The 51956-nt window shown below is 73.0% G+C and carries 52 protein-coding genes and 1 riboswitch; of the genes, 23 read left to right on the forward strand and 29 right to left on the reverse strand.

Annotation, left to right across the window (positions count from 1 at the left end; all coding sequences use genetic code 11):
• The first annotated feature begins 64 nt into the window (after positions 1 to 64).
• The 3 genes from CHB94_RS20675 to CHB94_RS20685 are packed head-to-tail and all read left to right on the forward strand — an operon-like array spanning position 65 to position 2096.
• Positions 65 to 652, forward strand: a complete 588-nt coding sequence (locus tag CHB94_RS20675; protein WP_254920812.1) for an ATP-binding cassette domain-containing protein — start codon at positions 65 to 67, stop codon at positions 650 to 652.
• On the forward strand, positions 649 to 1452 hold the full coding sequence (locus tag CHB94_RS20680) for an ABC transporter permease (protein WP_217899414.1): 804 nt from the start codon (positions 649 to 651) through the stop codon (positions 1450 to 1452). The genes CHB94_RS20675 and CHB94_RS20680 overlap by 4 nt, the downstream gene beginning before the upstream one ends.
• A gap of 5 nt (positions 1453 to 1457) precedes the next feature.
• On the forward strand, positions 1458 to 2096 hold the full coding sequence (locus CHB94_RS20685; protein ID WP_217899415.1) for a TetR/AcrR family transcriptional regulator: 639 nt from the start codon (positions 1458 to 1460) through the stop codon (positions 2094 to 2096).
• A 14-nt stretch (positions 2097 to 2110) separates the two neighbouring features.
• Here CHB94_RS20685 and CHB94_RS20690 read toward each other — a convergent pair whose 3' ends face one another.
• Complete coding sequence (locus CHB94_RS20690) at positions 2111 to 2977, reverse strand: alpha/beta fold hydrolase (protein WP_089338446.1); 867 nt, start codon at positions 2975 to 2977, stop codon at positions 2111 to 2113.
• Positions 2978 to 3035: 58 nt separating this feature from the next.
• On the reverse strand, positions 3036 to 3902 hold the full coding sequence (locus CHB94_RS20695) for a thioesterase family protein (protein ID WP_089338447.1): 867 nt from the start codon (positions 3900 to 3902) through the stop codon (positions 3036 to 3038).
• Here CHB94_RS20695 and CHB94_RS20700 point away from each other — a divergent pair.
• Positions 3901 to 4869 carry an aldo/keto reductase gene (locus CHB94_RS20700; RefSeq protein WP_089338448.1) on the forward strand — a complete coding sequence of 323 codons (969 nt, stop codon included), beginning with the start codon at positions 3901 to 3903 and terminating at the stop codon, positions 4867 to 4869. The two genes, CHB94_RS20695 and CHB94_RS20700, sit on opposite strands and share 2 nt — an antisense overlap.
• A gap of 218 nt (positions 4870 to 5087) precedes the next feature.
• Here the strand turns inward: CHB94_RS20700 and thpR are convergent, their stop codons facing one another.
• The 5 genes from thpR to CHB94_RS20725 form a co-directional block, all read right to left on the reverse strand.
• Positions 5088 to 5657, reverse strand: coding sequence for an RNA 2',3'-cyclic phosphodiesterase (gene thpR, locus CHB94_RS20705; RefSeq protein WP_089338449.1), 570 nt, complete (start codon positions 5655 to 5657; stop codon positions 5088 to 5090).
• The gene (locus CHB94_RS20710) at positions 5654 to 6040 is read right to left on the reverse strand and encodes a hypothetical protein (RefSeq protein ID WP_089338450.1); all 387 of its coding nucleotides are present in this window, start codon (positions 6038 to 6040) and stop codon (positions 5654 to 5656) included. Before CHB94_RS20710 ends, thpR begins: the two co-directional genes overlap by 4 nt.
• Positions 6041 to 6106: 66 nt before the next feature.
• Positions 6107 to 7504 carry an MFS transporter gene (locus CHB94_RS20715; RefSeq protein ID WP_089338451.1) on the reverse strand — a complete coding sequence of 466 codons (1398 nt, stop codon included), beginning with the start codon at positions 7502 to 7504 and terminating at the stop codon, positions 6107 to 6109.
• Positions 7501 to 7935: a MarR family winged helix-turn-helix transcriptional regulator gene (locus CHB94_RS20720; RefSeq protein ID WP_089338452.1), complete on the reverse strand. Its 435-nt coding sequence runs from the start codon at positions 7933 to 7935 to the stop codon at positions 7501 to 7503. Before CHB94_RS20720 ends, CHB94_RS20715 begins: the two co-directional genes overlap by 4 nt.
• A gap of 39 nt (positions 7936 to 7974) precedes the next feature.
• Positions 7975 to 9513 carry an NCS2 family permease gene (locus CHB94_RS20725; RefSeq protein WP_089338453.1) on the reverse strand — a complete coding sequence of 513 codons (1539 nt, stop codon included), beginning with the start codon at positions 9511 to 9513 and terminating at the stop codon, positions 7975 to 7977.
• 133 nt (positions 9514 to 9646) lie between these two features.
• Here CHB94_RS20725 and CHB94_RS20730 point away from each other — a divergent pair, with 133 nt between their 5' ends.
• Positions 9647 to 9865 carry a DUF2530 domain-containing protein gene (locus tag CHB94_RS20730; RefSeq protein ID WP_089338454.1) on the forward strand — a complete coding sequence of 73 codons (219 nt, stop codon included), beginning with the start codon at positions 9647 to 9649 and terminating at the stop codon, positions 9863 to 9865.
• A 69-nt stretch (positions 9866 to 9934) separates the two neighbouring features.
• On the opposite strand, the gene CHB94_RS20735 is transcribed toward CHB94_RS20730, so the two are convergent.
• A complete protein-coding gene (locus CHB94_RS20735; protein ID WP_089338455.1) occupies positions 9935 to 10765 on the reverse strand; it encodes a DUF3027 domain-containing protein in 831 nt (276 codons plus the stop codon).
• Between the two features lie 72 nt (positions 10766 to 10837).
• Between CHB94_RS20735 and CHB94_RS20740 the strand changes: the two genes are divergently transcribed.
• Together CHB94_RS20740 and CHB94_RS20745 are read left to right on the forward strand one after the other, a co-directional pair.
• Positions 10838 to 12367 (forward strand): MFS transporter, encoded by a 1530-nt coding sequence (locus CHB94_RS20740; protein ID WP_254920813.1) that lies wholly within the window; start codon positions 10838 to 10840, stop codon positions 12365 to 12367.
• On the forward strand, positions 12364 to 12846 hold the full coding sequence (locus tag CHB94_RS20745) for a DUF2771 family protein (protein ID WP_254920814.1): 483 nt from the start codon (positions 12364 to 12366) through the stop codon (positions 12844 to 12846). The genes CHB94_RS20740 and CHB94_RS20745 overlap by 4 nt, the downstream gene beginning before the upstream one ends.
• A gap of 35 nt (positions 12847 to 12881) precedes the next feature.
• Here the strand turns inward: CHB94_RS20745 and CHB94_RS26985 are convergent, their stop codons facing one another.
• The gene (locus CHB94_RS26985) at positions 12882 to 13277 is read right to left on the reverse strand and encodes a cold-shock protein (RefSeq protein WP_089338485.1); all 396 of its coding nucleotides are present in this window, start codon (positions 13275 to 13277) and stop codon (positions 12882 to 12884) included.
• A 150-nt stretch (positions 13278 to 13427) separates the two neighbouring features.
• On the opposite strand from CHB94_RS26985, the gene CHB94_RS20755 reads away from it, so the two are divergent.
• Positions 13428 to 13787 carry a YidH family protein gene (locus CHB94_RS20755; RefSeq protein ID WP_089338457.1) on the forward strand — a complete coding sequence of 120 codons (360 nt, stop codon included), beginning with the start codon at positions 13428 to 13430 and terminating at the stop codon, positions 13785 to 13787.
• Positions 13784 to 14104 carry a DUF202 domain-containing protein gene (locus CHB94_RS20760; protein ID WP_089338458.1) on the forward strand — a complete coding sequence of 107 codons (321 nt, stop codon included), beginning with the start codon at positions 13784 to 13786 and terminating at the stop codon, positions 14102 to 14104. Before CHB94_RS20755 ends, CHB94_RS20760 begins: the two co-directional genes overlap by 4 nt.
• Positions 14105 to 14289: 185 nt before the next feature.
• On the opposite strand, the gene CHB94_RS20765 is transcribed toward CHB94_RS20760, so the two are convergent.
• Positions 14290 to 14856, reverse strand: a complete 567-nt coding sequence (locus tag CHB94_RS20765) for a nucleotidyltransferase family protein (RefSeq protein WP_089338459.1) — start codon at positions 14854 to 14856, stop codon at positions 14290 to 14292.
• Between the two features lie 77 nt (positions 14857 to 14933).
• On the opposite strand from CHB94_RS20765, the gene CHB94_RS20770 reads away from it, so the two are divergent.
• Both CHB94_RS20770 and CHB94_RS20775 read left to right on the forward strand, forming a co-directional pair.
• Complete coding sequence (locus tag CHB94_RS20770) at positions 14934 to 15701, forward strand: endonuclease/exonuclease/phosphatase family protein (protein WP_089338460.1); 768 nt, start codon at positions 14934 to 14936, stop codon at positions 15699 to 15701.
• A gap of 39 nt (positions 15702 to 15740) precedes the next feature.
• A complete protein-coding gene (locus tag CHB94_RS20775) occupies positions 15741 to 16061 on the forward strand; it encodes a hypothetical protein (RefSeq protein WP_089338461.1) in 321 nt (106 codons plus the stop codon).
• 67 nt (positions 16062 to 16128) lie between these two features.
• Here CHB94_RS20775 and CHB94_RS20780 read toward each other — a convergent pair whose 3' ends face one another.
• From CHB94_RS20780 to CHB94_RS20790, 3 genes are all read right to left on the reverse strand, one after another.
• Positions 16129 to 17781 carry an AMP-binding protein gene (locus CHB94_RS20780; protein WP_089338462.1) on the reverse strand — a complete coding sequence of 551 codons (1653 nt, stop codon included), beginning with the start codon at positions 17779 to 17781 and terminating at the stop codon, positions 16129 to 16131.
• Positions 17778 to 18002, reverse strand: a complete 225-nt coding sequence (locus CHB94_RS20785; RefSeq protein WP_089338463.1) for a hypothetical protein — start codon at positions 18000 to 18002, stop codon at positions 17778 to 17780. Before CHB94_RS20785 ends, CHB94_RS20780 begins: the two co-directional genes overlap by 4 nt.
• 98 nt (positions 18003 to 18100) lie before the next feature.
• Positions 18101 to 18619, reverse strand: a complete 519-nt coding sequence (locus tag CHB94_RS20790; RefSeq protein WP_089338464.1) for a hypothetical protein — start codon at positions 18617 to 18619, stop codon at positions 18101 to 18103.
• Positions 18620 to 18671: 52 nt separating this feature from the next.
• On the opposite strand from CHB94_RS20790, the gene CHB94_RS20795 reads away from it, so the two are divergent.
• The 4 genes from CHB94_RS20795 to CHB94_RS20810 all read left to right on the forward strand — a co-directional run bounded on the left by CHB94_RS20795 (position 18672) and on the right by CHB94_RS20810 (position 26261).
• Positions 18672 to 20933: a helicase C-terminal domain-containing protein gene (locus CHB94_RS20795; RefSeq protein WP_089338486.1), complete on the forward strand. Its 2262-nt coding sequence runs from the start codon at positions 18672 to 18674 to the stop codon at positions 20931 to 20933.
• A gap of 123 nt (positions 20934 to 21056) precedes the next feature.
• Complete coding sequence (locus CHB94_RS20800; protein ID WP_089338465.1) at positions 21057 to 22337, forward strand: class I SAM-dependent methyltransferase; 1281 nt, start codon at positions 21057 to 21059, stop codon at positions 22335 to 22337.
• A gap of 128 nt (positions 22338 to 22465) precedes the next feature.
• Complete coding sequence (locus CHB94_RS20805; RefSeq protein ID WP_089338466.1) at positions 22466 to 24151, forward strand: DNA repair helicase XPB; 1686 nt, start codon at positions 22466 to 22468, stop codon at positions 24149 to 24151.
• A gap of 322 nt (positions 24152 to 24473) precedes the next feature.
• Positions 24474 to 26261 (forward strand): DEAD/DEAH box helicase, encoded by a 1788-nt coding sequence (locus tag CHB94_RS20810; protein ID WP_089338487.1) that lies wholly within the window; start codon positions 24474 to 24476, stop codon positions 26259 to 26261.
• Between the two features lie 27 nt (positions 26262 to 26288).
• Here the strand turns inward: CHB94_RS20810 and CHB94_RS26615 are convergent, their stop codons facing one another.
• A complete protein-coding gene (locus CHB94_RS26615) occupies positions 26289 to 29273 on the reverse strand; it encodes a helix-turn-helix transcriptional regulator (protein ID WP_089338488.1) in 2985 nt (994 codons plus the stop codon).
• Between the two features lie 61 nt (positions 29274 to 29334).
• Positions 29335 to 29466 carry a hypothetical protein gene (locus CHB94_RS26375; RefSeq protein ID WP_254920815.1) on the reverse strand — a complete coding sequence of 44 codons (132 nt, stop codon included), beginning with the start codon at positions 29464 to 29466 and terminating at the stop codon, positions 29335 to 29337.
• 244 nt (positions 29467 to 29710) lie between these two features.
• Between CHB94_RS26375 and CHB94_RS20820 the strand changes: the two genes are divergently transcribed.
• Positions 29711 to 29962 carry a DUF6458 family protein gene (locus CHB94_RS20820; protein WP_089338467.1) on the forward strand — a complete coding sequence of 84 codons (252 nt, stop codon included), beginning with the start codon at positions 29711 to 29713 and terminating at the stop codon, positions 29960 to 29962.
• Between the two features lie 81 nt (positions 29963 to 30043).
• Here CHB94_RS20820 and CHB94_RS20825 read toward each other — a convergent pair whose 3' ends face one another.
• Together CHB94_RS20825 and CHB94_RS20830 are read right to left on the reverse strand one after the other, a co-directional pair.
• Positions 30044 to 31327: an MFS transporter gene (locus CHB94_RS20825; RefSeq protein WP_254920816.1), complete on the reverse strand. Its 1284-nt coding sequence runs from the start codon at positions 31325 to 31327 to the stop codon at positions 30044 to 30046.
• Positions 31328 to 31800: 473 nt separating this feature from the next.
• Positions 31801 to 32550, reverse strand: a complete 750-nt coding sequence (locus tag CHB94_RS20830) for a phospholipid scramblase-related protein (protein ID WP_089338489.1) — start codon at positions 32548 to 32550, stop codon at positions 31801 to 31803.
• 75 nt (positions 32551 to 32625) lie between these two features.
• Between CHB94_RS20830 and CHB94_RS20835 the strand changes: the two genes are divergently transcribed.
• On the forward strand, positions 32626 to 33897 hold the full coding sequence (locus CHB94_RS20835; RefSeq protein WP_089338469.1) for an ArgE/DapE family deacylase: 1272 nt from the start codon (positions 32626 to 32628) through the stop codon (positions 33895 to 33897).
• Positions 33894 to 34538 carry an HD domain-containing protein gene (locus CHB94_RS20840; protein WP_254920817.1) on the forward strand — a complete coding sequence of 215 codons (645 nt, stop codon included), beginning with the start codon at positions 33894 to 33896 and terminating at the stop codon, positions 34536 to 34538. The genes CHB94_RS20835 and CHB94_RS20840 overlap by 4 nt, the downstream gene beginning before the upstream one ends.
• On the opposite strand, the gene CHB94_RS20845 is transcribed toward CHB94_RS20840, so the two are convergent.
• Positions 34513 to 34785 carry a DUF4031 domain-containing protein gene (locus tag CHB94_RS20845; protein WP_089338470.1) on the reverse strand — a complete coding sequence of 91 codons (273 nt, stop codon included), beginning with the start codon at positions 34783 to 34785 and terminating at the stop codon, positions 34513 to 34515. The genes CHB94_RS20840 and CHB94_RS20845 overlap by 26 nt on opposite strands.
• A 37-nt stretch (positions 34786 to 34822) precedes the next feature.
• Between CHB94_RS20845 and CHB94_RS20850 the strand changes: the two genes are divergently transcribed.
• Complete coding sequence (locus tag CHB94_RS20850) at positions 34823 to 35818, forward strand: Gfo/Idh/MocA family protein (RefSeq protein WP_089338471.1); 996 nt, start codon at positions 34823 to 34825, stop codon at positions 35816 to 35818.
• A gap of 6 nt (positions 35819 to 35824) precedes the next feature.
• Here the strand turns inward: CHB94_RS20850 and CHB94_RS20855 are convergent, their stop codons facing one another.
• The gene (locus tag CHB94_RS20855; RefSeq protein ID WP_089338472.1) at positions 35825 to 36631 is read right to left on the reverse strand and encodes a DUF72 domain-containing protein; all 807 of its coding nucleotides are present in this window, start codon (positions 36629 to 36631) and stop codon (positions 35825 to 35827) included.
• A 25-nt stretch (positions 36632 to 36656) separates the two neighbouring features.
• Between CHB94_RS20855 and CHB94_RS20860 the strand changes: the two genes are divergently transcribed.
• On the forward strand, positions 36657 to 37076 hold the full coding sequence (locus tag CHB94_RS20860; RefSeq protein WP_089338473.1) for a VOC family protein: 420 nt from the start codon (positions 36657 to 36659) through the stop codon (positions 37074 to 37076).
• A gap of 176 nt (positions 37077 to 37252) precedes the next feature.
• Here the strand turns inward: CHB94_RS20860 and groL are convergent, their stop codons facing one another.
• The 3 genes from groL to thrC all read right to left on the reverse strand — a co-directional run bounded on the left by groL (position 37253) and on the right by thrC (position 40978).
• Positions 37253 to 38881 (reverse strand): chaperonin GroEL, encoded by a 1629-nt coding sequence (groL, locus tag CHB94_RS20865; RefSeq protein WP_089338474.1) that lies wholly within the window; start codon positions 38879 to 38881, stop codon positions 37253 to 37255.
• 384 nt (positions 38882 to 39265) lie between these two features.
• Positions 39266 to 39466, reverse strand: coding sequence for a cold-shock protein (locus CHB94_RS20870; RefSeq protein ID WP_029337676.1), 201 nt, complete (start codon positions 39464 to 39466; stop codon positions 39266 to 39268).
• Positions 39467 to 39676: 210 nt separating this feature from the next.
• Positions 39677 to 40978: a threonine synthase gene (gene thrC, locus CHB94_RS20875; protein ID WP_217899416.1), complete on the reverse strand. Its 1302-nt coding sequence runs from the start codon at positions 40976 to 40978 to the stop codon at positions 39677 to 39679.
• 12 nt (positions 40979 to 40990) lie between these two features.
• Positions 40991 to 41116, reverse strand: a riboswitch (SAM riboswitch).
• A 60-nt stretch (positions 41117 to 41176) separates the two neighbouring features.
• On the opposite strand from thrC, the gene CHB94_RS20880 reads away from it, so the two are divergent.
• Positions 41177 to 42010: an HAD family phosphatase gene (locus CHB94_RS20880; protein ID WP_254920818.1), complete on the forward strand. Its 834-nt coding sequence runs from the start codon at positions 41177 to 41179 to the stop codon at positions 42008 to 42010.
• A gap of 117 nt (positions 42011 to 42127) precedes the next feature.
• Here the strand turns inward: CHB94_RS20880 and CHB94_RS20885 are convergent, their stop codons facing one another.
• From CHB94_RS20885 to CHB94_RS20910, 6 genes are all read right to left on the reverse strand, one after another.
• Entirely contained in the window at positions 42128 to 43027 is a 900-nt protein-coding gene (locus tag CHB94_RS20885) for an ABC transporter permease (RefSeq protein WP_254920819.1), read from the reverse strand.
• Complete coding sequence (locus CHB94_RS20890) at positions 43024 to 45864, reverse strand: alpha/beta fold hydrolase (RefSeq protein ID WP_254920820.1); 2841 nt, start codon at positions 45862 to 45864, stop codon at positions 43024 to 43026. Before CHB94_RS20890 ends, CHB94_RS20885 begins: the two co-directional genes overlap by 4 nt.
• Before the next feature lie 140 nt (positions 45865 to 46004).
• The gene (locus tag CHB94_RS20895; protein WP_141137588.1) at positions 46005 to 47141 is read right to left on the reverse strand and encodes a LytR C-terminal domain-containing protein; all 1137 of its coding nucleotides are present in this window, start codon (positions 47139 to 47141) and stop codon (positions 46005 to 46007) included.
• Between the two features lie 357 nt (positions 47142 to 47498).
• A complete protein-coding gene (locus tag CHB94_RS20900) occupies positions 47499 to 47822 on the reverse strand; it encodes a DUF3263 domain-containing protein (protein WP_089338477.1) in 324 nt (107 codons plus the stop codon).
• 118 nt (positions 47823 to 47940) lie between these two features.
• Positions 47941 to 48858 carry an EamA family transporter RarD gene (gene rarD / locus CHB94_RS20905; RefSeq protein WP_089338478.1) on the reverse strand — a complete coding sequence of 306 codons (918 nt, stop codon included), beginning with the start codon at positions 48856 to 48858 and terminating at the stop codon, positions 47941 to 47943.
• Positions 48859 to 48985: 127 nt separating this feature from the next.
• A complete protein-coding gene (locus CHB94_RS20910; protein ID WP_089338479.1) occupies positions 48986 to 49417 on the reverse strand; it encodes a CBS domain-containing protein in 432 nt (143 codons plus the stop codon).
• A gap of 88 nt (positions 49418 to 49505) precedes the next feature.
• On the opposite strand from CHB94_RS20910, the gene CHB94_RS20915 reads away from it, so the two are divergent.
• Positions 49506 to 49904 (forward strand): DUF5313 family protein, encoded by a 399-nt coding sequence (locus CHB94_RS20915; protein WP_089338480.1) that lies wholly within the window; start codon positions 49506 to 49508, stop codon positions 49902 to 49904.
• Positions 49905 to 49907: 3 nt separating this feature from the next.
• Here CHB94_RS20915 and CHB94_RS20920 read toward each other — a convergent pair whose 3' ends face one another.
• Positions 49908 to 50117, reverse strand: a complete 210-nt coding sequence (locus tag CHB94_RS20920) for a dodecin (protein ID WP_089338481.1) — start codon at positions 50115 to 50117, stop codon at positions 49908 to 49910.
• A 605-nt stretch (positions 50118 to 50722) separates the two neighbouring features.
• On the opposite strand from CHB94_RS20920, the gene CHB94_RS20925 reads away from it, so the two are divergent.
• Positions 50723 to 51883: a tyrosine-type recombinase/integrase gene (locus CHB94_RS20925; protein ID WP_141137589.1), complete on the forward strand. Its 1161-nt coding sequence runs from the start codon at positions 50723 to 50725 to the stop codon at positions 51881 to 51883.
• The last annotated feature ends 73 nt before the right edge of the window (positions 51884 to 51956 follow it).

Raw genomic sequence — 51956 nt, forward strand, 5'->3', positions numbered from 1 at the left:
GCGGCACCGAAGGGCCGAACCTTCATCTCCTACACAGCACCGCGGTCGATCACTCAGCTACCAAGTGACCTCCCGCGCTCGTGGCACACCCCAGTCGCCGAGCGTCTACGAGGACCTGACCGTCCGGGAGAACGCCCGCTACTTCGCCTCCCTGTACGGGATGAGCGCCCGCGAGGCGGACGCCGCGCTCGCCGACGTGGGCCTCACGGATGCCGCCGGCCAGCTGGTGCGTGACCTCTCCGGCGGGCAGAAGGGCCGGGCCTCGCTGGCCTGCGCCCTCGTGGCCGCCCCCGAGGTCCTGGTCCTCGACGAGCCCACCGTGGGGCTCGACCCGGTGCTGCGGGTCGAGCTCTGGGAGCGCTTCCACGCCCTGGCCCGAGCCGGGACCACGCTGATCGTCTCCAGCCACGTGATGGACGAGGCGAGCCGGTGCGACCGGCTGCTCCTGCTCCGCGACGGCGAGCTGCTCACCGACTCCACCCCCGCGCAGCTGCGCATCGACGGCCGCTCCGACGACCTCGAGGCGGCCTTCCTCAACCTCGTCCGCGCCCGCGAGGAAGTAGGCGTGGGCGGACAGGGGCGTGAGCATCGCAGCGAGGTACGAGCGAGGAGCGGAGCGCCCCGCGGAAGCGAACAGGAGAGCCCGGCATGACCACCACGGCGACCCGCCCAACCCCGACCCCCACCCCGGCCGCCTGCCTGAGCCCCCGGCTCGTGACGGCGACCGCCGGCCGCGTGCTGCGCCAGCTGCGGCACGACCACCGCACCATCGCGATGATGCTGGTCCTGCCCAGCCTGCTGCTCGGCCTGCTCTACCTGCTCTGGAAGGACGTGCCGACGCTGCCCGGTCAGCCGGGCGTCTTCGACCGGGTCGGGCTGACGATGCTCGGCATCTTCCCCTTCGTCGTGATGTTCCTGGTCACGAGCATCGCGATGCTGCGGGAGCGCACCTCGGGCACGCTCGAGCGGCTCACCACTCCCCTGGCCCGTCTCGACCTGCTGCTCGGGTACGGCGTGGCGTTCGGCCTGATGGCCGCGCTGCAAGCCCTGGTCACCGTCACCGTGGCGACGACGGTCTACGACCTCGACGTCGCGGGCTCCATCTGGCTGGTCGTGGTCATCGCCGTCGTCGACGCGGTGCTGGGCGTGGCTCTCGGGCTGCTGGCCAGCGCGTTCGCCCGCAGCGAGTTCCAGGCCGTGCAGTTCATGCCGGTGATCGTGCTGCCGCAGTTCTTCCTCTGCGGGCTGCTGGTCCCCCGGGAGCAGATGGCCGGCTGGCTGCAGGCGATCAGCGACGTCCTCCCCCTCACCTACGCCGTCGAGGCGCTCCGGGAGGTCGGCAGGTCGGCCGCCGAGACAGGCATCATGTGGCGGGACATCGGCATCGTGGCCGGCGCCGCCCTGCTCGCCCTCGCGCTCGCGGCGGCGACCCTGCGGAGGAGGACGAGCTGAGCGCTGTGGAACCGGCTGACGCCCGCGGGGTGGCCCGTCGATCGGGCCGGCGCCCCGGCAACCCCGGCACCCGGGAGGCGGTCCTGGCCGCCGCCCGGGCAGCGTTCGCCGAGCGGGGGTTCGACGGCGCGACCATCCGGGCCATCGCCACCGCAGCCGGGGTCGACCCGGCCCTGGTCCACCACTACTTCGGGAACAAGGACAAACTCTTCCTCGCCGCGGTCGAGGCGCCGGAGGACCCCGCCGAGTTCCTTCCCGAGGTGCTCGCCGGCGGCAACGACCGGCTCGGGGAGAACGTCGTGCGGATGCTGCTGAAGGTATGGGACGGCCCCGCCCGGCCGGCTGCCCTGGCGCTGGTCCGGTCCGCCGTGGTCAACGAGTGGACCGCGAAGCTCCTGCGCGAGTTCCTGGTCTCCCAGATCCTGCGGCGCGTGGTGGGCACGCTCGGGCTCCCCGCCGCGGAGCGCGAGGCGCGGGGGTCGATGGCCGCCTCCCAGCTGATCGGCCTGGTCATGACCCGCTACGTGCTGAAGGTGGAGCCGCTCGCCTCCGCGTCGCCGGAGTCGCTGGTGGCGGCGATCGGCCCGACCGTGCAGCGCTACCTGACCGGCGACGTCGACCTGCCGGCGCAGCAGAAGCGCTGACCCGATCAGGCCGATCAGCGCCCGGCGAGGACCTCGCGCAGCCGGTCGGCGAAGGCCTCGGGCTCACCGCGCTGGCCGAACTCGCCGCCGAGGAAACCGCCGTGGTCGCCTGGGAACTCGACCACCTCCTGGCCCAGGGCCTCGGCCACCGCAGCAGAGGTCCGTCCGGTGAGCAGGTCCTGCGACTCGACCCCCGCGGCGATGACGATCCGCGTCGGCGCCGACGTCAGCGCCGCGACGTCGGGCCGGTACGCGGTGATGGCATTGGAGATTCCCGACAGCAGGGGGTCCTCGCGGGAGCCGTCGTCGTCGTCGGGGAGCCCGTACGCCGCCGGGTCCGGGGCGGACGTGGCGAAGAAGTCGTCGGAGAACTCGCCCTTCCAGGCGGTGAGGGCGATGAACGCGGCCATGCCGTGCCCCCACCCCTTGTCGTGGTAGGCGGTCTGCACATCTCGTTCGGCCGCGAAGGCCCGGTCGGCGTCCGGCAACAACCCCAGCAAGGGCGGCTCGTGGCCGACGAGCGTGGTCACGTCGTCCGGGTGGGCCGCGATCAGGGCGAGCGCGGTCACCACACCGCCGCTGCTGGCGAACATGTCCACCGGCGCACCGACCGCCTCGATGATGCGGTGCACGTCATCGGCGTTCTGCTGCGGCGCGTGGTCCGTCCGGCCGTCGAGTCGGGTGCTGCGCCCCAGGCCGCGGGGGTCGTAGGTGACGACGGTCCGGTCCGGGAAGTAGGAGGCGAGCGTGCCGAAGCCGCTGGCGTCCATGGGGGCGGCGATGAGGAACAGCGGCCGGCGACCGTCAGCCGTCGGCAGCGGACCGCGGACGTCGTAGGCGAGGGACGCCTCGGGGGTCTCGAGCGTGTGGGTGCTGGTCATGGTCGTGCAGACCGCACCCCCAGCGGAAACTCATCGCCGAGCGTCCCGGCGCCCCCGATCAGCGAGGGGCACGGGCGAGCTGCCGGCTCTGGGCGACCAGTCGTCCGGTGGAGTCCCAGATCCGGTAGTCCTCGTCCACCCAGCCACCGGAGATCTCGCTGGAGCGCGCCTCCACCAGGCACCAGCCGGGCGCGGGGAGCGCCCGGACGAGCACCTGCAGCTGCACCGTGGGCGCCCAGCCGAGGTTGCCCCTCGCGAAGCTGGTCGGGGGCAGGGCGTCGGCGAAGGTCAGCAGTGCCAGCGGATCGGGTTCGCGCCCGTCGGCGAAGCGCATCCAGGCGCGCAGCACGGGCTCCCCCGACGGCTGGCCGAACGCCCAGCCGGCGGTGGCGACGTCCAGCCGCGTGTCCACCCGCAGCGACAGCCCGGGCACCTGCACCCCCGCCGGCGCCAGGTCGCGGTGCTCGGCGACGGAGAAGCACTCCTCCACCGGCGGCACCTCGGGCATCGGGTGTGAGTACTCGGACGGCCCGGAGCCGAGGGTCGCCGTCGTCGTCTGGACGGTCAGTGCCGGCCCATCGGCGTCGGCGAGCGTGACCAGCGAGTGGGCCAGCGTCCGCCCGGACGCGCCCGGCACGACGGTGAGCGTGGCGGGACCGGCGGCCGGGGCGCGCAGATAGCTGGCCGAGAGCGCGACCGGGTGCGGATGCGGACTCTCCAGCACCGCGGCGCGGCCCACCACCGACAGCAGATACCCGCCGTTGAGGATGCCGCCGCCGACGTCCCAGCCGGGGTCCAGCTCGGCCACGAGTCCCCCACCTTCCGTCCGCCGGACGGCGGTGGCGGCGTCGAAAGCGGTCGTGGGGTGGGTGGGCGAGCAATCGTCCTGCGGCACGATGGTCAGGGTGCCAGGGTGGCTTGCCATGGAGTACACGCACCTCGGCCGCAGCGGCCTGTCGGTCTCCCGCCTCTGCCTCGGCACCATGAACTTCGGCTGGAAGACCGAGGAAGCCGACTCGCACGACATCATGGATCGCGCGCTGGACCAGGGGGTCAACTTCTTCGACACGGCCAACGTGTACGGCTTCGGCGTCGGGAAGGGTCGCACCGAGGAGGTGCTCGGCAGCTGGTTCGCCGGGGGCGGGGAGCGCCGGGACAAGACGGTGCTGGCCACCAAGGTGTACGGCTCGATGAGCGACTGGCCCAACGACACCTTCCTGTCGGCGCGGAACATCGTGCGCGCGTGCGAGGCCTCGCTGCGCCGGATGCGGACCGACTGGATCGACCTCTACCAGTTCCACCACGTCGACCTGCGGACGCCGTGGGCGGAGATCTGGCAGGCCTGCGAGACCCTCGTCGCTCAGGGCAAGGTGCTCTACGTCGGGTCCTCCAACCACGCGGCCTGGCAGATCGCCGCGGCCAACGAGACCGCTGCCCGGCGAAACTTCCAGGGGCTGATCAGCGAGCAGTCGCACTACAACCTGCTCACTCGCCACGTCGAGCTGGAGGTGCTCCCGGCCGCGGAGCACTACGGCGTGGGGATCATCCCGTGGAGCCCGCTGGCCGGTGGCCTGCTCGCGGGGGTGCTCGAGAAGTCCGACGGCGCCCGGCGCAGCGAGGAACGGAACAGGGAGCGCGTGACGAAGCACCGGCCCGCGCTGGAGGCCTACGAGGCGTTCTGCCGGGAGATCGGCCAGGCGCCTGCCGACGTCGGTGTGGCGTGGCTGCTGCACCAGCCCGCGGTGACCGCGCCGATCGTCGGGCCGCGCACCATGGAGCAGTTCGAGGGAGCCCTCACCGCCCTGGACGTGCAGCTGGACGACGAACACCTGGCCCGGCTGGACGAGATCTTCCCGGGCTACGAGCCGGCGCCGATGGAGTACGCCTGGTGAGCCCGAGCAGGTTGCCCGCCCGGTCAGAGGAAGATGCCCGCCGGCTGGCGACCGCTCAGGCCACCGCCATCTGCGGCTCGGCGGGATCGCCCTCTCGACGATCCGCCGGGTGATGGTGGGGGCGCGCCGGTCACACCTGCGGCGGCGCCAGGACGCCGACCCGGGCAGTTCTCGTCGCCGACAGGCGCGGACACCCCCTGCCGGGCGGCCACAACTACTCACTCGGCGCGAACGGCCCAGGAGGCCAGCGTCTCGTAGGTCGGCCTCGGACCCAGGTGGCTCTCCCACAGGCGGACCTCGGTCACCGGCCACGCCGGCCCGCGGTATCCGGCGAGCCGGTCGGTCAGCGCACCGTCGGCGGGCTGTCGCGGCCGCCAGCGCCCCAGGGTGAGGTGCGCCCGGAACGGCCGGTCCTCGACCGGCAGCCGCAGCGCCCGGGCGCAGGCGGCCAGTCGGGCGGCCAGCTCGGTCAGCGGGGCGACGTCGCCGTCGAGGCCGGCCCACGCCACCTGGGGACGGCGCAGCGAGCCGAACCGCCCGCCCCCGGCCAGCCGCAGGGTCATCGGGGTCGCGTCCGCGATCGCCGGCCCCGCCGCGTCCACCAGCGGCGGCACCCGCTCCTCCGGCACCGCGCCGAGGAAGAGCAGCGTGAGGTGCCACCGGTGCGGCGCGCTCCAGCGGGGTGCACCGGGGACCTCCCGCAACGGCTCCAGCGCCGCCGCGAGATCTGCCCGGGCCTGCTCCGGCGGATCGACGGCGAAGAACAGGCGGCGCCCGGACGGGCTCAGCCCCGCACCGCCAGCCCGGCGCCCTCGAGGGCGGCGAGCAGTCGCAGGCGCTCCACGTCCCGCGCCGGCCCCTCCGGGGTCGCCCGGAGCTCCTGCGGTACCTCCAGCAGCCCCGCCGCCTCGATGAGCACGTCGTCGTAGGCGGCGGCCAGTGCGCGTCGCCGGGCCATCGGCGACCCGGCAGGCACCAGGGCCACCGAGCGGGCGAGGCGGCGGACGTCGGCCGCGACGACCTGGAGCGGCCGGCAGCCGGGTGCAGGGTTGCGTGCCGCTCGTCGACGGTCAGCGATCCGGCGGACCCAGCGGACGACGGGGCCCGTCCACGCGATGAGGGCCGCGACCACGGCGACCGTGCCGCCGATCTGCAGAAGTGGGACGTGCATCTCGCCTCCCGAGCCGGGAACGGATGCCGGGGACGGTACTCCGCCGTGCGGTGCCTGGCGGAACTCTCAGCCGCCCAGGAACTGCTGTCCCGGCGCCCGCTCGGCGGCGGCCTCCTCCGCGGTCCGCACCGCAGCCGGCGGCACCCGTGCCCGCGTCCCCGGGGCCCCGACGCGCAGCCGCAGCCGGGGCGGCGCGAGGTGCCCCTCGAGCCGGACCCGCCGTCCCCGGGCCAGCCAGGCGCCGGCGCCGATCCCGGCGACGGCGCAGACCGTGCCGCCCAGGATCAGTCCCCACGGCGCGCCGAGGTGCTCGGAGATCCAGCCGATCAGCGGCGCCCCCACGGGTGTGCCGCCCATGAAGCACATGAAGTACAGCGCCATGACGCGCCCCCGCATCTGCGGGTCCACGCCCAGCTGGACGAAGCTGTTGTTCGCCACGCTGAACACCAACGCCGCCGCCCCGGTGGGCACGAGCATCACCGCGAACGAGACGTAGCCGGGCATCAGGCCCGCCAGGATCGTGAGCAGGCCGAAGACGACGGCCGAGATCACCAGGAACCGTTGCCGTGGCCGCACGCTGCGCCGGGTGGAGAGCAGCGCGCCGGTCAGGGAGCCGACGGCGAAGGTCGTCGAGAGCAGCCCGAAGGCCTCCGCCCCGAGGTCGAACTGCTCACGGGCCATCAGGGCGATGGTCACCTGGTAGTTGAAGCCGAACGTCCCCAGGACGAAGGCCAGGCCCATGGCGAGCACGAGATCGGGATGGGCCCACGTGTAACTCAGCCCGGCCCGCAGCTGTCCCTTCGCCCGGGCCACCGGCGCGCTCGGACGCAGGTCCGCGGCCCGCATCCCGGCCAGTGCCGCGATGGTGAACGCGAAGCTGGCGGCGTTGACGAAGAACGCCGGGGCGGTGTTCCCCGAGGCCGCGCCGATCAGCAGGCCCGCCACGGCGGGCCCGATCAGCCGCGCGCCGTTGAAGATGGTCGAGTTGAGGCTCACCGCGTTGGCCAGCAGGGTCGGCCCGACCATCTCGGACACGAACGCCTGCCGGACCGGCGCGTCGACCGCCGAGACCGCGCCGAGGCCGCCGGCCAGGGCGAAGACGTGCCACAACGCGACGCCGCCGGTGGCCACCAGGATCGCCAGGACCAGGGCGAGGAGCCCCATGAGCGCCTGGGTGACCAGCAGCATCCGCCGCTTGTCGTAGCGGTCGGCCAGCACGCCGCCGTACATGCTCAGCAGGAGCGTGGGGCCGAACTGCAGAGCGGTGATCAGGCCCAGTGCGACGCCGCTGTCGCCGGACAGCTGCAGCACCAGCCAGTCCTGCCCGATGCGCTGCATCCAGGTGCCGGTGAGGCTGACCAGGTTGGCCGAGGCGTAGGTGCGGAAGTTCCGGACCCGGAGCGCGCGGAACGTGCCCGTGCCCGGATCCTGGGACGCCGCCTGGTCAGTGCTCGTGCAAGTCACCCACCCGCGAGCTTCTCCATGATCCCGGCGGCCCCACGCAGCACCGCCCGCTCCTCGGCGGTCAGCTCCTGGAGGCGGCTGCTCAGCCAGGCCTCGCGCGCGCGGGCTTCCGCCGACAGCAGGTCCTCGGCCGCGGACGTCAGGCCGATGATGACCTGTCGACCGTCGGTGGGGTGGGGCGTGCGGGTGACCAGCCCCATGTTCTCCAGAGCGACGACGACGCGGGTCATCGACGGCGGCTGGACCCGCTCGTGCGCGGCCAGCTCCCCCGGGCTCATCGGGCCGTTGCGCTTGAGGGTGGACAGCGCCGCGAGATGGGTGAGCGTGACCGAGGTGTCCACCCGCTGGTTGCGCAGCCGCCGGGAGAACCGCATGACCGCCAGCCGGAGGTCGTGGGCGAGCGCCGCGGTGTCGAGCGTCGTACGGCTCACGATGCCCCGTTCACGACCCTCAGCTTAAGTCAGTGGAGCTCAGAAGATCTGCTGCAGGGGCTCCAGCGCGAAGTACACGAGGAACATCAGCGCGATGACCCACATGAGCGGGTGCACGTCCCGCGGCCGGCCGATCGCCGTGCGCAGCAGCACGAAGCTGATGACACCGGCCCCGATGCCGTTGGTGATCGAGTAGGTGAACGGCATGAGGGCGATGGTCAGGAACGCCGGGATGACCAGCGACATGTCGTCCCACACGAGGTCCCGGATCTGGGCGATCATCAGCGCGCCGACGATGACCAGCACCGGCGCCGCGGCCTCCGAGGGCACGATCTGCACCAGCGGGCTGAACAGCGTGGCGACCAGGAACAGGACGCCGGTGACGACGCTGGCCAGGCCGGTGCGGGCGCCGTCGGCGACCCCGGCGGTGCTCTCGACGTAGGTCGTGTTGGACGAGACGCTGCCCGCACCACCCGCGGCCGCCGCCAGCGAGTCGACCAGCAGCACCGGCTGCGACTTCGGCAGGTTGCGGTTCTCGTCGAGCAGGTCGGCCTCCGCACCGACGGCGGTGACCGTGCCGACGGTGTCGAAGAAGTCCGCGATCATGATCGAGAAGACGATGAGCAGGGCGGCGATGACGCCGATGCGCTCGAAACCCCCGAACAGCGAGAAGTTCCCGATCAGCGACAGGTCGGGGGCTCCGACGACGTCGTCGGGCAGCGTCGGCACCTGCAGCGCCCACCCGCGCGGGTTCTCCGCGCCGTCGGGACCGAAGCGCGGGCCGATCTCGGCGATCGCCTCCACCGCGATGGCGAACACGGTCGTGACGACGATGCCGATGAGCAGCGCCCCCCGCACCTTGCGGACGACGAGCACGCTGGTCAGCAGGAGTCCGACGACGAACGTGAGGATCGGCCAGCCGGCCAGCTGCCCACCGACGCCGAAGCTGATCAGCGGGTTGCCCGGCCGGATGATGCCGGCGTCGGCCAGACCGATGATCGTGAGGAAGAAGCCGATGCCGACGGCGATGGCGGTCTTGAGCTGCGGCGGGATGGCCTCGAAGACGGCGCGCCGGAACCCGGTCAGCACCAGCACCGTGATGAGCAGGCCCTCGAGCACGACGAGGCCCATGATCTCGGGCCAGGAGAGCTGGGTGGCGGCGAAGACCGCGACGATGGCGTTGATGCCCAGGCCGGTGGCCAGGGCGAAGGGGTACCGACCGACGATGCCCATCAGAACGGTCATCACGCCGGCGATCAGGGCTGTCACGGCGGCGACGGACGCGAACGGCAGGCTGTTCCCGTCGACGTCGGCCCCGGACAGGATGATCGGGTTGAGGACCACGATGTAGGCCATCGTGAAGAAGGTGGTCAGTCCGCCACGCAGCTCCCGGCCCACGGTGGAGCGCCGGGCGCTGATCTCGAAGTAGCGGTCGAGCCCGTTCCTCGGCCGTACCTTCGGCCCGTCGCTGCGACGGGCGGCACCCTGACCGCCGGGGACCACCTCAGCCGGCGTCCCGCTGTCGCCGTGGGCACTCGCTCCGGTGGATCCCGGGACGGGACGGGACTTCTCGGGCATGCGGACTCCCCGGGACGGGCGGTTGCTGGCGACGAGCGGCGACAGCGTGCCACATGATCGTTCCAGCCACGCCTCTCGCCCTGTCACGACGGCCCGGATGGGCTCGCGCTCGCACGAGTCCTAGGGTCGCACCGTGCCCGGACCCACGAAGCAGGCCCCGCCGCCGCTGCAGGTGGACACCGCCCGCGTGGTGGTGGTGGGGATCGGGCTCTGGGCCGTGGCCCTCGCCGTCCTGCTGTTCCTGGGCGACCGGGTGGACCGGATGTGGACCTGGACCTGTGTCGCGGCGATCGTCCTCGGCACACTCGGCCTCTGGATCATGAAGCTGCAGGGCCAGCTGCCCCGCAGGTGAGGTGATGGAACGGTCGCCCTTCAGGGACCCGCGCCGAGCGCACGAGGCGTGGGGGGAAGGGTGGTCCTTCTACAGGACGTCGAAGCCGCCGGTGTCGTAGCGCGCGGTCCGCACCACCTCGGTGGCCTCCTCGACGACGAGGGTCGCCTGGCTGTGGGCGCCACAGCCGTAGTCGGCGGTGACCACACGGCCGTCGGCGGGTGCGTAGGCGTTGCCGCAGGCCCCCACCATCTGCCGCAGCGAGCCGGCCAGCGGCAGGTAGAAACCGCAGGTCGCGCACGGGCCGGGCGCCTGACGGGCCATCGGGGACCCGGGCCCGAACTCGCCGGCCGACCAGCGGCCGACGGCCTCGCTGCGGCCCTCCGCCGACATGACCCGTTCGCGGCCCAGCCCGAGCTCCTCGGCGACGACGCGGCCCTCGGGATCCTCGGCGGAGTCGTCCTCCACCAGGTACGCCGGGGCCAGGCGCGCGTCGTCCTCGGTGGAGGGCAGCACGTCCCCGACGGAGAGGTCGCCGGGCAGCAGCCGCTCGTGCCACGGCACCCAGGCGGGCGCCAGCAGGGCCGAGTCGCCGGGAAGCAGGACGACCTCGTCGACGGTCACGGTCTCCTCGCCCGGTACGCGGGCGACCGTGACCGCCCAGTGCCAGCCGACGTAGCCGGGCAGCCGGCTGGCGAACGTGTGGGTCAGCACCTCGCCGAGGGCTGTGCCGTCGAAGTCCCGCCCACCCCACTCGCCGTCCTCCGGCGCCATCGGCTCCGGGGTGGCGCCGAGGTGGTCGCCGACGAGGGCGGCATCACCGGCGGTCTCGACGGCGGCGGCGCGGGCCTGCTCGACCGCGGCGGCCAGGACATCGGCGGGCACGGCATCGGACCGGGAAGGGGCGGAGGACTCGGTCACCCGCTCATTGTCCCTGACGCGTCCACCTCCGCGGCCGACCACCCGTCCCGCTCCGTGCGGCACGATGGGGCGGTGCCTGCGTCCCGTCGTCCGCCCGGCGCAGGCCGCCGTGTGCGCCCGGCGGGCCGCACCGGTCCGGCCCGGCCGGACGCCGAGACCACGCCCCTGGACGTGCCCCGGCCGGCGACCCGTCCCATGCCCTCGGTCGCGGACCGGCCGACGACGGCGCTCCCCGGTCCGGCGGCCCCGGCGAAGCTGACCGTGACCCGGGTGGCCGCCGCCCGTTCGCGTGAGCTGACCGCTGCCGCGGCCCGACGGGTGCGCGCGGCCAGCCGTGCCGACGGCGCCGGCGAGAGCGGGCTGACCCAGCTGCTGTGGGTCAACGCGCTGCACATGGCCGGCGACGCCATGATCGCCGTCTCCCTGGCCGGCACGCTCTTCTTCGCCGCCACGACCGATGCGCAGCGGGGCAACGTCGCCCTCTACCTGCTGGTGACCATGGCGCCGTTCGCCGTCCTCGCCCCCGTCATCGGACCCGCGCTGGACCGCCTGCAGCGGGGACGGCGCTGGGCGATGGCGGCCAGTCACCTCGGCCGCGCCGCGCTCGCCGTGGTGATGGTGTGGCACTTCGACGACTTCTGGCTGTACCCGGCGGCACTGGGCGTGCTGGTGCTGTCCAAGTCGCACAACGTGCTGCGTGCGGCCGTCGTCCCCCGGGTGCTCCCCTCCGCCATGTCGCTCACCTCGGCCAATGCGCGGCTGTCGGTCTTCGGGCTGGTGACGGCAGGGATCGCCGGTGGGCTCGCCGCCGGCATCGCGGCGGTGCTGGGCTTCGACTGGGAACTGTGGGCGACCGCGGCGGTCTTCGTGGTCGCCGGGGTGCTCGCCATGCGGCTGCCCCCGCACGTCGACGTCCCGGCCGGCGAACAGCCCGCCGACGTCCTCACGGCCGCGGGGATCCCGGTCGGCAGCCGCCGGCGGCGGGTGAGCCCGCACGTCGTCCTCGCGCTGCGCGCCAACGCGGCGCTGCGCGGGCTCGGTGGCTTCCTCACCATCTTCAGCGCGTTCCTGGTGCAGGCCACCTACGACGACGGCTGGACGGCGACCCTCGCACTCGGGGCGATCGCAGCGGCCGCGGGGCTCGGCAGCTTCGCCGGCACCGCCGTCGGGTCGCGCATGCACGCGGCGGCGCCCGACCGCCTGGTTCTCATCTCGGCCGCCTCCGCGGCGGCCATCACCCTGCTGGCCGCGCTGTTCTACAGCTTCGCGATGGCGGCCGTGGTGGCCGGCGTGGCCGCCGTGACCAACGCCCTGGGCAAGTCGGCGCTCGACGCGATCATCCAGCGCGAGGTGCCCGACAACCTGCGCGCCTCGGCGTTCGCCCGCTCGGAGACGTGGCTGCAGATGGCATGGGTGGTCGGCGGTGCGCTCGGCATCGCACTGCCCCCGACCGGCTGGCTGGGTTTCACCGTCGCGGCGGCGCTGCTGGGCCTGGCCGTCGGGCTCATCGTGTGGAGCCTCTACCGCGGCGGTCGGTCGCCGCGTCCGGCGCCGGCCACCTCCGAGGCGCCCACGAGCCCTGTGCGACCGTCGTGGTCGTGAGGAAGTCCGCCGCCGTCCTGCTGCCGCTCGTCCTGGCCGGTTGCGGCGGCGGGGAGCCCGCCGGGCCGCCGGGCGTCTCGGTCGAGGTGGGCGCGCAGGAGCTCGACGTGCGCCCGGTGCAGTACTGCCTCGACGGCGAGGGCCAGCGCTACGAGACCGCCCCGCCGATCCTCGAGGTCTCCCCCGGCGCCGCGATCAGCCTGACGGTGCCGGAGGCCGTGGCGGAGCGCGGCTGGAGCGTGCAGGTCTTCGACGAGCAGCTCGAGGAGATCATCGGCGAGGTGGACGTTCCCGCGGGCGAACGGGTCTTCGACGAGATCACCACCGACGACGTCGTCCCGCCGGCCTTCTACCTCGTGGTCGTGGAGGACAAGGGCGGCGACTGCGGGGAATTCTCCGGCGCCTGGCCGGTCGGTTTCCTGCGCGCCGGCGGCGACCTCGGCGGGACGCCGTCCTCCAGCGCCCCGCCGGCGGGGTAAGGCCCCCTCACGGGGTGCGGAGGGCGGGTCCTTCTTCAGCTCTCCAGGTCGGTGGCGACGGCGCGCAGCACCGAGGCCACCTTGCGGGACTCCGCACGGTCGGGATGCCGGCCGTGGCGCAGCCCCTCGCCGACGTCGTCGAGGAGCTTGATCAGGTCCTCGATGATCGGGACCAGCTCGTCGGGCTTCTTCCGGCTCTTCGCTGCGACGGTGGCTGCCACCGACGGCAACGGGTCGAGGATGCGCACCTGCAGCGCCTGGTCACCCCGGCGCCCCGCGACGATGCCGAATTCCACCCGCTGACCGGGCTTCAGCTCCGACGTCCCAGCCGGTAGGGCGTCCTTGTGCACGAAGACGTCCGGGCCGTCCTCGCGCGCGAGGAAGCCGAAACCCTTCTCCGGGTTGAACCACTTGACCTTGCCGGTGGGCACGTTGATCCCTCGGTTGCTCGGTTCCGGGTCCGGCACGCAGGCCGGGGGGACGACGGCGGCGCGAGGCCGCTCGCCGACAGGTTAGCCGCCCGACCCTCGACAGGGACCTGCCGTTCCGCCCTGGCGTCGTCCTCGCCCTAGCCTGGCTCCGTGCCCCCATCCCCGGACAGCACGACGCACCCTGACTACCGGTTCACCCTCGCCAACGAACGCACCCTGCTCGCCTGGCTGCGTACCGGGCTGGCACTCGTGGCCGGCGGGGTCGCCGTGGCGACCTACGCCCCCGACCTCGGCGTCCGGTGGGGCAGCGCGGCGGTGGCGCTGGGCCTGGTGCTGGTCGGGCTCGGCACCGCCCTGGCCGGCTACCGCCGCTGGCGGGCCAACGAGGACGCCATCACCGCGGGCCGGCCACTGCCCGCCAACTGGATGATGCCGACGATCGCCGCGGCCGTCGCCGCCGTGATCGTGGTGGTGGCCGTTCTGGTCGGCGTCGAGGTCCTGGGCCGATGACGCCGCCCGTCGAGACACAGCCGGAGCGGACGGCGCTGGCCTGGCAGCGCACCGGACTGGGCGTCCTGGCCGTGGCCGGGCTACTCGGGCACGACGCGGTACGGCAGGGGGAGCCGGTGCGGCTGGTCGTCGCAGGGGTCGCGGCCCTGCTCGGGCTCGGCGTGCTGGGAGCTCTCGCGCCCGTGCGCTACCGCGACGTACGCCGACGCGTGGCAGCGGGAACCGGCATGGGCGCGCCACGGCTGGTCGCCTCCGTGACCGCGACGGTGGTGCTCGTGGCAGTCGTGGCGGCCGTCGCCGTGCTCACGCCCCGTTGACCGGACCCGACCTCGGCGATGACGTTCCGACGAGTACGGCGTCGGACACGATCCGCCCGGAGCCAACCGTCGATTCGCCCGCTTCGCCGGCCCCTGCTCGCCGAGGGTGTCCCTGAGGGCAGCGCTCATGGACGGCTTCCACGCCGAGCGGCCCCGGCGGGGGATCGTTCAGGAGCTGGGAGTGATCACGTGGCGCCGGCGCGGGGCACCACGTCGAGCCGGTCCAGCAGCTCCAGGAAGACCGCGGCGAACGGATTGTCGGCGACGGCCCGCCGCACCTCCGCCCAGTCGACCTGCTCGCGCAGCGCCCGCGCGACCGGCAGCTCCCGGGAGAAGTCGCAGTAGTGCTCGTCGAGCGCCATCAGCTTGGTCACGACGATGTCGGTCGCCGTCAGGACCGGCATGAGCACCGACAGGACCGGAAGGTTCTCCGCCCGGTCGATCAGGTCGGTCTCCACGGGATGACCGCAGGTCCGCCACAGGACGTCGACGATGGACGTCCCGCTGACGACCTTGGTCAGCCAGTCCTCGGGCGGGTCCTGGATCTCGAGCCCCGCATCGGCCAGCACCTTCACGGCCCGCTCCGACTCCGCCTCCGGAACCAGGAAGTCGGCGTCGTGGTGGGGCTCCGGGGCGCCGCGGACCCACGCCGCATAGCCGCCGCACAGGGCGAACGGCACATCGCTCTGCTTGAGTGCGACGGCGGTCCGCTTCAGGAGGTCCCGGATCTCTTCCCGCTCCGATGGCTGCACGCCGGTCCTGCTACCCGTCTCCACCCGGCGCACGCACGGGAGCGGTAGAACCGGCGCGCTCGGGGCACAGGTTCCCCGTGCGCATCGCCACCTTCAACATCCTGCACGGGCGCTCGCTGGACGACGGCCGCGTCGATGTCGACCGCCTGTCCGCCGCCGTCAAGACGCTGGACGCCGACGTCCTCGGCCTCCAGGAGGTCGACCGGGACCAGCCCCGGTCGCTCGGCGCCGACCTCACCGCGGTGGCTGCGGAGGCGATGGGCGCCGTCGACTCCCAGTTCGTGGCCGCCCTGTCCGGGACCCCGGGCGGGACCTGGATGGCCGCGACGGGTGACGAGCAGCCCGGCTCGGCCAGCTACGGCGTCGCGCTCCTGTCCCGGTTCCCGGTGGTGTCCTGGCGGGTCGTGCGGCTGCCCCCGCTGCGGGTGAGCGTGCCGCTGTGGTCACCGATCACCGGGCGTCCCTTCCTGGCGCGGGACGAGCCACGGGTGGCGATCGCCGCCGTCCTGGAGGGGCCTTTCGGACAGTTCACCGTCTGCAACACCCACCTGTCGTTCATCCCCGGGTGGAACAGCTCCCAGTTGCGCCGGTTGGTGCGCTCGCTGACCGGAACGCGGGAGCCGCTCGCGCTGATCGGGGACCTCAACATGCAGAAGTCACAGGCGGCCCGGGTCAGCGGACTCCGCCCGATCGCGTCCGCGGTCACGTTCCCCGCGCACCGGCCGCATCGCCAGCTGGACCATGTGCTGGTCCGCGGCGGACTGGCGGCCACCGGTCCGGCCGAGGCGGTCCAGTTGCCGCTGTCGGACCACCGCGCCCTCGTCGTCCCCTGCGGGCCGGTCTGACGACTCGCGGTCCGCGCGCGGCTACGCCACGATTCGATCATGGTCACCGCCGGCGCAGCGCGCGTCCTCACACTCCTCGCCACGATCGTCCGCGTCGTCTGCTCGATCATCGCGGGGCTGATCGTCATCCACGCGGTGTTCGTACTGTTCGAGGCCAACCCGGCCAACCTGCTCGTCGAGTTCACCGCCGGCGTGCGGGACACCTTCGGCTGGTTCACCAAAAACCTGTTCGCGCCGTCGGACCCGAAGATCGCCGAGGCCATCAACGACGGTCTCGCCGCGCTCATCTGGGTGGTCGTGGGCAGCCTGGTCTCCAAGCTGCTCGTCCGCGCGGCGCCCGCCTCGAAGGCCAAGGCCTGATAGGCCCCCTGCGGGGTCCCGCCGCGAGCCTGCGAGGGGTGGGGGGCAGGGGGTCCTTCGACCTTCGTCAGGCGTTGCGGACGGCGGCCGCGGACTGGAGGCCGAGCTCCTCGACCGACACCTGCCGCATCTCGACCTTGCGGATCTTGCCGGTGACCGTCATGGGGAACTCGTCGACGACCTTGACGTAGCGCGGCACCTTGTAGTGGGCGAGCTTGCCGGCGCAGAACTCCCGCAACCCCTCGGCGGTCAGCGGCTCGGCGCCCTCGCGCAGCCGCACCCAGGCCATGAGCTCCTCGCCGAACCGCTCGTCCGGCACGCCGATCACCTGGGCGTCGACGATGTCGGGGTGGGTGTAGAGGAACTCCTCGATCTCCCGCGGGTACACGTTCTCCCCACCGCGGATGACCATGTCCTTGATCCGCCCGACGATGTTCAGGTAGCCCTCACCGTCCATCACCGCGAGGTCGCCGGTGTGCATCCAGCGGGCCGCGTCGATGACCTCGGCCGTCTTGTCCGGTTCGTTCCAGTAGCCGAGCATCACCGAGTAGCCGCGGGTGCAGAACTCCCCGGGCTCCCCCCGCGGCACGGTCAGCCCGGTCGCGGGGTCGACGACCTTCACCTCGAGGTGGGGATGGACGCGGCCGACGGTGGAGGTCCGCCGGTCGAGGTCGTCGTCGGCGCCGGTCTGCGTGGACACCGGTGAGGTCTCGGTCATCCCGTAGCAGATGGTGACCTCGGTCATCCCCATGTCGCTGACCACCCGCTTCATGACCTCCACCGGGCACGGCGAGCCGGCCATGATGCCGGTGCGCAGGCTGGAGAGGTCGTAGTCGGCGAAGTCGGGCAGCCCCAGCTCGGCGATGAACATCGTGGGGACGCCGTACAGCGAGGTGCAGCGCTCGTCCTGCACCGCCTGAAGCGTCAGCGCCGGGTCGAAGCCGGGTGCCGGGATGACCATCGTCGCCCCGTGCGAGGTGGCCGCCAGGTTGCCCATCCCCATGCCGAAGCAGTGGTAGTAGGGCACCGGGATGCAGATCCGGTCGGCCTCGCTGTAGCCGCAGCCCTCCCCCACGAAGAACCCGTTGTTGAGCAGGTTGTGGTGGGTGAGCGTGGCGCCCTTCGGAAAGCCGGTCGTCCCCGACGTGTACTGGATGTTGATCGGGTCGTCGGCGGACAGCTCGCTCTCCCGGCGGACCAGCAGCTCCCGGTCGCCGGCGCGGCCGGTGGCCAGCAGCTGCTCCCACTCGGAGTCACCGAGGAAGAGCACCTCCCGCAGCTCCGGGCAATCCCCGCGGACCTCGGCCACCATCGCCCGGTAGTCGCTGGTCTTGAACTCCGGCGCCGCGACCAGGACCGAGATCCCGGCCTGCTTCAGCACGTAGGCCAGCTCGTGGGTCCGGTACGCCGGGTTGATGTTGACCAGGATCGCGCCGAGCTTCGCCGTCCCGTACTGGACGAACACCCACTCGGCGCAGTTCGGCGCCCAGATCCCCACCCGATCGCCCTTCCGGACGCCGAGGGCGTCCAGGCCCAGCGCGCAGGCATCGACCTCGGCGACCAGCCCGGGATAGCTGAACCGGCGCCCCGTCGCGCACTCGACCAGCGCCTCGTGGTCGCCCACCCGCGCTGCCGTCCGATCGAGGTTGGCCCCGATCGTGTCGCCCAGCAGCGGAACCGTCGAGGTCCCGCTGCTGTAGGACGGCAGCGCGGGGCTCATCGCCGGTTCTCCGGCAGTTGCACGCCGGCCCGGTTGGGCTTGTCGGTCGGGTGCGCGTACCGGAGGCTCTCGACCGGGAGCGGGAAGCTGTGGTCCTCACCGAAGGGCGAGAGCGGCCCGGCGGACACGCTGGTCAGCTCGGTCAGCGGCGGGCCGCCGTCATCGGACTGCCCCCAGGTGGGCTCCACCAGGTGCGCGTGCTTCTCGTTGCGCTTCGCCATGTCGTCTCCGTGTCCAGGTGCACCGTTCGGTGCACGTCGGGGGCATTCTCGCGGACGCCATACCCGGCGCGCACGCACTCTCCCCTCCCGGCCGGTCGTCACCGGCTGACCCGCGCGCCGAACAGCGTGGGCAGGCCGTCGGCGGTGAGGACCCACTGGGAGCCGCCCACGGGCGCCGCGAGGATCTCCGCACCGTCGAGCGCCTGGATCGACCGGGTCCGCCAGACCGCGGTGCTCAGCAGCCGCAGGCGCACGCGCTCCTGGTGGGGGTCGAGCTCGTCGTAGCCGAACGGCTCGAACGCGATGATCGCCGGGCCGGCGATCCGCAGCCGCCCGGGCTGCCAGGGCGTGGTGGCCAGCGCTCGGCGCCAGCGGTAGGTGCGCAGCAGTGCCCCGGCGCCGGCGACGACGCCGACCACGCCGACGAGCACGAGGACGATGACGACCAGCCCCAGGAGCGGGACGCGCCGTCCGGTGCCGGCGAGGGTGACGGCGGCCATGCCCAACAGCACCCCGAGGACGACGGCGATGACGCCTCCGCCGAGCCAGCGGAGGGCGCCGGCCTGGTGGGCGGCCAGGGCCGTGCGGGTGTGGGGGTCCTCCCCTGCCGGTGGCACCTGGTCATGCTGCCAGGAGCACCCGTTCGCGGAACGACGTAGCGTGGACCGGATGCCCACGGAACCCCCTGCGACGCTCGCCGCCTGGCTGCGCACCCGCAGCGACGAACAGTTGAGCGCGTTGCTGGTGGCCCGTCCTGACATCGCCCGCCCCGCAGCTTCTGATCTGGTCGCCCTCGCCAGTCGGCTCGCCGTCCCCGTGTCGGTCGACCGTGCGCTCGACGAACTGGACGCGGCAACGCTCCAGGTGCTCGACGCGGTACTCCTCGCGCCGACCGACGGTGTGGCGCCCGACGATCTGATCGCGGCGCTGCCCGACGTGCCCGACGACGTGCTCACCGCGGCGCTGGACCGGCTCACCACACGCGCCCTCCTCTGGGGGGACGACGTGCTGCGCGCCCCCGACCCGGTCCGCCGGGCCGTGCGGCACCCGGCGGGCCTGGGCCGGCGGGCCACCGAGCTGCGGGTGCAACTGCCCGGCGACCTGGCGGCCACGATCGGCGAGCTGGCTCAGGAGGAGCGGGAGGTGCTGGAGCGCCTCGCCGCCGAGCGGCCGGTGGGGCACCTGCCCGACTCGCCCTCCGACGTCAAGACGCCGGCGCGGCGACTCCTCCAGCGGGGGCTGCTGGCGCGGATCGACGCCCTCAACGTCGAGCTGCCCCGCGAGATCGGACTGCACTTGCGGGGCGACCGGCCGTTGGGCCCACCACGGCTGCGCCCGGAGCCCGCGGTGGCCACGCACGAGCAGGCGTCGGTGGACCGGCGGGCGGCCGGTGCGGCGCTGGAGAGCGTGGGGAAGATCGGCGAGTTGCTCACCCTGCTCGAGGAGGAGCCGGCGGGACTGCTGCGCAGCGGCGGGGTGGGCGTTCGCGACCAGAAGCGGCTGGCCCGCGTGCTGCACCTGGGCGAGGCCGAGGCGGCATGGCTGCTGGAGCTGGCCTACGCGGCCGGGCTGCTCGACGTCGGGGGACCGCACCGCGACGAGTGGCTGCCCACCCGCGCCTACGACATCTGGCGGGAGCAGGACCTCGCCGACCGCTGGGCGGTGCTGGCCGCCGGCTGGCTGGGCGGGGTCCGACTGCCGTCCCTGGTCGGGCAGCGGGACGTCGCCGGCAAGGCCGTGAACCCGCTGTCGCCGGATCTGACCCGGCACACCGCCCCGGCGATCCGGCGGTCGGCCCTGGCGGTGCTCGCCGAATACCCGCCCGGCGCCGGGCTGGCCCCCGACGACCTGGTCGCCCTGCTCCGCTGGCGCACGCCCCGCCGGGCCGACCGGCTCGCCCCGGTCCCCGGGATGCTGGAGGAGGCGGCGCGGCTCGGGGTGCTGGTCGGGGGCGTGCTCTCCACCGCCGGGCGCGGGTTGCTCCTCCAGGGCGAGGACGGCGCGGCCGACGGCATGCGCGGGCTGCTGCCCGAGCCGGTCGACCACGTGCTCGCCCAGCCCGACCTCTCGCTGATCGCGCCCGGCCCGCTGGTGGCCGAGCTCGCCGACACCCTCGCCGTGGTCGCCGACGTGGAGTCCTCGGGCGGGGCCACGGTCTTCCGGGTATCGGAGTCCAGCGTGCGGCGGTCCCTGGACGCCGGCTGGTCGGCCCCGGATCTGCACGACTTCTTCACCCGTGCCTCCCGCACGCCGGTGCCGCAGGCGCTGGACTACCTGATCGACGACGTCGCCCGGCAGCACGGCCGGCTGCGGGTGGGCTCGATCGAGTCCTACGTCCGCTCCGACGACCACGGGCTGTTGTCCCAGGTGCTCAACGACCGGCGGACCGCCGGGGCGGAGCTGCGCCGGCTGGCGCCCGGGGTCCTGGTCAGCGGCCTGGGCGCCGACGAGGTGCTCTCCGTGCTCCGGGAGGCCGGCTACGCACCGGCCGGGGAACGTCCCGGTGGCGCCGTCCTGACCCGTCCGCCGGCTCGCCCGCGGGCACTCGGCAAGCGGTCCGGCACCGATTCCTCGCCCGCGCCGCGGCCCCTGACGACCGACGAGCTGGCGGCGACCGTGCGCCAGATGCGGGCCGGGGACGCCGCGCTGTCGGCCCGGCGCGGCGAGGCGGTGCGCCAGGTGCCCGGCGTGACCACCGCCGGCACGCTGGAGCTGCTCTCCCGCGCCGTCCGCGACGGTGCGGCGGTGTGGCTCGGCTACGTCGACGCCCAGGGCAGCGGCAGCCAGCGCGTGGTCCGCCCGGTGTCACTGGTCGGTGGTTTCCTCCAGGGGTACGACGAGCGGCGCGGGGAGAACAGCACGTTCGCCGTGCACCGGATCACCTCCGTCGCCCTCGTCGAGCAGGATCCGGAATCCACGACCGCGTCCTAGCACCGGACCCTCCGCAGGCGGGGGCAGCAGCAGTACCTTGACCGGCGCAACGAGGACCCCGATGCCGAAGGGGCCCTCCTCCGCCGAGGTCCGGCCCGGTCGACCGAGCACAGGTGGGTCCGCATGACCGAGCGGAAGAGCGTGGCCGAACAGCTGGCGGCCGCCCTGGCGACCGTGCTGGGGATTCCCGAGCTGCCGGTGCGGCTGCGCGCCTGGGACGGCTCCGTCTGGGGCCCCGGCGATGCCCCGGTCGTCGTCATCCGCTCCCGCCGGGCGCTGCGCCGGATCGTGTGGGCCCCCGGTCAGCTGGGCCTGGGGCGGGCCTACGTCGCCGGCGAGATCGATGTGGAGGGCGACCTCTACGCCGTACTCGGTGCGGTGGGCGAGGCTGCCCGGCTGGGACCCGACAGGTCCCCGCCCCGGCTGTCCCGCGCCGACCGGCTGGCCCTCCTGCGCACGGCCGCCACCCTCCGGGTCCTCGGCCCCGCCCCGGCTCCGCCACCCGAAGAGGTTCGCGGGACCCGGCACGGCCTGCGGCACAGCCGGCGGCGCGACGCCGCGGCCGTGTCCCACCACTACGACCTCGATGACGACTTCTACCGCCTGGTCCTGGGCCCCACGATGGTCTACTCCTGCGCCGTCTGGGACGACGAGAAGACCGGGCTCGACGCCGCCCAGGAGGCCAAGCTCGATCTCGTGTGCCGCAAGCTGGCGCTGCGGCCCGGCGCGCGGCTGCTCGACGTCGGATGCGGCTGGGGCAGCCTGGCCCTGCACGCGGCGCAGCGCTACGGAGCTGAGGTCGTCGGGATCACCCTCTCCGTCCGGCAGGCGGCGCTGGCGCGCAGGCGCGTGGCGGAGGCGGGACTTCCCGACCGCGTCGACATCCGGGTCCAGGACTACCGCGAGGTCGACGACGGACCCTTCGACGCGATCAGCTCCGTGGGCATGGCCGAGCACGTCGGCCGGGCCCTGCTGCCGACGTACGCCGGCCACCTGCGCGACCTGCTCGTCCCCGGCGGCCGGCTGCTCAACCACGCCATCGCCGGGCACGGGTGGACGGCGACCCGGGACCCCGACACCTTCATCTCCCGGTACGTCTTTCCGGACGGAGAACTGGTCAGCCTCGCGGAGACGGTCGGCGTGCTGGAGGGGGCCGGCCTCGAGGTCCTGGACGTGGAGGCCCTGCGCCGGCACTACGCGCTGACCCTGCGGGCCTGGGTCAACCGCCTGGAGGAGAGCTGGGACGAGGCGGTCCGCCTCGGTGGAGCGGGACGGGCCCGGGTGTGGCGGCTCTACATGGCCGCCTCCGCCCTGTCCTTCGAGATGGGGGCGCTGGGCGTCAACCAGGTCCTCGTCCAGCGGCCCGGCGGGGCTCCGCCACCGCTGCGCCGCGACTGGGTCTGACCACCGACGGCCTCGACGCCTCGTCGAGCGGGAAGTCCTCGTCGGTGTGCACGGTTACCTTGGGATGGCCACCCGGTCCCCACCCGTGGCCGCTCCCCGACCCGCCGAGGAAATGGACTCAGCCACCAGTGAGTGACGGCCCCCTGATCGTCCAGTCGGACAAGACCCTGCTCCTCGAGGTCGACCATCCGCTGGCCCGCGAGTGCCGGGCGGCGATCGCCCCGTTCGCGGAGCTCGAGCGCTCCCCCGAGCACATGCACACCTACCGGGTGACGCCCCTCGCGCTGTGGAACGCCCGTGCCGCCGGGCACGACGCGGAGCAGGTCGTGGACGCGCTGGTGCGCTTCTCCCGCTACCCGGTGCCGCATGCGCTGCTGGTCGACGTCGCCGACACGATGGACCGGTTCGGCCGGCTCACCCTGGCCAACAACCCGGTGCACGGGCTGGTGCTCACCAGCTCCGACAAGGCCGTTCTGGAGGAGGTCGTCCGGTCGAAGCGGGTGGCGCCCATGCTCGGCGCCCGCATCGACGACGACACGATCGTCGTGCACCCGTCGGAGCGCGGTCGGCTCAAGCAGGCGCTGCTGAAGGTCGGCTGGCCGGCCGAGGACCTCGCCGGCTACGTCGACGGCCAGGCCCATCCGATCGACCTGGATCAGTCCGGCTGGCACCTGCGCGACTACCAGCAGGAGGCCGTCGAAGGCTTCTGGGCCGGCGGTTCCGGCGTCGTCGTCCTGCCCTGTGGCGCCGGCAAGACGTTGGTCGGCGCGGCGGCGATGGCCGAGGCGAAGGCCACGACGCTGATCCTGGTGACCAACACCGTCGCCGGCCGGCAGTGGAAGCGCGAGCTGATCGCGCGCACGTCGCTGACCGAAGAGGAGATCGGCGAGTACTCGGGCGAGCGCAAGGAGATCCGCCCGGTCACCATCGCGACCTACCAGGTGATCACCACCCGCCGGAAGGGCGAGTACCGGCATCTGGACCTCTTCGACGCCCAGGACTGGGGCCTGATCGTCTACGACGAGGTGCACCTGCTGCCGGCCCCGATCTTCCGGCTGACCGCCGATCTGCAGTCCCGCCGCCGCCTCGGCCTCACCGCCACGCTGGTGCGCGAGGACGGGCGCGAGGACGACGTCTTCTCGCTCATCGGGCCCAAGCGCTACGACGCCCCGTGGCGGGACATCGAGGCCCAGGGCTACATCGCACCGGCCGAGTGCATCGAGGTGCGGGTCTCGCTCGACGACGAGGAGCGCATGACCTACGCCGTCGCCGAGCCCGAGGAGCGCTACCGGATCGCGGCGACGGCGCAGTCGAAACTGCCGGTGATCCGGCGGGTGCTCGACCGGCACCCCGACGAGCAGAAGCTGGTCATCGGCGCCTACCTCGACCAACTCGAGGAGCTCGGCACCGCGCTCGACGCCCCGGTGATCCAGGGCTCGACGACCAACCGCGAGCGGGAGAAGCTCTTCGACGCCTTCCGCGCCGGGGAGATCAAGACGCTCGTCGTCTCCAAGGTCGCAAACTTCTCCATCGACCTGCCGGAGGCCGCCGTCGCCGTCCAGGTGTCGGGGACCTTCGGTTCGCGGCAGGAGGAGGCCCAGCGCCTCGGGCGGGTGCTGCGCCCCAAGGCCGACGGCCGGCAGGCGCACTTCTACACGGTGGTCAGCCGCGACACCCTCGACAGCGAGTACGCCGCCCACCGGCAGCGGTTCCTCGCCGAGCAGGGCTACGCGTACACGATCGTCGACGCCGCGGACCTGGCCGGTCCGGGCGAGGTCAACGGCCCCGACTGGGTGGACGAGCCCGCCGACTGACGCCGTGCCCTCCGACGAAGTGCGCTGAGGCCCCGTTCCGAGCCCTGGAACGGGGCCTCAGCGCACACGCTCCCCGGATCCGCGCTGACCCCTCCGTCACCGCCCGCCGCGGGCATCGGGAGGCACGTGGGGACGCCGGGACCGGCGAGGCGTGACGTGCCGGTCCCTCACGGCATGAGGAACACCACACGTCCTACCTCTTGACTTGCATTTCCGCCGGTCAGCGGCTTGCCGGCGGCTCCTATACGTCGCGATGGCCGGGGCGCGCGGGAGGCGACCGGTTGGGCGTGTTGCCTCTCCGCCAGTGAAGATGGACCCCGTCATGGGGAGTGCATTGCGAGCGGAGGCCCTGAGCCCGCAGACGACCAGCCGACCGCTCCGAGCGTGGCAGCAGGCCGCTCTCCAGCGCTACGAGGAGCAGTCGCCGAAGGATTTCCTGGTCACCGCGACCCCCGGCGCAGGCAAGACGACCTTCGCCCTGACGCTGGCGGCGCGGCTGCTCTCCCGGCGCGAGGTCGCCCGCGTGATCGTCGTCTGCCCGACCGACCACCTGCGCCTGCAGTGGGCCGATGCCGCCGATGCGATGGGCATCGTGCTGGACCCGGGCCTCACCAACGCCGTCGGCCCGGTGCGTGCAGGCACCCAGGGCTATGTGACCACCTACGCGCAGGTCGCCGGCAAGCCGATGCTGCACGCCGCCCGCGCCACCGCCGTCAAGACGCTGGTCATCCTCGACGAGGTGCACCACGCCGGTGACGGCCTCTCCTGGGGCGAGGCGGTGGAGGAGGCCTACGGCTTCGCCGCCCGCCGGTTGTGCCTGACCGGGACGCCGTTCCGGACCAAGCCGGACGAGCGCATCCCCTTCGTCCGCTACGAGGAGGACAGCTTCGAGGGCGACGACGGCGAGGGCGGCATCGGGCTGGTCAGCCGCGCCGACTACACCTACGGCTACAAGGAGGCGCTGGCCGACAACGTCGTCCGACCCGTCGTCTTCGCCGCCTACACCGGCACGTCGCGTTGGCGAAACTCCGCGGGTGAGGTCGTCGCAGCCTCGCTGTCGGAGGCCGGCACGAAGTCGGTGGAGATGCAGGCCTGGCGGACTGCGCTGGACCCCAAGGGCCAGTGGGTGCCGCACGTGATCGCCGCGATGGACGACCGGATCACCCACCTGCGGGAGAGCGGCATGCCCGACGCCGCCGGGTTGATCCTCGCCAGCGACCAGGACGACGCCCGCGCCTACGCCAAGATCGTGCGCCGGGTGACCGGCAAGGCGGCCGAGCTGATCCTGTCCGACGACCCCAAGGCGTCGAAGAAGATCGAGCGCTTCGCCACCGGGTCGGCGCGGATCGCGGTCTGCGTGCGGATGATCTCCGAGGGCGTCGACGTGCCCCGGGCCGCCGTCCTGGCCTGGATGACCTCCTACCGGACACCGCTGTTCTTCGCCCAGGCGGTCGGCCGCGTGGTGCGCTCCCGGGCGCCGCACGAGTCGGCGACGGTGTTCCTCCCCGCGGTGCGCCCGCTGCTGTCGCTGGCGGCGTCGATGGAGGAGCAGCGCAACCACGTCATGCCCCCGCCGAAGACGGTGCAGGGCGACGAGCTGGACCTGGAGCCGCTGCCGCCCAAGGAGAAGGACCCCGACGGCCTGAAGCAGTGGGAGGCGCTGGAGGCCGACGCCCGCTTCGCCCACGTCCTGCACAGCGGCACGGCGCACACCGGCGAGGGCTCCGGCCCGACGGTCGTCGTGGACGCCGAGGACGAGGAGTTCCTCGGCATCCCCGGCCTGCTCACCCCGGCCCAGACAGCGGAGCTGCTGGCCAAGCGGGACGACGAGCTCCGGCTGCGGATCGCACAGAGCCACCGGGCCGACGACGGTGACTTCATGCTCGTCGAGGACCACCCGGACGAGGACGACGCCGGCCGCTCGTGGCGCGACGCCGCCGAGCTGCGCCGGGAGATCAACCGCCTGGTCAACCGGGTCGCGGCCCGGACCTCGCAGCCGCAGGCCGTGGTGCACACCCAGCTGCGACAGTCGGTGCCCGGCCCGCCGTCGGCATCCGCCTCGGTCGACGTCCTCCGCGCCCGCCGGGAACGCCTCCGCACCATGCTCTGACAGCGGCCAGAGCGGCCACTTCGGCCGTCAGGTGAGGAGGCCGCGCTGGGCGGCGATGGCGACCGCTTCGGTGCGGCCGTTCGCGCCGAGCTTCGCCAGGATGTTGCTGACGTGCACGCTCGCCGTCTTCTCGCTGATGTAGAGCTCGGCCCCGATCTGCCGGTTGGTCCGTCCCTGGGCGAGCAGCCGGAGCACCTCGGCCTCGCGCGGCGTCATGACGGCGGAAATCTCGGCCGCCCGCACTCCCCCGACGTCCAGCCGGCCGCGCCGGATCAGCCCTTCGACGGCGGTCCGCAGCGGGGCAGCACCCAGCCGGACCGCCACCTCGTGCGCCAGCCCTGCCTCCTCCGCGGCCTCCACCCGATCACCAGTGGCCAGCAGCGCCTCCGCCAGCCGCCACCGCGAGCGCGCCTCCTCGTAGACGTGCCCGAAGCCGAATGCCTCGACCGCCGCGCGCCACAGCTCCGGAGCCGCCTCGCCACGGACCCGGGCCCCCTCGGCCTCCACCCGGGCCAGCCAGGCGATGGCCTCGACGCCCATGGTGTCGCCGTAGGTCCCGCGGTAGATCTCGACCGCCGAACGCGCCGCCTCGACCAGCTGCTCCCCCGCCCGCACCCAGCGCTCGGTGCTCTCGGCGTCGCGGTCCCGGCGCGCGGCCGCGGCAGCGTCGCCGACCGGAGCCAGCGCGGTACCGGCCAGCCGCAGCACGCCGAGGTGGTCGTCGTCCCACTCCTGCCGCAGCCGCCGGTAGGCCGCCAGCGCCACGTCGACCGCCTTCTGCGGCTCGCCCTCCCAGGCGGCGAGGTCGATCTCGGAGCCGGCCGTGACGAGGTCGAGCAGGATGTGCGCGCTGAGCCGCGGGATCAGGCTCCGGGCCCAGTCGATCCGCTCGCGGGCGGACGGGTCGCCGCGGCCGACCAGCACCAGCAGCCCGTCGGCACGCACGTGCGCCGACATCTCCGGCACCCGGGCCAGCACGTCGGCCTCGGCCAGGCTCCCGTCCCAGTCGCCGGCCATGTACAGCGCCGTCACGTGCAGGTGCCGCAGTTCGGCGGGGTAGTACGACCACTCGACGCCGAGGTCGCGGGCGCGCCGCGTGCCCCGCCGGGTCCAGCCGAGCGCCTCGCCGATCCGGCCCGCCTCGAAGGGGACGGTGGCGAGGTTGTACAACACCCGCATCTCGACCTCGACATTGCCGGACCGGCGGGCCCGGATCAGCGCCTCGTCGAGACGGGCGCGCACCTCTGCGGGGTCGGCGCCGGGACGTGCCCGCACCTGGGTGACGGCGATGTCGGCCCAGGCTCCGTCGAAGCCCAGGGCATCGGCCGCCGCGAGCGCCTCCTCGGCCGCCGCGTCGGCCTCGTCGTTCCGGCCGACCGAGTAGCTCATCCGCGCATGGGTCGCCGCCGCCCACGTGCGCACCTTCGACGGCGGCTGCGCCGGCACGAGCGCCATCGCCGCCGCGCTCTCGCGGTAAGCCCCGGCGTCGTCCTCGACCCGCACCATCGCCTGCGCCAGCGTGTAGTGCACCCGGGCCCGGGTCTCCGGATCGGCATCCGGCCCGAGCACCTCCAGGGCCGAGCGCAGGAGAGCGACGGCGCGGTACGGCGCCCCCACGGTGCGCGCGGTGGCCGCGGTCTCCAGCAGCAGGGCCACCTGGCCCCGACCGGCACGCTCCTCGGCATCGGGCACCGCCGACCACAGCGCGAGCGCGGCCTCGAGGTGCTGCAGCTGCTCGGCGGGGGCGCCGACGCCGCCGGCCGCGGCCGCCGCCTCCAGGGACGCGCTGAAGGCGCCCGGCAGGTCGTTGCTCTCGCGGGCGTGGTGCGCCCGTTCGGCCGCCGTCCCGGCGCCCGGGACACGGGCCAGGTAGGCCGCGATCGCCGCGTGCAGCCGCACCCGCTCCCCCGGCAGCAGGTCGGCCAGCACCGCTTCGCGCAGCAGCGCGTGCCGGAACCGGTAGCGACCGTCGTCCGAGACCACCAGGAGGTGGTGGTGCACCGCCTCGGCGAGCGCCGTCTCCAGGTCGCCGTCGCTGAGTCCGCCCACGGCGGCCACCAACTCGTGACGCACCCGGCGCCCGGCAACGGCGGCGACGCGGAGCACCTGCTGCGCCGCCGGCGAGCGCTGCTCCACCCGGGCGAGCAGGACGTCGGTCAGGGCCATGGGCAGCGCCTCGCCGTGCAGACCCGCCGCCAGCAGCTCCTCGGCGTAGAAGGCGTTGCCCTCGGCTCGGGCGACGACGTCCTCGATCGCGGACTCGGACAGCGACCCGGCCGCGGCCGCCAGGCGGCGCACCAGCGCACCGACCTCGGCATCAGGCAGCGGGCTGAGCTCGAGTCGCTCCACGCCCGGCAACCGCACCAGCTCGGCCAGCAGGGGCCGCAGCGGGTGGCGGCGGTGCAGGTCGTCGGCGCGGTAGGAGGCGACCACCGCTACCGGCTCGTCGGAGAGCCGAGCCAGCAGGTAGCGGAGCAGGTCGCGGCTGGACCGATCGGCCCAGTGCACGTCCTCCAGCACGATCAGCAGCGGTCCGTGGGACGCCAGCTCGCAGATGAGCCCGGCCACGGACTCGAACAGCTGGAGCCGGCCGTCCTCGACCGGCTGAGGCGCCGCGCGGTGCGGGAGCGGGCTACTGAGGTCACGCGCCTCGGCCGCCGGCTGCACCGGGAACGACACCGGCCGCCCCGCGAACAGCGCGGCGAGGACCGGGTTCGCCGCCGCGGCGGGAGCGAGCTCGGGGTCGGCCGCCACCGGGCGGAAGAGGTCCACGAACGGCAGGTAGGGCAGCCCGACGTCGCCCAGGTCGACGCAGTGACCGACCAGCACCCGAACCCCTCGCTGGGCCGCGCGGGCGGTGAGCTCGTCGAGCAGCCGTGTCTTGCCGACACCGGCATCACCGGCGAGCAGGACGCCGCTCGTCCGCCCGGATGCCGCCCGGTCGAGGTGCCCGAGTAGATGGGCGAGCTCGGCGGCTCGTCCCACCAGCGGCGCGTCGTCCCAGCGTGGCACGGGGTCGATCGTGGCACGGGCCTCCGACAGGACCGAGCCGGTTCTCACCCGACAGAGCCGGTCAGCGCGGTCGCCGGCGGTTGCGGAACCACGCGCCGCGCCTGGTGCGGCTCCCGCGGCCGGCCGCCATCAGCAGCTCTCGCCGGTACGCGAGCTCGGCGTCGAGAGCCGGGTTGCTGTAGTGGAGCGTCATGGTCGTTCCCTCTCGTCGTCCCTGGTGGACGACGGCAACGTTCGTGCTGAGGGGTCCGGCCCGGCATCGGGCGACCACGCCGTTCTGCGGCCCGCCGGCGCCTAAGGGGCCTCAGACCCACCCCTTCGGGGGACATCGGCCCGCTGAGGCGGTTCACCTGCGACGTCGGGGGCACCGGTCGGCCCGCGGCGATCGCCGTCGGTTCTGCGTGCCCGCGCGTGAGCCGTGAGGAAGGGAGTTCGCAATGCGGCTCGGAACTGCCATCGTCCTGCTCGCGCTGGGCGCGATCCTGACCTTCGCCCTGCGCGTCGACGTCAGCGGTGTCGACCTGCAGGTGGTCGGCTGGATCCTGATGATCGCCGGCGCCCTCGGCATCGTGCTAGAACTCGCCCTCTGGGGCCCCCGCTCCCGTCGCCGCGTCACGCACAGCGAGGGCTACGGCGCCCCTGCCGCCGGTGGCCCGGTCCAGCGCACCACCACGGACGAGACCTACTGACGGTCCCGTCCCGCACACACGCGACAGCCCCCGTCCGCCGTGGACGGGGGCTGTCGCGCGTTCGGGGCCCGGTGCTCAGGTTCAGGTGAGCTCGGTGCCGTTGGTCTCCTTCAGAGTCGTCAGGATGACGACGAACGCGATGACCGCCCCGGCCGCCACGTACCAGAAGAACCACAGCGGGTGGCCGGCCTCGGACAGCGCCGTGATAACCAGGGGTGCCGTGCCCCCGAAGCACGCGACGGTCAGGTTGTACCAGGCGCCGATGCCGGTGGCCCGAAGCTCCGTGGGGAACAGTTCGCTCATGATCGCCGGGGCGATCGACGCCATCAGCGCATAGAGCCCCAGCCCCACGGAGAAGACGACGATCAGCGAGAACAGGTTGTCCTGCACGAGGAACGACAGGGGCACGATGAGGACCGCGAGCGCGCCCGACCAGGCGAGCAGCTGCGGTCTGCGCCCGAAGCGGTCCGACATCGCACCGAAGGGGTAGCAGAGCGCCACGAACAGCGCAGTGCCGATGGACAGCGCGACGAAGACGTCGGTCTTGTCGGCGTCCCGGAAGGTGATCGCGAATGGCGTGAGGGCGCTGAAGAACGTGTAGTACGACAGCGTCGACAGCAGCGTGATGGCACACAGCTGCACCACGGACTTCGGGTAGTGCTTGATCGTCTGCAGCAGGGGGTGCTTGGTCGCCCGGGCCTTGTCCGCGTTCTCCTCGAACTGCTCGGTCTCCACCAGCGAGCGGCGCAGCCACATGCCGATGAACCCCAGCAGGCCGCCGATGAAGAACGCGATGCGCCAGCCGTAGCCCTGCAGCTGCTCCTCACTGAGGATGCTGGTCAGCAGCACGCCCAGCAGGGACGCGGCCAGCAGCGCGGACCCGGTGGAGATGTAGAAGAACGAGGAGTAGCGGCCACGGTGGTCGGGCGGGGCGATCTCGCCGAGGTACGCCGACGCGTTCGACACCTCGCCGCCCAGTGACATGCCCTGGGCGATGCGGGCCAGCAGCAGGAGGATCGGCGCGAGCCACCCCACCTGCTCGTACGTGGGCAGGAGGGCGATCACCATCGAGCCGCCGGCCATCAGCAGGATGGTCAGGAGCATCCCGGCCTTGCGGCCGCGCAGGTCGGCGAACCGGCCGAGCAGGATGCCACCCAGCGGGCGGAAGAAGAAGGCCAGGGCGTAGGCCGAGGACGCCCCGATCAGGGCGAGCGCTTCGTTCTCCGACGGGAAGAACTGTCCGGCGAAGAAGACGAGGAACGTCGCGTAGACCGTCCAGTCGAACCACTCGACGGCGTTGCCGATGCTGGCCGAGACCAGCGTCCTGACGGGTAGCTTGTGGCGCTCGTCCGCGACCGCCGGCACAGATCCTTGACGCGCCGTGTCTGCCATGGTTACCCCCACGTCCACCTGGGATGAGGTGGCTCACGTTAAGCGCGCGGCACCGGTCGAGCACCTCGGGACATGAGAACGCGGTCCCGCGAGGGGGCGCTGACACAGGTTGGGGTCCGGACCGGATGACGGCCGCCTCGCGGCGAGATGCACAACGCGGCTCCAGCCCCCGACCGAGGTCGGGGCGGTAGTCCGTGAAGGCGTTAACCAAATGGCACCCGGGGGCACGATGCACCCGGCCCGGACAGCTTCGAGCCTACGCGCCTCACCGTGACGCGTCCTGTCGCGCCGAGTGGGCCCGGAGGGTCCGCGCAGGGGTGACGCAGGGGCTCCTCGGCGGGCGGGACGGCTCCTGGCCGCGATGCGGTCCGGCGGACCGCGATGTCATGGCGATGCGGTCCGGCGGACCGCGATGTCATGGCGATGCGGTCCGGCGGACCGCGATGTCAGTTGAAGCCGCGGTCGTCCTGTTTCAGCGCGGTGTCCACCGTGAGCGCCGAGGCGATCACCAGGCTGGCCAGCGGGTCCGGCAGCCGGTAGTGCACCAGGACGACGTAGCGATCGGCGGTCGTGAACAGCGTCCGCGCCAGCCCCTCCCACTTCTTCGTGATGCGGGCGACCTCGACACCGGCGGCGTCGGCGATCGCGAAATCCCACGCCCGCCAGTTCTCGGCCTGGATGGCGCCGACCAGCCGGCCGTCGGCGACGAGGTCGAAGCGGATCCTGCCGAAGACGTTGGCCTGCACGATCTCGCCGACCGAGGCGCCGTCGGGCCGCTGCACCACCACTCGGGACCTGACGACCTTGGCCGGACGGGTGAGCACGAGCACCGGCCCGCGAGTGTCGCGGACCTCCAGCCGGTGGGTGAGGAACTGGTCGAGGCTGGAGACGAGCCGGACGGCCTTCTGCAAAGAGCTCTGCCCCACCTGGACGACGGCGCCGATCTGCTGCCCCTGTCCATCGAGGACCGCGTACTCGTTGGTGAGCTCGATGACCTTGGTCTTCTGCGACACGAGGAGGACCGGCTGCTCGTAGAGCGAGGGGCCGCTGCCGTATCCCGGACCAGGCGGTCCCGGCGGCGCGGGTGGGGCGACCTGCTGGACGTGCTCGGTCCAGCCCTGGCCGTCCCACCAGCGCGTTCCGCCACCTCCTGCTGGGTCGGCGTACCAGCCGGGTGGCGGAGGGGGCTGCGTCACGGCGGCCAAGTTAGCGTCCCGTCGCCGACCAGGTGTTGGACGGAAGGCCGGGGCACCGCGTGCCAGACTCCGGCCATGGCTGACCTGACCGACGTCGAGGCCCGGGTCGTCGATGCCGTCGACGAGCAGTGGGTGGTGGATCGGCTGACCCGCTTGGTCGCCGTCCCCTCGATCGGGGGCACCCCGGCCGAGAGCGAGGTGCAGCACCTGCTGGCGGGGTGGCTCGACGAACTCGGCTGCGACGTCGACCTCTGGCAGATCGACCTGGCCGAGGCCGCCACCGCCGCCGACGCCCCGGGCCAGGAGGTCGAGCGCACCGAGGCGTGGGGAGTCGTCGGGACCGTCCCCGCCGCCGGGAGCGGCCCGCCCGCGCTGGTGTTCTCCGGTCACACCGACGTCGTCCCGCCCGGGGACCTCAGGTTGTGGGACGGCGACCCGTTCGTGCCCCGCATCGTCGGCGGCGACCTGCACGGCCGCGGCGCCTGCGACATGAAGGCCGGCGTCGTCGCCTCCCTCGCCGCCCTCGCCGCCGTCCGGACCGCGGGCGTGCGGCTGGTCCGGCCCGTCGCGCTCCACGGGGTGATCGGTGAGGAGGACGGCGGCCTCGGCGCGTGGGCCACGCTGCGGCGGGGGCACCTCGGCGACGTCTGCGTGATCCCCGAGCCGACGGCGCAGGCCGTCGTCACCGCCAACGCCGGGGCGCTCACCTTCCGACTGGAGATCGAGGGCCACGCCGCGCACGCGGCCATGCGGGACCGCGGCGTGAGCGCGGTCGAGCTGTTCACCGTCGTCCACGCCGGCCTGCAGGAGCTGGAGGCGGAGCGGCAGCGGGACGCCGATCCACGCTTCGGCGACGCCCGCTTTCCCTACGGCCTGTCGATCGGGCGGGTGCAGGCCGGCGACTGGGCCAGCTCGGTACCCGACCGCCTGCTGGCCGAGGGGCGGTACGGCGTCCGCGTCGGCGAGCCCGTCGAGGTCGCCCGGAAGGTGTTCGAGGACCGGGTCGCGGTGATCTGCGCCGCGCATCCCTGGCTCGCCGCCCACCCGGTGCGGGTGACCTGGACGGGAGGCGCGTTCGCCAGCGGGCAGCTGCCCATCGGGCACCCGCTGCTGCCGGCCGTCCGCGCGGCCGTCGCCGATGCGGGCGGCGGCCAGGCCCCCGAGCAGGCGATCGCCGCGGGCAGCGACCTCCGCCTGTACGCGGCGGCCGGTGTCCCGACGCTGCACTACGGACCGGGCGACCTCCACCTGGCACACGGCCCCCTGGAGAAGGTGCCGGTGACCGAGGTGGTCACCGCGGCCCGCGCCTTCGCTCTCCTGACCGTGCGCAGCTGCGGCGTCCGGTGACCCGCGGAGCCGGTGGGCTGGTCGGCTTCGACGCGTGGGCCGAGCTCGCCGGCGACTCCCCGATCTCCCGGACCGAGTGGGCCGCCCTCGTAGCCTCCTGGAGCGAGCCACACCGCCGCTATCACGATCTCGCCCACCTCGCGGCCGTCCTCGGACTGGTCGGCCGGCTGGCGGGCGCGGCGGCCGACCCGGAGGCCGTCCGCCTGGCCGCCTGGTACCACGACGTGGTCTACGACCCGGAACGCAGCGACAACGAGCAAATCAGTGCGGAACGAGCTGGTGCGGGCCTGCGCGGTCTCGTGACCGACGAGCGGCTCGCCGAGGTCGACCGGCTCGTGCTGCTCACCGCCGGGCACGACCCGGCACCGGGCGACGCGAACGGTGCGGTGCTCTGCGACGCCGATCTCGCGGTCCTGGCCGCGCCGCCGGAGTCGTATGCGGCCTACGCCTCGGCGATCCGGCTGGAGTACGGCCACCTCTCCGACGAGGAGTTCGCCACGGGGCGGATCGCCGTCCTGCAGCACCTGCTGGCGCTGCCGGCGCTCTACCGGACCGAGGCGGCCCAGCCGTGGACGGGGACCGCACGGGCGAACCTCACCGCCGAGCTGACGCTGCTCAGGCGCCGCGGCGGGGCTTCCTGAGCCGCAGCCCGGCGGCCATCAGCCGGCCGAGCAGTTCGCGCGCCCCCACCGGCTGCGCCCCCGCCGCGACCGCCACGTCGTAGAGATCCTCCGGGACGTCGTAGTGATCGCCCTGGAACGCCCGGCGCGGGATGCCGAGCTCGGTCGCGACGAAGGCGTGCAGCTCCTCGTAGGAGACGTCGCTGACCAGGTGCGACCACCGGCGGCCCCGCCACGGCCACACCGGGGTGTCGATCAGCACGGCCACGGAACGCAGTCTGCCCGCCCCGGCTAACGTTCCGCGCGTGCAGGAGATCCGCTGGGGCGTCGTGGGGCCGGGCCGCATCGCCGAGAACGTCATCGAGGACTTCGCCGTCGTCGAGGGCGCGCGGGCGGTCGCCGTCGCCTCCCGATCACTGGACCGGGCCCGCTCCTTCGCCGACCGCCACGGCCTGGACCGGGCGCACGGCTCCTACGCCGAGATCCTCGCCGACCCGGACGTCGACGTCCTCTACGTCGCCACGCCGCACCCCCAGCACCACGCGCTCGCGCTGGGCGCCCTGCGCGCCGGGAAGGCGCTGCTCGTCGAGAAGGCGTTCACCGCCACGACCGCCGGGGCGCAGGAGGTGATCGACCTGGCGCGCGAGACCGGGGTGTTCGTCATGGAGGCGATGTGGATGCGGTTCCAGCCGGCCGTCGTCGCGCTGCGCGAGCTGGTCGCCGACGGCGCGATCGGCGAGGTCCGATCGGTGCAGGCCGACCTCGGCGTCGCCCGCGACTACGACCCGGCCGATCGGCTGTTCGACCTCGCGCTCGGCGGTGGCGCCCTGCTCGACCTCGGGGTCTACGTAGTGTCCTTCGCCCAGATGCTGCTCGGCACCCCGGAGCGGGTGGTGGCGGCCGGCTCGCTGTTCCCTTCCGGCGCCGACGCGGAGGCCTCCCTGCTCCTCGACTACGGCGACGGGCGCACCGCCAACCTCGTGACGTCGCTGCGCCATGCGCTCCCCGGTCAGGCCCGGGTCTTCGGGACCACGGGCTGGATCGACGTCCTCCCCCGCTTCCACCACCCGGAGACGATCGTGCTGCACCGCGCCGGCGCGGAGCCCGAGACCATCACGCGAGCCCCGCTGGGTGCGGGGTACGCCCACGAGCTGATCGAGGTCACCGAGTGCGTGCGGGCCGGTCGCACCGAGAGCGCGGTCATGCCGCTGGCCGACACGCTCGCCGTCCAGAGCCTGCTGGGGCAGGCCGCCGAGCAGCTCGGCGTCCGGCACGCCGAGGACCCCGCCGTCCTCGGCTGAACGCGGTTAAACCGGCACCCCGGGCGTCTTCTGCCCATCGGCCCACGCGATCCCGAGCGCCTGGTCGGCGGTCGGCACACGGGTCGGGGTCCCGCCGGCCCGGTGCACGGCCTCGGCGAAGTGGACCGCGTCGATCGTCGCCGCTCCCCCGGGGTCGTTGTTGAAGTAGACGAGGACGTCCTCGTCGCCATAGGTCTGGACCAACCGGTCCGCCCAGAGCTGCAGGGTCTCCGGCCGGTACCGCCACTCCTCGAAGCCGTGGTGGAAGCGCAGGTAGCCCCAGTCCGCGGTGCGCCAGAGCGGGGCGACGGGCTGCTCGTCGCGGTCGGCCCAGCAGAGGGCCGCCCCGTACCGCTCCAGCAGGGCGCGGATGTCGTCGGTCCACCAGCTCTCGTGCCGGGGCTCGACGGCCACCCTCGTGCCGCCGGGGAAGCGGGCCAGGCAGTCGCGCAGCAGGTCGGCGTCGGCCTTCAACGTCGGCGGCAGCTGCAGCAGGATCGTGTCGAGCCGGTGCTCCAGCCCCTCGGCCCGGCCCATCAGCCGGGCGACGGGTTCCTCGGGTTCGCGCAGTCGCTTGATGTGGGTGAGGAACCGGCTGGCCTTGACCGCCCACCGGAAATCGGGCGGCGTGCGCTCGCGCCACTTCACGAACGTCTCGCGCTCGGGCAACCGGTAGAAGGCATTGTTGCTCTCGACCGTCGCGAAGAACTCGGCGTAGTGCTCGAGCCACAGGCGCTGCGGCAGCTTCTGCGGGTAGAACAGGCCGCGCCAGTCACGGTACTGCCAGCCCGAGGTCCCGATGATCACGGTCACGGGCAACCGCCTACCCTGCGCAGTCATGGCTGACGCACCCGCAGGGCGCAACTCACCCGCTCGGTTCAAGGACCTCTGCCTCGACGCCCGCGACCACCAGACGCTCGCGGACTGGTGGTGCGCCGCGCTGGGCTACGTCCGCCGGGACGAGCTGGAGGACGCGCAGACACCCGAGGACGACGAGCCCCGCCCGCTCGACTGGCCGGTGCCGATCGTCGACCCGTCGGGCGCCGGCCCGCTGATGTGGATCGTCCCGGTGCCCGAGCCGAAGATCGTGAAGAACCGGATGCACTTCGACGTCATCGGCGACACCGCTGCCCTGCTGACGGCGGGGGCGACCATGGTGCGGCCGCGCGACGCCGGCGACGAGGCCGACAGCATCGAGTGGGACGTCCTCGCCGACCCCCAGGGGAACGAGTTCTGCGTCTTCTCCCCGGAGGAGTAACCCCTCCCCCGACGATCATGAAGTTCGCGGGGGGACACGCCGTCTTCGACCGGCGCGTCGCCACCGGAACTTCATGATCGCGGCCGACGCGGCTGCCTAGCAGAACGCCGACAGGGGCGGCCCGTCGAAGCGGACCGCCCCTGCCGGGCAGTGCTGGTGTTACGGGAGGGCTGGACTCAGAAGTCCATGCCGCCCATGCCGCCGTCGCCGCCGGGCATGGCCGGGGCGGCCTTCTCCGGCTTGTCGGCGATGACGGCCTCGGTGGTGAGGAAGAGCGCCGCGATGGAGGCGGCGTTCTGCAGCGCCGAGCGGGTCACCTTGGCGGGGTCGATGATCCCGCTGGCGACGAGGTCCACGTACTCGCCGGTGGCGGCGTTGAGGCCCCAGCCGGTGTCGGAGTTGCGGACCTTCTCCGCGACGACGCCACCCTCGAGGCCGGCGTTGATCGCGATCTGCTTCAGCGGCGCCTCGAGCGCGACGCGCACGATGTTGGCACCGGTCGCCTCGTCACCCTCGAGCTCGAGCTTGTCGAACGCGACGGCCGTGGCCTGCGCGAGGGCGACGCCACCACCGGCGACGATGCCCTCCTCGACGGCGGCCTTGGCGTTGCGCACCGCGTCCTCGATGCGGTGCTTGCGCTCCTTGAGCTCGACCTCGGTCGCGGCGCCGGCCTTGATGACGGCGACGCCACCGGCCAGCTTGGCCAGGCGCTCCTGCAGCTTCTCGCGGTCGTAGTCGGAGTCCGACTTCTCGATCTCGGCGCGGATCTGGTTGACGCGACCCTGGATCTGGTCGGCGTCACCCGCACCCTCGATGATCGTCGTCTCGTCCTTGGTGGTGACGAACTTGCGCGCGCGGCCCAGCAGGGAGATGTCGGCGCTGTCGAGCTTGAGGCCGACCTCCTCGCTGATGACCTGGCCACCGGTGAGGATGGCGATGTCGGCCAACATGGCCTTGCGGCGGTCACCGAAGCCCGGGGCCTTGACGGCAACGGACTTGAAGGTGCCGCGGATCTTGTTGACCACCAGGGTCGCGAGGGCCTCGCCCTCGACGTCCTCGGCGATGATCGCGAGCGGCTTGCCCGACTGCATGACCTTCTCGAGCAGCGGCAGCAGGTCCTTGACGGAACTGATCTTGCCGTTGACGACCAGGATGTACGGGTCGTCGAGCACGGTCTCCATGCGCTCGGAGTCGGTGACGAAGTACGCCGACAGGTGACCCTTGTCGAAGCGCATGCCCTCGGTGAGCTCGAGCTCGAGGCCGAAGGTGTTGCTCTCCTCGACGGTGATGACGCCTTCCTTGCCGACCTTGTCCATCGCCTCGGCGATGAGCTCGCCGATAGCGGGGTCAGCAGCGGAGATCGAGGCGGTGGCCGCGATCTGCTCCTTGGTCTCGACGTCCTTGGCGGTCGAGAGCAGGTACTCGCTGACGGCCTCGACGGCCTTCTCGATGCCCTTCTTGAGGGCCATCGGGTTGGCGCCGGCGGCGACGTTGCGCAGACCCTCGCGGACGAGAGCCTGGGCGAGCACGGTGGCGGTGGTGGTGCCGTCACCCGCGACGTCGTCGGTCTTCTTCGCGACCTCCTTGACCAGCTCGGCCCCGATCTTCTCGTACGGGTCCTCGAGCTCGATCTCCTTGGCGATGCTCACACCATCGTTGGTGATGGTGGGGGCGCCCCACTTCTTCTCGAGTACGACGTTGCGGCCCTTGGGGCCCAGCGTCACCTTCACGGCGTCGGCGAGGGTGTTCATGCCCCGCTCGAGGCCACGGCGCGCCTCTTCGTCGAACGCGATCATCTTGGCCATGTGGTGATGTCCTCCATGCATTTGATCGCTGCACGGCCGGGTTCGGCGCCCGCGACGGACGACACCAGCGGCGTGGACGCTCCTTCGGTCCACTGGCCGGTGCCTCACCGTTCCGACCTGATTGGCACTCGGGTGGCCCGAGTGCCAGAAATGAGTCTGGCACTCGACCCCTGCGAGTGCAAGGACGGGGGGTGGGAAGGAGATGTTCCGAGGTGGATGCCTGGCCCGACTGCGGGGGCCGGAGGCCTCTCGATCGGGACATCAGCAGCGGCTCGATGGCCGCCGGGGACGCGTCCTGGCCGCGGTGTCGTCCGGAGGACGACGATGCAACAGCGGAGGCCCGGCCCCCCTCGCGGGGAACCGGGCCTCGGCGGGCTGCTCGGATCAGGCGGCGGTGACGCCGTCCGCCTGGGGGCCCTTGGCGCCCTGGACGACCTCGAAGTTGACCCGCTGGCCCTCTTCCAGGCTCTTGTACCCGTCCATCTGGATGGCCGAGTAGTGGACGAAGACGTCCTGGCCGCCGTCGACGGCGATGAAGCCGAAACCCTTCTCGGCGTTGAACCACTTCACGGTGCCCTGTGCCACGTGTGCTCCCACGTTCGTGCGTGCGGACGGCCCCTCCCGATCGGGGGACCGGGGTCTCGCTCTTCCGCCCGTCGAACACGAACGTGGAACTCGAACCGCGCGAGACGGTACATGAGGAACTGCTTGGTTGCAGTACATCCACGCACGGTGAACACCGGATCAGGCGACCTGTGCGGTCGCGCCGATCCGGGAGGTGTGGCCAGCCTAGCCTCAGCCGATGAGGCCGGCCGCACGCACCGACTTCAGGGACGGCTCGACGCGGTGCGTCGGCCCCACCACGGGCTCCAGCGGGTCGAGGGTCTTGAGGCCCTCACCGGTGTTGAGGACGACGGTCTCCTTCGCCGGGTCCAGGCGGCCGTCCTCGACCAGCTGACGCAGCACCGCGACCGTCACGCCCCCGGCGGTCTCGGCGAAGACGCCGGTGGTGCGGGCCAGGTCGCGAATGCCCTGCACGATCTCGTCGTCACCCACCCGGCCGACCGAGCCGCCCGTGCGGCGGATCGCGTCCAGGGCGTAGGGGCCGTCGGCGGGGTTGCCGATGTTGAGCGACTTGGCGATGCCGAAGGGCTTCACCGGCTTGACGACGTCCCACCCCTGCTCGAAGGCGGTGGCGATGGGGTCGCACCCGGCCGACTGCGCGCCGAAGATCGTCCACTCGGTCGCCTCGACGATGCCCGCCGCGGTCAGCTCACGGAAGGCCTTGTCGACCTTGGTCAGCAGCGAGCCGGAGGCCATCGGGATGACGACCTGGGCGGGGATCCGCCAGCCGAGCTGCTCGGCGATCTCGTAGCCCACCGTCTTGGAGCCCTCGGCGTAGTACGGCCGGACGTTCTGGTTGACGAAAGCGGTGTCCTCGAACTCGTCGGTCTCGGCCAGCTCGCTGGTCAGCCGGTTGACGTCGTCGTAGGAGGCGTCGACGGCGACCAGCGTCTGGCCGTAGACCGCCGACTGCACGACCTTGCCGGGCTCGAGGTCGCTCGGGATGAAGACGAAGGACGGGATGCCCACGCGGGCGGCGTGCGCGGCCACCGAGTTGGCCAGGTTGCCGGTGGAGGCCGCGGCGATCGTGCGGTAACCCAGGCCCTTCGCCGCGGTGGCGGCGAGGCTGACGACGCGGTCCTTGAAGGAGTGGGTCGGGTTGGCCGAGTCGTCCTTCACCCACAGCCCGCCGGTGATGCGCAGCTCGGCCGCCAGCCGGTCGGCGCGCACCAGCGGGGTCAGGCCGGGGTCCAGGGAGACGCGGTCGGCCGGATCCTGGCCGACCGGGAGCAGAGCGGCGTAGCGCCAGATGTTCTGCGGCCCGGCCTCGATCTGCTCGCGGGTGACCGCACGCATCAGCTCGGGGTCGTAATCGACCTCCAGCGGGCCGAAGCACTCCGCACAGGCGTGCTCGGCGATCAGGCCGAAGGTCGCCCCGCAGTTGCGGCACACCAGGCCGCGGGCGGGACAGGGCGGGACCGGGCCACGCGCGTGGGCATCGGCCTGGGCGGATCCGGGAGCGGTCAGGGTCATGCGACGACTACCTCCTCATCTTTCCCGCGCCGGGCCGTCTGCCGTGCGGGACGGAATTGGCACCTTCCGCTGCGCATGCGCAGACGGCGGTTGCCGGGGCTTCATCGGGCCGTGTCCCTCTGCCCCTCTGGATGAGTGGAACGCCCGGAACTGTACCCAATCGCCGGTGCTGCCCCGCGGGTGGCAAGGATGTGAGCCGTGACTCCCCCCTCCCCCGCGCGCATCGTCTACACCGACCTGGACGGCACGATGGTCGGCCCGCGCGGGTCGTTCTGGCACACCGCCGACCGGGAGCTCACCGCCGATCCGGCCGCCGCGCTCCTGGCCCTGCACCGCGCCGGTGTCCCGCTGGTGCTGGTCAGCGGCCGGACGTACGAGCAGGTCGTGGAGGCGGCCCGGATCTTCGCCGCGGACGGCGCGATCGCCGAGCTGGGATCGACCATCACCTGGGACGTCGGGCGGGGCACGCACCGGCTCACCGGCGAGCTCCCCGCGCGATACGCCGGCCGGACGCCCGTGGAGGTCATGGCCGAGCTGGGCGTGGTGGAGCAGCTCATCGCCGACCACCCGGGCCGCCTGGAGTGGCATGCGCCCTGGCACACCACCCACTCCACCGATGCGCTGCTCCGGGGCCGCGTGGATCCGCTCGCCGTCGACGCCTGGCTCGCCGAACGCGATGCGGGCTGGCTGACGCTCAAGGACAACGGCGCGATCCCGGCGACGTCCCGGATGACGCTGGCCGAGGACGCGCTCCCGCCGCGGGTCTACCACCTGATGCCGCGGGGGATCTCGAAGGGCGCGGCGATCGCCTGGGACCGGGAACGCCGGGGCCTGTCCCCCGCCGATGCCGTCGCGATCGGCGACAGCGTCAGCGACCTCGACATGGCGCCGGCGGTCGGTCGGCTGTGGATCACCGCGAACGGCGCGTCCGCGGACGGCATGACCGGCCTCCTGGACGCCGTCCCCAACGCGACCGTGACCCGCGCCGCGATGGGCGAGGGCTGGGCACAGGCGGTCCTGGCCAGCCTGTGACATCGTCGCCCCACCGGGCGACACCGCGGGCCAATTGCCCGCCGCAGTCGCGCGGAGCGCGTCCCGTCACACCTCCGGGACCCCTCCGGGACCCACTCGGCGCGACATCGATCCGACCTACGAGGTCACGTCGCGCCGGGCGAAGTGCCGGAACGCGAGCGCGGTGAACACAGCCGAGTAGGCCAGGCCCTGGACGACGCCGCGGAAGAGGTCCGCGGAGTCGACGGGGGTCTGCAGGAGGTCGGTCCAGGCGTAGTTGAACGCCGTCGGGAACCAGTCCCGGACCGCGCCGAGCTGCTCCACCTGCTCCAGGACCGCGAAGACCACGGTGGTGAAGACGGCGCCGCCTACCGCGGCCAGCGGGGCGTCGGTCACCGTGGAGAGCCAGAAGGCCAGGCTTCCGACGACGAGCAGGTGGACGGCGAGGTAACCGACCATCCCGGCCAGCCGCACGACGGCGGTTCCCTGGTCGAGAGCGATCCCCACGGGCGTCACCACGTCACCGAAGCCGAAGGCGATCCCGCCGGCGATCACGGAGACGACGACCACCGTCACCAGCGATCCGACCGAGAGGACGAGCGCGGCCAGCCACTTCTGCCGGAGCAGTCGCGCCCGCGGGACCGGGGTGGCCAGGGCATAGCGCAGCGACCCCCACGAGGCCTCACTGGCGACCGTGTCGCCGAAGAACAGCGCGAAGACGACCACCAGGAAGAAGCCGGTGGTCGCGAAGAGGACGAACAGCGTGAGATTCAGCCCGCTCGCCGTCGCGACGTCGACGAGGTTGACCCGGCTGTTCTCCTCTGCCTCCTCCGCGCCGCCCAGCTGGAGGGCGCCGATGAGGATCAGCGGCAGCGCGACCATGAGCGCGAGGACGCCGATCGTCCGGCGCCGCTTGAACTGCCGCCGCAGCTCCACCGACAGCCGCAGCGTCCGTCCGGGCCGGTACCCGGCCACCGCGCCGGTCGACTGCACGTGCGGGGCCATGGTGGCCACTTCGGCCCCTGGCTCGGTGCTCATGATTCCCCCACCAGCGCCAGGAAGGCGTCCTCGAGCCGACGTCGTGGCGTGAAGTGGTCGACGTCGATGCCGGCGCCCACCAGGGCCTGCAGCGCCGCGGCGCGGCTGTAGCCGTCCAGGTCGGCGATCAGCCCCTCATCGGTGCGCCCGGCGCTCACCCCGGGCAGCCCCTCGAGGACGGCGATCGCCCGGTCGGTGTCGGCGTCGTCGGACAGGCCGACGAGCACCGTCCCACCGGTGCCGACGATCTCCTCGACCGTGCCCTGCGCGATCTTCTGGCCCTTGGCCATGACCACCACGTGGCTACAGGTCTGCTCGATCTCCGACAGCAGATGGCTGGAGACGATGACCGTGCGGCCGGTCGCGGCGTAGGACCGCAGGACCTCCCGCATGGCGTGGATCTGCGGCGGGTCCAGCCCGTTGGTCGGCTCGTCGAGCACCAGCAGGTCGGGCAGGCCGAGCATCGCCTGGGCGATCGCCACCCGCTGCCGCATCCCCTGGCTGTAGCGGCGCACCGGCCGGTCGAGGGCGGTCCCGAGGCCGGCGACCTCGATCGCCTCCTCCATGTGCGCGTCCGCGGCCGGACGGCCGGTCGCTGCCCAGTAGAGCTGCAGGTTGTCGCGACCCGACAGGTGCGGTTGCAGACCGGTCCCCTCGACGAACGATCCCAGCCGCGACAGCACCGGTGCACCGGGTCCTGCCGCGTGCCCGAAGATGCTGATGCGTCCCTCCGTGGGGCGGATCAACCCCATGAGCATCCGCAACGACGTCGTCTTGCCTGCCCCGTTGGGCCCGAGGAGACCCAGGACCTGCCCGCGGCGCACCTCGAAGGAGAGGTCGCGCACTGCCACGAAGCCGTCCTTGTACGCCTTGGTCACGCCCTCGAAGCGCAGCGGAACGTCCTCGCCGTCCGGCTCGACGGCCGAGACCTGACGCCGGCGGTGGCGGCCCCACAGCAGCGCCACGGCCCAGCCGAGCAGGCCGAGGCCGACGAGGACGCCCAGCAGCACCCACCACCGTGACGAGCCGGTGTCGGCCCCGGTCCGGCCCTCGACCTGAGGCACCGCGACCTCGGCCGGGCCGGCGAGCGCGACGGAGTAGACGGCCGAGTCCGCCGGGAGCGCGAAGGCCTGGTCGGTGGAGGAGACGACCAGCCGCATCGTGTGTCCGGCCTCGAACCGGTGCACGATCCCGGGCAGGGTGGCCCGCACCGTCGTGGGTCGGGCCGGGTCGGCGGAGATGCCGGTGAGCGCCAGCGGGGCCACCAGCCCGGCCGGCAGCGTCGTCCCACCGCCGGGCGCGACGTCGTAGAGCTTGGCGAAGAGCGTGGCAGAGCCGCCGGGGGCGGCAACGGCGAGCTCCACCGTCGGAGCGCCGACGACCTCGACGGCGGCGTCGAGCGGCTGGCTCTCGAAGGCGGCGAACTGCCCGGGGATCTCGAGCGTCGCGCCGCCCAGTGCCGAGGTCAGCGCACCGAGGCCCGGGACGGTGGTCAGCGCTCCGGGGGTGCCGCCGGCCGGGGTGACGACCGGCTGGGCCGGCCCGCTGAGCGCAATGTTCCGGCGCGCGGCGGCGTCCCCGCCGTCCAGGCCGGGATAGGCGCCGGCGACGACCGTCTGGCTGTCGCCCTGGATCTGGCCGACGCCGCCCAGGCCGGTAGGTGCCGGGTACTCGAAGCCGGTACCGGGGTCGGCGCCCTCTTGCCGCAGATGGAAGTCGAACCAGCCCGCGACCTGCTCCCGCAGGTCGGCGGTGACCTGGTCCGACGCGGAGGAGTCGTGTCCGCCCGGGAACCAGACGACCTTGACCGGGGTGCCGTCGGCGGCGATGCCGCGGGCGTTGGCATCGGCTTGACCGAGGCCGAACAGCGAGTCCTGGGTGCCCTGGATCAGCAGGGTCGGTGCCTCGATCCGATCCAGGACGCCGGCCGGGCTGCTGCGGTCGAGGACGGCGGCGATCTCCGGCGTCAGCGTCCCCGTGGTCGCCGCCGTCTGGTACGCGGCGCAGATGTCGGCCCGGAAGCGCCCACAGATCAGCGTCTGCTCCACGGCGGCCGGGTCGAGGGAGGACAGGTCCGGGAGGATCAGCCCGTCGGCGGAGGCCGGCCCGCCACCGCTGTCGGCGTTCTCCTCGTCGCCGTCCTCGCTCCCGCCCGTGGCGCCACCGAGCGCGTCGAGCAGGCCCCCGGTCGGCACCGATCCCACGCCGAAGAAGAGTCCGGCCCAGAGCCGCTTGTAGACACCCGCGCCGGCGTCCTGCGGGGTCGCGGCGACGGTGCCGGCGTCGACGGTGCCGGTCTGGGAGGGGAAGAGCGCTGCGGTCAGTGAGTTCCAGGTGATCTGCGGCGCGATCGCATCGATCCGCTCGTCGTACGCGGCGCCGAGTAGCGCCAGCGCACCACCGTAGGAGCCTCCTGCGACGCCGACACGAGGGTCCCCGTCGCCGTCGAGCTCGACCTCGTCCCGGTCGGCGAGGAGGTCCAGCAGGGTGGACAGGTCCGCGACCTCGTACCGGGGATCGTTCAGGCCGATCTGCCCGGAGCTCCCGCCGAAACCGCGGGCCGAGTAGGTCAGGACGACGTAGCCGCGCTCGGCGAGGTGCTGGGCGTCGGAGGCGACGGACTGCTTGCTGCCACCGAACCCGTGTGCGAGGACGACGGCGGGAGCCGGGCCGTCGCCCGGGGGGAGGTAGAGCGTGGTGTCGAGCTCGACCGCGTCCGCACCGCTGCCGGAGGGCACCCGCGCCGCTTCCGTCCGGACCTCGGCGGCGGCGGCCGAGGGGGCGAGGGCGAGCAATGCGCTCGACGCGAGACAGAGGGCCAGGACTGCGGACGTCACACGGGCGCCGGAGCGCGGGCGGGGACGCACGAGCCCGCGGAGGGGGCGCACGAAGCGGCCAACGGACGGCGGACGATCCGTGTTCCGGTCAGGGCACCGCACGCCCGGGGACCGGCGGTCGGCCGGCCCCGGACCGGTGATCAGGGCTGCCAGTCGCCCGTCGTGACGACGACGAGACCGGGTGCCTGGACATCGGCAGGGACCTCGAAGAAGCGGGCGGTCGGGCCCTGCAGCTGGGGGAACTGCTCGATCAGCTGGAGGGCGGCCTGCCGCTGGTTCTCGTCGCCCTCGGTGAAGAACACCGTGCTGGCGGCCACGTCGCCGGCGGTGTACGCGCCGACGGCGGGCGTCTCCCAACCGCCGGCAGCGACGGCCGCCGCGACCTTGGCGGCCAGGCCGTTGATGGTGGTGGAGTTCAGCACGGTGACCGGCACCCGCACCGGTGCGGCCACGATCGGCTCGACCTCGATGGGATCGGTGGGCAAGGCCGGCAGCGAGCTGGTGTCCGGGACGACCGGGGCCGCACTGCTGGGGCCGGCCGGCGCCTTCGCCGCGGTCTCCTTCGTCTCGGGCGATACGTAGGAGTAGACGCCGAGCACGACGAGCGCCACCACCGTCAGGGCGATCAAGCCCTTCAGGACACGCCGCGGCTTGCGGGGCTCGTCCTCGTCGAGGACGGCCACGGCCGAACCGCTGCGCTTCTCGGCCTTGCGACGAACGGCGTCGGCGGCCTGCCGCTCGGCCCGCATCGCCGCTCGGCCACCCACGGGACCGGTACCGGACTCACGGACGGGCGCCGCTGCCTCGGTGGGCTCCTCGGGCTCGGCGTCGAGCTCGTCGGCCGACCGGCGCCCCCGGACCGAGCGCTCCGGGATCGCGGTGGTGCCGGGCGCGCTGCGGCGGGGCAGCGGCGCTCCGGAGAGCAGCTCGGGGTCGGTCGCGAACGGCCCGTCCCCGGAGCGGGAGGGCTTCGTCCAGTCACCGTAGGCCAGCGACGACGAGCCGTCCGCGGTCGTCTGGCGCGGCACCTGCGGAGCGGGCCGGGACCGCAGCCCGGAGGGGCCCGTCGAGGCGAGGGACGGCTCTGCGTCGGGCCAGACGCCCTCGCGCCGCGGTAGCGCGGGAGCCGGGGCGGCCTGTACGCGGGAGGGCCGCTCCAGCAGGTCACCCCGCGCGGCAGCAGCGGGCGTGGCGGTGGGCGACGCGGGCAGGAACGGGTCGTCGCTCGACAGCTCGAGGCGCGGCTCGGGGGCCGGGACGGCCTGGAAGGGCGCCACGGAGGTGCGGGGGGCCGTTGCCGGGCGACCCGGCGCGGCGGTGCGGGCGGCCGGGCGAGACGTGGCCGGGACCGGGGGGAGCGGGAGCCGCGCACGGGACACCGAACCACCGGCGTCCGGGGTGCGGTCGACGGCGGCCGGCACGGGCGGCGCGGCGGGCCGGCGGGCGCTGTTGGACCGGTCACGACCGGGGGCGGTCGGATGCTCGTTCAGCTCCGAGGCAGCGCCGCTCCACAGTCCGTCGGGGACGTCCGTACGGCGACGAGCAGGGGCTGGGGGGACGCTTCCCCGGTCCCGAGCGTCACTGTCTGATTCCGCGTGCCTGCCCACGGTGAGCAAATCTAACCGGTGTAACTCTCATTGGACAGAACCTTGGGACGAGCGCGTTCGTTGCCGCGCGAGTCGCAGGCGTCGGAGCCGTCGAACCAACAAGGGGTCGGCAGCCAGGGCGTCGGGGCGGTCGACCAGGGCGTTGAGCACCTGGTAGTACCGCGTCGGGGTCACGCCGAAGCGGTCGCGGATGGCGGTCTCCTTGGCCCCTGGGCGGCGCCACCACTGCCGCTCGAAGGTGAGCATGTCGTGCTCCCGTCGCGAGAGCTGCAGGCCCGGGACCTGCACGGAAGCCGTCTCCAGGCCCTCGGGCCGGGGTGGGGAGAGCACCGGGGTCGGGTCGTCGGTCATGGCTCGTCCATCTCCTGCTTCGCTCGGCCGCACCGGTGTCCGGTGGTGCCTCGGGAGCGACGGTAGCGGCGGGGTCCGACAGTCTCGGGGAGCGCGACAGCGTGCTCCGACACCGCGGTCACGGCCCCGCAGGAACCGCCTCGGCCGCCGCGCGGCGACTGTCCGCCCGGGCGTGTCGCAGGGTGTCCGCCGTGAAGACCGCCAGGGCCACCCAGACGATCGCGAAGCCGGCCAGGCGGGCGGGCGGCATGGGCTCGTCGTAGACGAAGAGCCCGATCGCCAGCTGCATCGACGGGGTGAGGTACTGCAGCAGCCCGACCGTGGACAGCGGGATCCGCCGCGCGGCGGCGGCGAACAGCAGGAGCGGGATCGCGGTCGCGACGCCCGAGCTGGCCAGGAGCAGCGCGTGCCCCACCCCGGCGTTGCCGAACGTCCCGTCCCCCGCGGAATGCGCGATGCCGAGGACCACGGCCGCGGGAAGGGCGACGAGCGCGGTCTCGACGAAGAGGCCGGGAGCCGCCTCGGTGCGCACCAGCTTCTTCATCAGCCCGTAGAGGCCGAAGCTCGACGCCAGGGCCAGGGCGATCCACGGCGGCCGCCCGTAGTCGACGGTCAGGACGACGACGGCGACGGCCGCGATGCCCACGGCGACCCACTGGAGCCGGCGCAGTCGCTCGCTGAACACCACCACGCCGAGCAGCACGCTCACCAGTGGATTGATGAAGTACCCGAGCGAGGTCTCCACCACGTGGCCGGAGTTCACGCCGTAGACGAAGACCAGCCAGTTGGCGGCGATGAGGACGGCCGCTCCCAACAGGACCAGCAGCCGGCGCCGGTCGGTGACGAGCGCGCGCACGTACGCCCACCGGCGGAGCACCGTGAGCAGGATCCCGACGACCAGCAGGGACCACAGCACTCGATGGGCCACGATCTCCAGGCCGCCGGCCGGCTCCAGGAGGGGGAAGTAGAGGGGAAACAGTCCCCACAGCGCGTAGGCCGAGAGCCCGGAGACCACCCCCAGCCGACGCTCGTCCACCGCCGCACCGTACGTGGCCGCCGTCCCGGATCCCGCCCCGAGCCGGCGAGGGTCGACGGCCCCGTCCCGGGCACCGCCGCGAGCGTGCGAGTGGTGAAGAGGACGGGGTCCTTCTCGGAGTCCTTCTTCAGGGAGTCTGGATGTAGTCGACCAGCTGCCTGCGCTCCTCCTCCAGCTCGTCGAGCCGCGCCTTGACGACGTCGCCGATGGAGACGATGCCGATCAGTGCGCCGTCCTCCACGACCGGCACGTGCCGGACCCGGTGGTCGGTCATCGTCCGCGCGAGGTCGTGCACGCTCGCATTCAGCTGACAGGTGTGCACCTGCGCGGTCATCACGCTCGAGACCGGCTCGGCCAGGAGGCCGGCGCCGCGGCTGTGCAGCCCCCGGGCGACGTCCCGCTCGGAGACGATGCCGTCGATCCGGCGGCCGTCGGAGGATACGACGAGCGCGCCGATCCCCTTGTCCGCCAGCAGGGCTAGGGCGGTCCGGACGCTCTCCGCCCCGTCGATGGTCGTGACCTCACGGCCCTTGTGCCGGAGCAGCTGGCTGATCTGCACGAAAGCCTCCCTCGCGAACGGTGCCGGGAGTGTCCACCCGGCGACGCCCGGGGGGCAACGGTGCGCCCGACCGGCCTACCGTCGGGGTGTGGCCCGGAAGCGACCCAACCCCGCACAGTGGGTCTGGTACGCCCTCGGCGGCGGCCTGCCCCGGGAACTCTCCCCCTGGGTGCTGGCCGACACGACTGGACCCACCTGGGTCTGGCGGCACCTCGCCCGGGCGGTGGTGCAGCTGCTACCGGTGCTCGTCCTCTGTGTAGTCGCCGTCCCGGTGCCCCTCGCCTACCGCCTCTCGGCCGCCGCGGGCGGGCTGATGCTCGGCCTGCTGTTCTCGATCGCCTTCATGACCGAGACGATCGAGCACCGGGTCACCAAGGCCGGATACCCGCCGGGCACCGCGGGCCGGCTGCGCGCCGAGCGGGCGGAGCGGGCCCGCGTGGAGCGCCACTCCCCCTACCGCCGCGGCGGCGCCGGGAGCTTCGACTGATCGTCAGTCCTCGACCCGGAACCCGATCTTCACGGTGACCTGGAAGTAGGCGACGCCGCCGTCGACGACCTGGCCGCGGATGTCCTCGGTCTGGAACCAGTCGATGTTCCGCACCGTCTGCGACGCCTTCCCGATCGCATTGCGGATCGCCTCGTCGACGCTGACCGGGCTGCTGCCCACGATCTCGCTCAGCCGGTACACGTGGTCGCTCACGCTGCCTCCTCGTCGTACGGCGGTTGTGTTCCGACCCTGGCACGCCTCGCCCGTGGGCGCCCCACGTACGCGGTTCCGGAGCACGCGAATACACCGTCCGACAGCTTTGGCGGTCCGGTGGTTCCGGGAGTCTTCGAGTCGTTCCCGGACGACGTCGAAGGAGCCCCTGTGGCCGCCCTCGCCTACGCCGAAGCCCCCCACCGCCCCGGCTCGCCGGCGCACCGACCGGGCCGACGTCCCGGCGGTGGACCGCCCACTCCAACAGCCCGCCGCCCTCGGACCGCCGCAGCCACGCACGGAGCGTCTGCGGAGACACCCCCCTGCTGAGCCACCGAGCAGACCGGATGGCCCTCGGCGGTCGCCGCCAGATAGCGCTGCTCGGCCACGCCCAACTCCCTCATCGAGGGAGCGTCGAGGATCAGCCGAGCTCGCACACCACGACGGAGCCGACGAGGGGACTCGAACCCCTAACCGCCCGATTACAAGTCGGTTAGGGGTTGAAACGGTACGTGTGACATCTCCAGGACCTGTCGGAGGTGACCGATACCGTTTGCAGAGGTGTGGCGCCGTGTTACACCCAGTCCCCCGTCGAGGAGCAGCCTGCCGTGCAGACGTACGTGTTCAGCCGGTCCCACGTCCAGGCTCTTACCCGCAACCCGCCCGTGCCGATCCCCGACGGGCTGCCGTTCGTACTCGATGACGACATGAGTCCCGTCGAGGACCTGAACGCCTGGCTCCGCTCGCTGCGCGAGCGAGGCTGCCACTCGCCACGTACGTGGGCGGGCTACGCCGATGACGTCCTCGCCTGGGCGCAGTTCCTGGAATCACGCGGCCAGTGGCTCTTCGACGACCTTGACCGCTTGAAGGCGGCCGTATCGGACTACCGGGAGGGCCGACTCCAGGGGGACGGCGACGACGTCGTTCAGATCATCGGCGGAGCAGCCTGGAACCGCGCCGTCTCCGCGATGGAAAACTTCTACGCCTGGGCGGTCGAGGCCGGGAAGATCAGCGGACCACCCTTCAACTACAAGGTGCTGCGTCTCCCCCGGTCCCACCGAGGGCACGACACCGCGAAGCGGAACCTCGCGCGCGCCAAGGCCGGGTCCGCCCTGGCCACGCTGCGGCACCTGGATCTCGACTACGCGGACATGTTCATCGCCGCTGGGCTCGGGGGCGCTGACCCCACCGGACAACCCGATGACGACTTCGCCGGGCGCCTCGCCACCCGCAACCGCGCGATGGGAGAACTCGTGCGCCACAGCGGCCTTCGCCGACAGGAGTTCTCGAACCTGCTCGTCTGGGAGATGCCACAGCCTGCTGGCCCCTTCCAGAACTACATCCCGCTTCCGGTGTCGCAGAAGATCGCGAAGGGAGCGAGGGCCAGGACGACGTGGGTGACCGCCGCCGCGCTCAGCGCGGTCGCTGACTACGTGTCGCTGGAGCGCCCGATCTACACCGACGGCTCATCGTGGACGCCGCAGCGGCGCCTGATGGTCTCCAACCCCACGAGGGACGGGGCGACTATCAACGGACGGCGGGTGCGCTGGTCCCACCTGAGCATCCCGCAGCGACGACGCCTTGTAGCCCCCGACGGCGGAAGCGGGCTCCTCTTCGTCAGGAGCACCGGTGCGCCCGTGTCAGAGGGCAACTGGCGGTACACCTTCAGGACCGCTGCTGATCGCTGTCGTCAGTTCGACCCGAACTTCCCGACGGTCACGCCCCACATGCTCCGGCACACGTTCGCGAGGTTGTCCCGGGTCTCGTAGAAGTTGAGGTGGCGGCCCCCTGCCCGCACCGGCCGTGAGGTAGGTGTTGGGCGTCCGCCAAGACACCACTTCG

It is taken from the genome of Blastococcus mobilis (assembly GCF_900188025.1).
GTDB classification, from domain to species: domain Bacteria; phylum Actinomycetota; class Actinomycetes; order Mycobacteriales; family Geodermatophilaceae; genus Blastococcus_B; species Blastococcus_B mobilis.

What these genes read in the sequence shown, in the direction of transcription:
- CHB94_RS20725 (WP_089338453.1), bottom strand. Translation starts at nt 9,513, where the DNA reads ATGCCCGAGAAGTCCCGTCCCGTCCCGGGATCCACCGGAGCGAGTGCC.
- CHB94_RS20775 (WP_089338461.1), top strand. Translation starts at nt 15,741, where the DNA reads ATGGTCACCGCCGGCGCAGCGCGCGTCCTCACACTCCTCGCCACGATC.
- thrC (WP_217899416.1), bottom strand. Translation starts at nt 40,978, where the DNA reads ATGACCCTGACCGCTCCCGGATCCGCCCAGGCCGATGCCCACGCGCGT.
- CHB94_RS20795 (WP_089338486.1), top strand. Translation starts at nt 18,672, where the DNA reads ATGCCCACGGAACCCCCTGCGACGCTCGCCGCCTGGCTGCGCACCCGC.
- CHB94_RS20885 (WP_254920819.1), bottom strand. Translation starts at nt 43,027, where the DNA reads ATGAGCACCGAGCCAGGGGCCGAAGTGGCCACCATGGCCCCGCACGTG.
- CHB94_RS20835 (WP_089338469.1), top strand. Translation starts at nt 32,626, where the DNA reads ATGGCTGACCTGACCGACGTCGAGGCCCGGGTCGTCGATGCCGTCGAC.
- CHB94_RS20900 (WP_089338477.1), bottom strand. Translation starts at nt 47,822, where the DNA reads ATGACCGACGACCCGACCCCGGTGCTCTCCCCACCCCGGCCCGAGGGC.
- CHB94_RS20780 (WP_089338462.1), bottom strand. Translation starts at nt 17,781, where the DNA reads ATGAGCCCCGCGCTGCCGTCCTACAGCAGCGGGACCTCGACGGTTCCG.
- CHB94_RS20810 (WP_089338487.1), top strand. Translation starts at nt 24,474, where the DNA reads ATGGGGAGTGCATTGCGAGCGGAGGCCCTGAGCCCGCAGACGACCAGC.
- CHB94_RS20690 (WP_089338446.1), bottom strand. Translation starts at nt 2,977, where the DNA reads ATGACCAGCACCCACACGCTCGAGACCCCCGAGGCGTCCCTCGCCTAC.
- groL (WP_089338474.1), bottom strand. Translation starts at nt 38,881, where the DNA reads ATGGCCAAGATGATCGCGTTCGACGAAGAGGCGCGCCGTGGCCTCGAG.
- CHB94_RS20700 (WP_089338448.1), top strand. Translation starts at nt 3,901, where the DNA reads ATGGAGTACACGCACCTCGGCCGCAGCGGCCTGTCGGTCTCCCGCCTC.
- CHB94_RS20800 (WP_089338465.1), top strand. Translation starts at nt 21,057, where the DNA reads ATGACCGAGCGGAAGAGCGTGGCCGAACAGCTGGCGGCCGCCCTGGCG.
- CHB94_RS20785 (WP_089338463.1), bottom strand. Translation starts at nt 18,002, where the DNA reads ATGGCGAAGCGCAACGAGAAGCACGCGCACCTGGTGGAGCCCACCTGG.
- CHB94_RS26375 (WP_254920815.1), bottom strand. Translation starts at nt 29,466, where the DNA reads ATGACGCTCCACTACAGCAACCCGGCTCTCGACGCCGAGCTCGCGTAC.
- CHB94_RS20760 (WP_089338458.1), top strand. Translation starts at nt 13,784, where the DNA reads ATGACGCCGCCCGTCGAGACACAGCCGGAGCGGACGGCGCTGGCCTGG.
- CHB94_RS20680 (WP_217899414.1), top strand. Translation starts at nt 649, where the DNA reads ATGACCACCACGGCGACCCGCCCAACCCCGACCCCCACCCCGGCCGCC.
- CHB94_RS20820 (WP_089338467.1), top strand. Translation starts at nt 29,711, where the DNA reads ATGCGGCTCGGAACTGCCATCGTCCTGCTCGCGCTGGGCGCGATCCTG.
- CHB94_RS20695 (WP_089338447.1), bottom strand. Translation starts at nt 3,902, where the DNA reads ATGGCAAGCCACCCTGGCACCCTGACCATCGTGCCGCAGGACGATTGC.
- CHB94_RS20710 (WP_089338450.1), bottom strand. Translation starts at nt 6,040, where the DNA reads ATGCACGTCCCACTTCTGCAGATCGGCGGCACGGTCGCCGTGGTCGCG.
- CHB94_RS20860 (WP_089338473.1), top strand. Translation starts at nt 36,657, where the DNA reads ATGGCTGACGCACCCGCAGGGCGCAACTCACCCGCTCGGTTCAAGGAC.